The sequence below is a fragment of the Candidatus Manganitrophus noduliformans genome (assembly GCF_012184425.1).
Lineage (GTDB): Bacteria > Nitrospirota > Nitrospiria > SBBL01 > Manganitrophaceae > Manganitrophus > Manganitrophus noduliformans.
In genome coordinates this window covers 1,248,235-1,305,528 of record NZ_VTOW01000001.1, presented here as the reverse complement: position 1 = coordinate 1,305,528, position 57,294 = coordinate 1,248,235, and the positions used below count along the sequence as shown (strand labels likewise).

Annotated in this window: 56 protein-coding genes (2 of these 56 cut by a window edge); 8 read left to right on the top strand and 48 right to left on the bottom strand. The window is 56.3% G+C overall.

Annotated elements, in window-relative coordinates:
* Positions 1-388, top strand: the final stretch of a protein-coding gene (gene moeB / locus MNODULE_RS06520) for a molybdopterin-synthase adenylyltransferase MoeB (protein ID WP_168058637.1). Its footprint begins 437 nt before the window's first position; only the last 388 of its 825 coding nucleotides appear in the window; its start codon lies off the left edge, out of view; the stop codon is at positions 386-388.
* A gap of 63 nt (positions 389-451) precedes the next feature.
* On the opposite strand, the gene MNODULE_RS06515 is transcribed toward moeB, so the two are convergent.
* A complete protein-coding gene (locus MNODULE_RS06515; RefSeq protein WP_168058636.1) occupies positions 452-1,168 on the bottom strand; it encodes a response regulator in 717 nt (238 codons plus the stop codon).
* A gap of 177 nt (positions 1,169-1,345) precedes the next feature.
* Between MNODULE_RS06515 and MNODULE_RS06510 the strand changes: the two genes are divergently transcribed.
* The gene (locus MNODULE_RS06510; protein ID WP_202882128.1) at positions 1,346-1,807 is read left to right on the top strand and encodes a M67 family metallopeptidase; all 462 of its coding nucleotides are present in this window, start codon (positions 1,346-1,348) and stop codon (positions 1,805-1,807) included.
* On the opposite strand, the gene MNODULE_RS06505 is transcribed toward MNODULE_RS06510, so the two are convergent.
* The 8 genes from MNODULE_RS06505 to radA all read right to left on the bottom strand — a co-directional run bounded on the left by MNODULE_RS06505 (position 1,799) and on the right by radA (position 8,633).
* The gene (locus tag MNODULE_RS06505; RefSeq protein ID WP_168058635.1) at positions 1,799-3,733 is read right to left on the bottom strand and encodes a ligand-binding sensor domain-containing protein; all 1,935 of its coding nucleotides are present in this window, start codon (positions 3,731-3,733) and stop codon (positions 1,799-1,801) included. The two genes, MNODULE_RS06510 and MNODULE_RS06505, sit on opposite strands and share 9 nt — an antisense overlap.
* The gene (tatC, locus tag MNODULE_RS06500) at positions 3,730-4,500 is read right to left on the bottom strand and encodes a twin-arginine translocase subunit TatC (RefSeq protein WP_168058634.1); all 771 of its coding nucleotides are present in this window, start codon (positions 4,498-4,500) and stop codon (positions 3,730-3,732) included. The genes MNODULE_RS06505 and tatC overlap by 4 nt, the downstream gene beginning before the upstream one ends.
* Positions 4,501-4,588: 88 nt before the next feature.
* Positions 4,589-4,816, bottom strand: a complete 228-nt coding sequence (gene tatB / locus MNODULE_RS06495; RefSeq protein WP_168058633.1) for a Sec-independent protein translocase protein TatB — start codon at positions 4,814-4,816, stop codon at positions 4,589-4,591.
* A gap of 83 nt (positions 4,817-4,899) precedes the next feature.
* Complete coding sequence (locus tag MNODULE_RS06490) at positions 4,900-5,181, bottom strand: DUF465 domain-containing protein (RefSeq protein ID WP_168058632.1); 282 nt, start codon at positions 5,179-5,181, stop codon at positions 4,900-4,902.
* A 40-nt stretch (positions 5,182-5,221) separates the two neighbouring features.
* Complete coding sequence (rimI, locus tag MNODULE_RS06485; protein ID WP_168058631.1) at positions 5,222-5,713, bottom strand: ribosomal protein S18-alanine N-acetyltransferase; 492 nt, start codon at positions 5,711-5,713, stop codon at positions 5,222-5,224.
* A gap of 33 nt (positions 5,714-5,746) precedes the next feature.
* Entirely contained in the window at positions 5,747-6,463 is a 717-nt protein-coding gene (tsaB, locus tag MNODULE_RS06480) for a tRNA (adenosine(37)-N6)-threonylcarbamoyltransferase complex dimerization subunit type 1 TsaB (protein WP_168058630.1), read from the bottom strand.
* A gap of 13 nt (positions 6,464-6,476) precedes the next feature.
* A complete protein-coding gene (locus tag MNODULE_RS06475) occupies positions 6,477-7,223 on the bottom strand; it encodes a hypothetical protein (RefSeq protein WP_168058629.1) in 747 nt (248 codons plus the stop codon).
* 18 nt (positions 7,224-7,241) lie between these two features.
* Positions 7,242-8,633 (bottom strand): DNA repair protein RadA, encoded by a 1,392-nt coding sequence (gene radA, locus MNODULE_RS06470; protein WP_168058628.1) that lies wholly within the window; start codon positions 8,631-8,633, stop codon positions 7,242-7,244.
* A gap of 227 nt (positions 8,634-8,860) precedes the next feature.
* Between radA and MNODULE_RS06465 the strand changes: the two genes are divergently transcribed.
* Positions 8,861-10,354, top strand: coding sequence for an aldehyde dehydrogenase family protein (locus MNODULE_RS06465; RefSeq protein ID WP_168058627.1), 1,494 nt, complete (start codon positions 8,861-8,863; stop codon positions 10,352-10,354).
* Between the two features lie 11 nt (positions 10,355-10,365).
* Positions 10,366-11,811 (top strand): hypothetical protein, encoded by a 1,446-nt coding sequence (locus tag MNODULE_RS06460; protein WP_168058626.1) that lies wholly within the window; start codon positions 10,366-10,368, stop codon positions 11,809-11,811.
* Positions 11,812-11,898: 87 nt separating this feature from the next.
* Here the strand turns inward: MNODULE_RS06460 and panB are convergent, their stop codons facing one another.
* From panB to MNODULE_RS06430, 6 genes are all read right to left on the bottom strand, one after another.
* Positions 11,899-12,699, bottom strand: a complete 801-nt coding sequence (panB, locus tag MNODULE_RS06455; RefSeq protein WP_168058625.1) for a 3-methyl-2-oxobutanoate hydroxymethyltransferase — start codon at positions 12,697-12,699, stop codon at positions 11,899-11,901.
* On the bottom strand, positions 12,692-13,612 hold the full coding sequence (locus MNODULE_RS06450; protein WP_168058624.1) for a methylenetetrahydrofolate reductase: 921 nt from the start codon (positions 13,610-13,612) through the stop codon (positions 12,692-12,694). The genes panB and MNODULE_RS06450 overlap by 8 nt, the downstream gene beginning before the upstream one ends.
* A gap of 34 nt (positions 13,613-13,646) precedes the next feature.
* Complete coding sequence (gene folD / locus MNODULE_RS06445; RefSeq protein ID WP_168058623.1) at positions 13,647-14,501, bottom strand: bifunctional methylenetetrahydrofolate dehydrogenase/methenyltetrahydrofolate cyclohydrolase FolD; 855 nt, start codon at positions 14,499-14,501, stop codon at positions 13,647-13,649.
* Complete coding sequence (locus MNODULE_RS06440) at positions 14,482-15,090, bottom strand: 5-formyltetrahydrofolate cyclo-ligase (protein ID WP_168058622.1); 609 nt, start codon at positions 15,088-15,090, stop codon at positions 14,482-14,484. Before MNODULE_RS06440 ends, folD begins: the two co-directional genes overlap by 20 nt.
* Positions 15,091-15,268: 178 nt before the next feature.
* Entirely contained in the window at positions 15,269-16,144 is an 876-nt protein-coding gene (locus tag MNODULE_RS06435; protein WP_168058621.1) for an HD-GYP domain-containing protein, read from the bottom strand.
* Positions 16,141-16,509 (bottom strand): response regulator, encoded by a 369-nt coding sequence (locus MNODULE_RS06430; protein WP_168058620.1) that lies wholly within the window; start codon positions 16,507-16,509, stop codon positions 16,141-16,143. Before MNODULE_RS06430 ends, MNODULE_RS06435 begins: the two co-directional genes overlap by 4 nt.
* Positions 16,510-16,642: 133 nt before the next feature.
* On the opposite strand from MNODULE_RS06430, the gene lexA reads away from it, so the two are divergent.
* Entirely contained in the window at positions 16,643-17,341 is a 699-nt protein-coding gene (gene lexA, locus MNODULE_RS06425) for a transcriptional repressor LexA (protein ID WP_168058619.1), read from the top strand.
* Positions 17,310-17,816, top strand: coding sequence for a hypothetical protein (locus tag MNODULE_RS06420; RefSeq protein ID WP_168058618.1), 507 nt, complete (start codon positions 17,310-17,312; stop codon positions 17,814-17,816). The genes lexA and MNODULE_RS06420 overlap by 32 nt, the downstream gene beginning before the upstream one ends.
* Before the next feature lie 27 nt (positions 17,817-17,843).
* Here MNODULE_RS06420 and MNODULE_RS06415 read toward each other — a convergent pair whose 3' ends face one another.
* The 4 genes from MNODULE_RS06415 to MNODULE_RS06400 all read right to left on the bottom strand — a co-directional run bounded on the left by MNODULE_RS06415 (position 17,844) and on the right by MNODULE_RS06400 (position 20,775).
* Positions 17,844-18,311 (bottom strand): MaoC/PaaZ C-terminal domain-containing protein, encoded by a 468-nt coding sequence (locus MNODULE_RS06415; RefSeq protein WP_168058617.1) that lies wholly within the window; start codon positions 18,309-18,311, stop codon positions 17,844-17,846.
* The gene (locus MNODULE_RS06410) at positions 18,308-19,852 is read right to left on the bottom strand and encodes a class I adenylate-forming enzyme family protein (protein ID WP_202882127.1); all 1,545 of its coding nucleotides are present in this window, start codon (positions 19,850-19,852) and stop codon (positions 18,308-18,310) included. The genes MNODULE_RS06415 and MNODULE_RS06410 overlap by 4 nt, the downstream gene beginning before the upstream one ends.
* A gap of 135 nt (positions 19,853-19,987) precedes the next feature.
* Complete coding sequence (locus MNODULE_RS06405; RefSeq protein ID WP_168058616.1) at positions 19,988-20,368, bottom strand: PilZ domain-containing protein; 381 nt, start codon at positions 20,366-20,368, stop codon at positions 19,988-19,990.
* A 32-nt stretch (positions 20,369-20,400) separates the two neighbouring features.
* Positions 20,401-20,775, bottom strand: coding sequence for a PilZ domain-containing protein (locus MNODULE_RS06400; RefSeq protein ID WP_168058615.1), 375 nt, complete (start codon positions 20,773-20,775; stop codon positions 20,401-20,403).
* A 189-nt stretch (positions 20,776-20,964) separates the two neighbouring features.
* Between MNODULE_RS06400 and opgC the strand changes: the two genes are divergently transcribed.
* Positions 20,965-22,074, top strand: coding sequence for an OpgC domain-containing protein (gene opgC, locus MNODULE_RS06395; RefSeq protein ID WP_168058614.1), 1,110 nt, complete (start codon positions 20,965-20,967; stop codon positions 22,072-22,074).
* A gap of 20 nt (positions 22,075-22,094) precedes the next feature.
* Here the strand turns inward: opgC and MNODULE_RS06390 are convergent, their stop codons facing one another.
* From MNODULE_RS06390 to MNODULE_RS06250, 29 genes are all read right to left on the bottom strand, one after another.
* Complete coding sequence (locus MNODULE_RS06390) at positions 22,095-22,556, bottom strand: Zn-ribbon domain-containing OB-fold protein (protein ID WP_168058613.1); 462 nt, start codon at positions 22,554-22,556, stop codon at positions 22,095-22,097.
* Positions 22,556-23,752 carry a thiolase C-terminal domain-containing protein gene (locus tag MNODULE_RS25240; RefSeq protein ID WP_168058612.1) on the bottom strand — a complete coding sequence of 399 codons (1,197 nt, stop codon included), beginning with the start codon at positions 23,750-23,752 and terminating at the stop codon, positions 22,556-22,558. Before MNODULE_RS25240 ends, MNODULE_RS06390 begins: the two co-directional genes overlap by 1 nt.
* Before the next feature lie 257 nt (positions 23,753-24,009).
* Positions 24,010-24,621, bottom strand: coding sequence for a fused DSP-PTPase phosphatase/NAD kinase-like protein (locus MNODULE_RS06380; protein ID WP_168058611.1), 612 nt, complete (start codon positions 24,619-24,621; stop codon positions 24,010-24,012).
* A gap of 9 nt (positions 24,622-24,630) precedes the next feature.
* Positions 24,631-26,502, bottom strand: coding sequence for a M23 family metallopeptidase (locus MNODULE_RS06375; RefSeq protein ID WP_168058610.1), 1,872 nt, complete (start codon positions 26,500-26,502; stop codon positions 24,631-24,633).
* 124 nt (positions 26,503-26,626) lie between these two features.
* Positions 26,627-28,165, bottom strand: coding sequence for an eCIS core domain-containing protein (locus tag MNODULE_RS06370; RefSeq protein ID WP_168058609.1), 1,539 nt, complete (start codon positions 28,163-28,165; stop codon positions 26,627-26,629).
* Positions 28,152-28,559: a hypothetical protein gene (locus MNODULE_RS06365; protein ID WP_168058608.1), complete on the bottom strand. Its 408-nt coding sequence runs from the start codon at positions 28,557-28,559 to the stop codon at positions 28,152-28,154. The genes MNODULE_RS06370 and MNODULE_RS06365 overlap by 14 nt, the downstream gene beginning before the upstream one ends.
* Before the next feature lie 499 nt (positions 28,560-29,058).
* Complete coding sequence (locus MNODULE_RS06360) at positions 29,059-30,621, bottom strand: SIR2 family protein (protein ID WP_168058607.1); 1,563 nt, start codon at positions 30,619-30,621, stop codon at positions 29,059-29,061.
* A 101-nt stretch (positions 30,622-30,722) separates the two neighbouring features.
* Positions 30,723-31,592 (bottom strand): AbiJ-NTD4 domain-containing protein, encoded by an 870-nt coding sequence (locus MNODULE_RS06355; protein WP_168058606.1) that lies wholly within the window; start codon positions 31,590-31,592, stop codon positions 30,723-30,725.
* Positions 31,593-31,633: 41 nt separating this feature from the next.
* Entirely contained in the window at positions 31,634-32,179 is a 546-nt protein-coding gene (locus tag MNODULE_RS06350) for an HPP family protein (RefSeq protein WP_168058605.1), read from the bottom strand.
* Positions 32,180-32,339: 160 nt separating this feature from the next.
* Positions 32,340-33,056, bottom strand: coding sequence for a ribonuclease III (gene rnc, locus MNODULE_RS06345; protein ID WP_168058604.1), 717 nt, complete (start codon positions 33,054-33,056; stop codon positions 32,340-32,342).
* A 45-nt stretch (positions 33,057-33,101) separates the two neighbouring features.
* Positions 33,102-34,343: a beta-ketoacyl-ACP synthase II gene (gene fabF, locus MNODULE_RS06340; RefSeq protein WP_168059228.1), complete on the bottom strand. Its 1,242-nt coding sequence runs from the start codon at positions 34,341-34,343 to the stop codon at positions 33,102-33,104.
* 82 nt (positions 34,344-34,425) lie between these two features.
* Positions 34,426-34,656, bottom strand: a complete 231-nt coding sequence (acpP, locus tag MNODULE_RS06335) for an acyl carrier protein (RefSeq protein WP_272953223.1) — start codon at positions 34,654-34,656, stop codon at positions 34,426-34,428.
* Between the two features lie 80 nt (positions 34,657-34,736).
* Entirely contained in the window at positions 34,737-35,495 is a 759-nt protein-coding gene (fabG, locus tag MNODULE_RS06330) for a 3-oxoacyl-[acyl-carrier-protein] reductase (protein WP_168058602.1), read from the bottom strand.
* A complete protein-coding gene (gene fabD, locus MNODULE_RS06325) occupies positions 35,495-36,430 on the bottom strand; it encodes an ACP S-malonyltransferase (protein WP_168058601.1) in 936 nt (311 codons plus the stop codon). The genes fabG and fabD overlap by 1 nt, the downstream gene beginning before the upstream one ends.
* Positions 36,431-36,594: 164 nt before the next feature.
* Entirely contained in the window at positions 36,595-37,401 is an 807-nt protein-coding gene (locus MNODULE_RS06320; RefSeq protein ID WP_202882126.1) for an SDR family oxidoreductase, read from the bottom strand.
* Between the two features lie 22 nt (positions 37,402-37,423).
* The gene (locus MNODULE_RS06315; protein ID WP_168058599.1) at positions 37,424-38,434 is read right to left on the bottom strand and encodes a beta-ketoacyl-ACP synthase III; all 1,011 of its coding nucleotides are present in this window, start codon (positions 38,432-38,434) and stop codon (positions 37,424-37,426) included.
* Complete coding sequence (plsX, locus tag MNODULE_RS06310; protein ID WP_168058598.1) at positions 38,431-39,462, bottom strand: phosphate acyltransferase PlsX; 1,032 nt, start codon at positions 39,460-39,462, stop codon at positions 38,431-38,433. Before plsX ends, MNODULE_RS06315 begins: the two co-directional genes overlap by 4 nt.
* A gap of 56 nt (positions 39,463-39,518) precedes the next feature.
* Positions 39,519-39,701 carry a 50S ribosomal protein L32 gene (gene rpmF, locus MNODULE_RS06305; protein ID WP_168058597.1) on the bottom strand — a complete coding sequence of 61 codons (183 nt, stop codon included), beginning with the start codon at positions 39,699-39,701 and terminating at the stop codon, positions 39,519-39,521.
* 9 nt (positions 39,702-39,710) lie between these two features.
* Positions 39,711-40,247, bottom strand: coding sequence for a YceD family protein (locus MNODULE_RS06300; protein ID WP_168058596.1), 537 nt, complete (start codon positions 40,245-40,247; stop codon positions 39,711-39,713).
* Between the two features lie 166 nt (positions 40,248-40,413).
* Positions 40,414-40,737 (bottom strand): iron-sulfur cluster insertion protein ErpA, encoded by a 324-nt coding sequence (erpA, locus tag MNODULE_RS06295; RefSeq protein WP_168058595.1) that lies wholly within the window; start codon positions 40,735-40,737, stop codon positions 40,414-40,416.
* Positions 40,738-40,808: 71 nt separating this feature from the next.
* Positions 40,809-42,107, bottom strand: coding sequence for an NADH-quinone oxidoreductase subunit NuoF (gene nuoF / locus MNODULE_RS06290; RefSeq protein WP_168058594.1), 1,299 nt, complete (start codon positions 42,105-42,107; stop codon positions 40,809-40,811).
* Positions 42,108-42,586: 479 nt separating this feature from the next.
* On the bottom strand, positions 42,587-43,897 hold the full coding sequence (locus tag MNODULE_RS06285) for a sigma 54-interacting transcriptional regulator (RefSeq protein ID WP_168058593.1): 1,311 nt from the start codon (positions 43,895-43,897) through the stop codon (positions 42,587-42,589).
* Between the two features lie 89 nt (positions 43,898-43,986).
* Complete coding sequence (gene mdh, locus MNODULE_RS06280; RefSeq protein WP_168058592.1) at positions 43,987-44,922, bottom strand: malate dehydrogenase; 936 nt, start codon at positions 44,920-44,922, stop codon at positions 43,987-43,989.
* 85 nt (positions 44,923-45,007) lie between these two features.
* Positions 45,008-45,751, bottom strand: a complete 744-nt coding sequence (locus MNODULE_RS06275) for a tetratricopeptide repeat protein (RefSeq protein ID WP_238339354.1) — start codon at positions 45,749-45,751, stop codon at positions 45,008-45,010.
* Between the two features lie 2 nt (positions 45,752-45,753).
* On the bottom strand, positions 45,754-46,815 hold the full coding sequence (locus tag MNODULE_RS06270) for a lytic murein transglycosylase (protein WP_168058590.1): 1,062 nt from the start codon (positions 46,813-46,815) through the stop codon (positions 45,754-45,756).
* A 140-nt stretch (positions 46,816-46,955) separates the two neighbouring features.
* On the bottom strand, positions 46,956-48,413 hold the full coding sequence (locus MNODULE_RS06265; protein ID WP_168058589.1) for an HD domain-containing protein: 1,458 nt from the start codon (positions 48,411-48,413) through the stop codon (positions 46,956-46,958).
* Positions 48,414-48,464: 51 nt separating this feature from the next.
* Positions 48,465-48,836: a hypothetical protein gene (locus tag MNODULE_RS06260; protein ID WP_168058588.1), complete on the bottom strand. Its 372-nt coding sequence runs from the start codon at positions 48,834-48,836 to the stop codon at positions 48,465-48,467.
* A 10-nt stretch (positions 48,837-48,846) separates the two neighbouring features.
* Complete coding sequence (locus MNODULE_RS06255) at positions 48,847-49,131, bottom strand: hypothetical protein (RefSeq protein ID WP_168058587.1); 285 nt, start codon at positions 49,129-49,131, stop codon at positions 48,847-48,849.
* Between the two features lie 71 nt (positions 49,132-49,202).
* Positions 49,203-49,469 carry a hypothetical protein gene (locus MNODULE_RS06250; RefSeq protein ID WP_168058586.1) on the bottom strand — a complete coding sequence of 89 codons (267 nt, stop codon included), beginning with the start codon at positions 49,467-49,469 and terminating at the stop codon, positions 49,203-49,205.
* A gap of 572 nt (positions 49,470-50,041) precedes the next feature.
* On the opposite strand from MNODULE_RS06250, the gene MNODULE_RS06245 reads away from it, so the two are divergent.
* Positions 50,042-57,294, top strand: partial view of an InlB B-repeat-containing protein gene (locus MNODULE_RS06245; protein WP_168058585.1) — the 5' portion only. The gene runs 277 nt beyond the window's last position; the window shows 7,253 of its 7,530 coding nt (coding positions 1-7,253); it begins with the start codon at positions 50,042-50,044; its stop codon lies off the right edge, out of view.

The window sequence follows — 57,294 nt, the reverse complement described above, 5'->3', positions numbered from 1 at the left end:
GACCCTTGTCTCCGGAAGCATCTTCCGGTTCGAGGGGCAACTGACCACCCTCAAACCGCACGAGACCTCCGAGCCGAAACCCTGTTATCGGTGTCTCTATCCGGAGCCTCCCCCCGCGGGGCTGGTCCCCAGTTGCCAAGAAGCCGGGGTGCTCGGCGTCCTCGCCGGAACGATCGGCGTGCTCCAGGCCGCTGAAGCGCTGAAGGAAATTTTGGGAATCGGAACCTCGCTCGCCGGAAGACTCCTCGTTTATGACGCCCTTGAGATGTCGTTCCGCACGGTGAAGGTTCCAAAGAACAAGCAGTGCCATCTCTGCGGACCAAACCCCACCATCACGCAGCTTCTCGACTACGAAATCTCGTGCACCCTTCCCCCCCCGGGGAAATAAGCGCGCCGCTCCCGCAGGACGAATCGGTCCCGTATCAAAATTCTCTCCGATCAATTTTTTGGATTAATGCGCCGGACGCCGGTGACGGATCACTTCTTTGATTTTTTCGACAACCTTGTTGGGAGAGGTGGTCGCCTTGACGAGGAAATCGACGGCCCCTAAATCGATCGCGCGGTTCACTTCGTTAGGGGTCCCCCTCACTGAAGAGACGATGACCGGAATGTCCTTGATCTCCGGTTGGGATCGAATGATGTGGAGAACCTTATAGCCGTCCATCCCGTCCATGACCAGATCGAGCAGGACAAGGATCGGTCGCTCCCTGAACAAAATTTTGAGCCCCTCGATGCCGTTATCGGCCACCAGGACGGAGAAGCCTTCGGAAAGAAGACGTTGCCGATAGACCGCCTGGTAGAACTGGGTATCATCGATAATCAGGACCTTCTTTTGGTTCGAATGAGAGAAGCTGTGCGAATGGGAGACCTTCTCAATGTACCCCTTCAGATAGTCGAGATCTCCCGGCTTGAGTCCGACGAACCGCACCCCCATTCCGACCCCTTCATGGAGATAAACCACTTTGGCCTTCACCTCGATTTCATGCTTTTCGAGGCAAAAATGGAGCGTGATCGTCGCGTTTCTCTCGAATTTTTCATGCGTCGTGATATACATCCCTTCGGTGCTGAGATCAATCGCCTGGCCGGAGGCGGCGCCGTTGATCCCGACCTCCTGAACCACCAGGACGCGCTCCTTCCTTCTTTTCTTTTCGCCGTTTTCTGCTGTCATCCGACAACCATGATAGAGGGGTGCTATTGGTAAAGGTACCATGTGACCGGAAAATGTCAAACGGACGTTTGACATTCTTTTGAGTTTTCAATACTATCAGGAGGTTCCAACGGCGGGACAGTCCGTTTCTGACAAAAATGTACCCACATTTTTACTAATAAACTCTATGGATCGAGAATGGGGTTAGACAGAGAAAGGGTGATGCTCCAAATTCCAAAAACCCTCATCGATGAAATGATCGCCCATGCGCAAGCGGAGGCGCCGAACGAGTGCTGCGGTCTTCTGTCAGGGAAAGAAAATGTGGTCAGTGAAATATATCAGATCGGCAACCTGCCGGCGGACGATCCGGCTATCGCCGATCTGAAGGTTCCGCCGGACCGCCGATTCCGCTATGTGATGGATCCCAAGGAACAACTCCGGGCCTTCAAAGCGATGCGAAAGAGCGGGACAGAACTCCTCGGGATCTACCATTCGCATCCTCACTCTCCGGCCTACCCTTCGGCCACCGATGTCCGCCTGGCCTTCTATACCGATACATACTACCTGATTATTTCCTTGGAAAAGGAGAAGCCGGAAATTCGCACCTTCCGGATTATCGATCAGAAGATTTCAGAAGCGACGATCGCGGTCTTACCCTAAACGTTTCCGAAGCGTTGCGAGAAGTCCTCCTTTGGGAATCCGATCCACCCCTAACAAAACCCCGTTCTCCTCGGTGGCGACCCAGATGGTGCCGTCTGAAAGCGGGAGGAGCTGATTGACCTGCTTCTCGAAGCGCTCCCCCTGGTAAAGCCGGGCGGGATGCCACTCGGCCCCCCCGTCATTGCTCCAGAAAAGGCCCCGTTCCGTGCCGATGTAGAGGATCTCCCGGTTCTCCGGATCGACCGACAGAGCGGTTATCCTCACCCCGCTCGGAAGCGCCCCCTTTATCTCTCTCCACTCGCCATTAAGATCGCCTTCCCATATTTTTTGCTCATTGGCTGCCAGGAAAGAGCCCTCGTCTCTCCAGGCGATGTAGCGGAAAGGGGCGCCTTCCTTGGAAACAACTTTTTTCCAACCCTCATTCGATTTTGACCAGAGGGTGTTCTCCATCATTGCGAGAAGCCTCTCCCCTTTCACAGCCAGCGCTGAGATCGTCCCCGGTTCGACCGCCTCCACCTTCTCCCAGCCCTTTCCGTGATCGGAGGAATAAAAGAGACCGGCCTCCGTCCCGGCGTAGACCCCCTCCATTCCGTCCACCGCAATGGAGAGCACGCGGGCCGGGAGAGAACCTTCCACGGCCGCCCATGTGCCCCGACCATGCTGCCTTCTGGAAATTCCATCTTCGGTGATGATATAAAGGAATGTCTTGCCGCGGGCCATTCCGCGGACGGAAAGATTGACCAGTCCCACGTTCTCCCCGATCCAATTCCCTTCCTGACCGGTGATAACCCCTTTTCCATCGGTTCCGACGGTGATCCCTTCCCCGCCATAATCGAGGGTCCGGACGGGAGCGATCAGCAATCCCTGATGCAGCGCCTCCCAGGGGGATCGAATTCGCCCGCGGAAGAGTCCTCCGCCGGTTCCGGCATAAAGATCGCCCCCCTCGGCGGCGACGAACGAGTGGATCTGGAGATCGGTCATTTCCGTCCCTGCCTCGAGCGGAAACCAACGCGCCCCGTCATCTTCGCTGTAGAAAACCCCCTCGCCGGTCCCGGCATAGAGGATCCCCCGGCCATCCACGCTCAGCGAGCGGATGGAAATGTTGGGAAGGCCCGCATTTGCCCGCTGCCAACGGACCCCGCCGTCCAGGCTCCGGAAAATACCGGCTCCCAATGTGCCGGCATAAAGCGCCTCATCTTTTCCCAAAACCAAGGCCCGAACGACCTGCTCTTCAATCCCTTGAAAATCGAACGCGCGGATGATCTGCGTCCACTGCGAATCCCTGGGGCGCCGTTTAAAAATTCCTTTACCTTGCGTCCCCGCATAGAGCGTTCCGTCTTTCGTCGCAACTATACTCCGGACCAAGACCGATCCGATCCCGTCGTTATAAGGCTCCCAATGCTCTCCCTCATCCTTGCTGACGTAGACCCCCTGTCCCGTCCCCGCGTAGACCACCCCTCCGGGAAGGGAGACCATCGACTCCACACTGGTATTCTCCAATCCTCGATTGATCGAGACCCAGCGCCGTCCATCGTCGCGGCTTTTGAAGAGACCGGCCCGGATCGTCCCGGCATAGAGGGTTCCCCCTTTCACGCGCATCAAATTGACGATGAATTTATCCCGCAGGCCGAGATTGGAAGGAACCCAATGCTTTCCTCCGTCCTCGCTCCGGAAAAGGCCTTCGCCGTAGGTTCCGACGAAAAGAGTCTCTCCGGAGCCCGCCGCAATCGACTGGATCACTCCCACGCCGTAGGGACCGTCGGTCGGATAAAGGGTGACCCCCTCCACCGGGGGGCGGTAATCGGCCTTTCTTTGGATCATCGATGCGAAGGGAATCGTGGAGGCCTGCGGTTTGTTGGAGAGATAAAAAAATCCGGCGACGGCCACCATGCCGAGGATCAGGAAAAACGCCTTCGGACGGCTCATGGCGACATCCCTCCCGGCTCTTCCTTGCGAAGCGAGACCACGCTCCCGAAGATTCGAACGATCACGATGCCGACTTCATAAAGGAGAATCAGCGGGATCGCCATGACGCACTGGTTGAAGATATCGGGGGTCGGTGTCAGGATCGCGGCGATCAGGAACGAGAGAAGAACGGCGTACTTTCGATTTTGTGAAAAGAAAGCGGGGGTCATGAGCCCCATCCTCGATAGAAAGAGCATGGCCAGAGGAAGTTCGAAGACCAGACCGAACCCAAAGAGGAACTTGAGATTAAAATCGATATACATTGAAACGGAGATCTGCGGGGTGATGCCGCTTCGAACTCCGTAATTGATAAGGAAGTCGAGCGCGAGCGGCAGGGCGACCAGATAACAGAAGGCCATCCCGGCGAAAAAGAGCAACGTCGCAAAGATTAAAAACGGGAAAAGATACCCGCGCTCATTCGGAAGAAGGCCGGGCGCGACGAATTGCCAAATCTCATAGAGAATCACCGGGAGGGCCGCCAGAAAGCCGACGAAGAGGGAGACCTTTAGGTCGGCCCAAAAAGCTTCGGCGGGGGCGAGAAAAATCAATTCGGCATGAAGGGGACGCTTTAGAAAGAAAAGGAGGGTGTCCGAAAAATAAAAAGCGGCCCCGAAGGCAAGAGAGATAATCAGGACCGACCGAACAAGTCGGCTCCGAAGCTCCTGCAAATGGCCGGAAATCGGCATCTCCGCTCCCGCTCCCTCCTTACTCCCGGCCGGCTTTTTCACCTTTCCTCAATCCTCCCTTTTCCTCCACTCCTCTTGCGGATTGATCTCCCCGCATCAAGGCTTACATCTTCCCGATTTGAAAATTGGCTTACTTGTCGCTGATTTCGGGTGAGGAGCGCTCGGGTTTCGTCGCAGGGCTGACCGTTTCTTCTTTATCCCCTTTCTCAATCTCCGCCCGCACCTCCTCGGTCGCACGGCGAACCTCGCCGAGCCCCCTTCCGATCACCCGCGCGATCTGAGGAAGCTTCTCGGGACCGAGGATAACAAGCGCGATCGCGAGGATCAGCAGCAATTCTGGAAAACCAATCCCAAACAAGGGCCCCTCATTTCTAAAAATTCAGATCGTGTCGTTTCGGAGTGCGGAGCGAGTTCCCTCTCCGCTCCGCACTCCGTACATCATCAGCGTCTTCCAGCCGTCATATTGGAGATCCGCTTGGTCGATTTTTCGACATCGGCCTGTCCGGTCACTTTCACCTGCCGGACCATCTCCACCATTTCATCTTTGGCGGCCAATTTTTTCTTCTGGAACTCTTTCTTTTGAACTTCCTCTTGAGGAGTCAAGACCCTTCTTCGCCCCATCTGGTGAAGCGATTGGTCAAGTTCCCCATGCAGTTTCTCGAGGTGACGAAAATGCCAATTTTTTTCGCGGAGCATTTCGATGATCTTTTCTTCTCTCTCCATCGATTCCCCCCTCATGAGGTGATTAAACGTGAAACGATTTCTATTCTTCTTCTCCCCCTCCGTCAAAGTCGCATTGGAGCAGAAGGGCATCTTCTCTCGGCTCCCGATAGTAGTTTCGCCGGACCCCGACCTGATAAAATCCGAGATTCCGGTAGAGCGTTTGCGCCGGAAGATTGGAGGCGCGCACTTCGAGCGTCGCCATCCGGATTCCCCTCCTTCGGCCGCTCTCCAGGGCGAAGCGAACCAGCCCCTCTCCGATCCCTCGTCTTCTCCAGGCCGGCTCGACCGCCACATTCATCAAGTGAAGCTCATCATAAACAACCCAGAAAAGAACGTAGCCGACGATCCGGCGGTGTTCCTCTTCTCTCGCCACATAGGCGAATGAGAAGGGGTTCTCCCACAGCTCGGACTCGAACATTCTTCTTGTCCAGGGAGACGAATAGGCGGCGCGCTCGATCGTTAAAATCGTGTCGACATCTTTCGGAGTCATCCGATCGTAGAGGATAGGAACCGACGCCGCTCTTTTATTCATTTCCGATTCCATCGCCTCTGCCGGAGAATCATTTTATCCGGCCCCCTGGCTGCTTGATTTCGCGCGGTGGTTCAATTCGGCGGTCGAGGCCCGGAGATAAAACGGCGTCACCTCTTCCGGGGGATGGACTTCCCCTCCTTTCAGTCGGGCGAGGCCCAGCTCCGCCACGCCGGCTGCGGAAGGGAATCGGAGCGCCTTCGGAGGGAAAAGGGCGCCCCCCGGTCTGCGCGCCAGGAGAAGCTCCCTGTATTTCTCCGCCCCTTCTCCGACGAAGAGAACCGGTTGATCGAGACGGCCGATCGCCTCCAGCATCGCCTCGGGCGAAGTCGCCGCATCGGGATGAAGCCGAACGGGTCCTCCCTCTTGCATATCGAACAACGCCCAATAAACCTCCTGCCGCCGCGCATCGAGCATCGGCGCAATCAACGCATTCGAATAGGGGAAAAGCCAAGCCATCGCCTCTAGCGTCGGAACCGTCACCAGCGGCTTTCGCCCCCCCATCGCAAGCCCCTTCGCCGTGGAGAGACCGACCCGCAGCCCGGTGAACGACCCCGGACCGATCGAAACCGCAATCGCATCAAGATCGGCCACCGCCGTTCCGCTGTCGGTGAGGAGCCGATCGATCGCCAAGAGAAGGCGTTCCGAGTGGCGCACCTCCACATGTAGGCGATACTCCGCAATCAGGCCGGCCTCTTCCATCAGCGCGACCCCCCCTGCCAACGTGGCGGTTTCAATCGATAAGATCTTCATGCCTTACTCTGTCCTATTCCATTGAAGCGATCGGAGAGACCTCCCTGAAACGGAGCGTCACTTTCTCTCCCTCACTCTCCCCCCGAACTTCGAAGGGAAACGCCTGTCGTCCGACCTTCCGGTAATCGCCGAAGAGCAGGCGGCCGCTCCGCTCACCCATGACATCAAATCGCTCCACTCGCTCCACCCGGAACGCCGTCCGCTCGATCCCGATCTTCTCCTCCAGAACCGCCTTCCCCGGCAGCGCCCTCAAGAGATAAAGGATGAAGCGATCCTCCCCCTTCTCCAGAGCCGGAAGCGACGGCGGCGCCGGGTCGGGGACGGCGCTCCGATTGACCCAGTCGATCAGCGCCAGCGATCCGATCGGGATCGCCGTTCGGACCTCTTCCTCAAATTCCTCCCGGGTCGCTTCGATCGTTCTTTGCTCCGAGGGAAGATGGAGGGTCACCCTGGGGCCGGCCAGCCGCAATTCAAAGAGGGTCCCTCCCAAAAGATTAAATCCCCGGATTCGGGTCTCCCCGTTCCAGTGGACCCAGCTCGCCTGAAAGGTATGGCGCCCCTGACGTTCGGAGTCGGCCGTGATCTCCAACAGCCCTTTAAATCCGCTCCACTCCTGGCGGCGGAGTTGATAGAGGGTCAGAAGCTCCTCCAAGGAGGCATCTTTCTTCACCGCCTCATCGACGGGCCGGATCTCCTTCTTCGCGCAACCCGATACGAACAGCAACATCACCAACGCGAGGCGAAACCAGGAACGGACCAACTTCCTCTCCTAGAAGAACTAGATCAACTCGAGCGCCTCGGCAAGATGCGAGACGCCGATCACTTCCAGTGTGTTCCCGATCTCCCCCTCTTCCCGAAGCAGTTCCTGATTCCGCTTCGGAAGGATGCACCGCTTGAATCCGAGCTTCTCAGCCTCGCGAATCCGGAGGGTCGGCTGCTGGACGCCGCGAATCTCTCCTGCCAGACCGACCTCCCCGAAGATCACCGTCGCCGGATCAACCGGGCGTTCCCGGAAGCTGGAAGCGACCGCCGCCGCGATCCCCAGATCGATCGCCGGCTCTTCGACCTGAATCCCGCTGACGACGTTGATGAAAACATCTTGCCCCGCGAGATGAAGCCCCGCCCGCTTTTCCAAAACGGCGAGGAGGAGCGAGACCCGATTCGAGTCGACCCCCAACGCCATCCGGCGCGCCGTGCCGAGATAAGAGGCGCTGACCAGCGCTTGAAGCTCGATCAAGATCGGCCGGGTTCCCTCCTGCGCGGCGACGACGACCGAGCCGGCCGCGTCGCGCGGCCGTTCGGCGAGGAAGAGGCCTGAAGGATTATCGACGTCGGCCAGACCCGCCCCTTTCATCTCGAAAACCCCCAGCTCGTTCGTCGACCCGAAGCGGTTTTTAATCGCCCGGAGAATTCGATAGGGGTGCCCCTTGTCCCCCTCGAAATAGAGAACCGTATCGACGATGTGCTCGAGGACGCGCGGCCCCGCGATCGATCCTTCTTTAGTGACATGGCCGACAATCAAAACCGCCACGTTGGCACGCTTGGCGTAAAACATCAGCTGAGAGGCGACCTCCCGGATCTGCGTCACACTGCCGGGGGCGGAGCTGATCTGGCGGGTATACATCGTTTGAATCGAATCGATGACGATCGCAACCGGTTGGACCGCTTGTGCATGGTGGATGATTTCCTCAAAGGCCGTTTCGGCAAGAATATAAAGGTGGTCGGAGGAGATCCGGAGCCGGTCGGCCCGCAATTTCACCTGGGCCGGAGATTCTTCCCCAGAGACATAGAGCACTTTTCCGCGGCCCGCCCCGATTTGATCGAGCGATTGAAGCAGCAGGGTCGATTTTCCGATTCCCGGGTCCCCCCCGATGAGGACCACCGATCCGGCGACGATCCCCCCTCCCAAGACCCGGTCAAACTCGCTCGAACCGGTCTTCGCCCGCATTTCGGAAACGGGGAGAATTTGAGAGATCGGCTTCGGCGCCCAAATCTCCCGGTCGAGCTCTCCCTGGGCCAGCCATCGGGACTCCTGGTTCTTCCCAAGAGTCGGCTCGACCCGCTCCTCGACCAGCGAATTCCAAACGCCGCAGTCGGGGCACTTCCCGAGCCATTTGGGCGACTGGTAGCCGCATTCCTGACAATAAAAGACTGTTTTTATTTTCGCCATTTGTCTTCCTTTTTCTCATGATAATCGATCAATTTTCAAAAAGCAAACGATCAAAAAGATAAAACAGAGGAGTAAGGAATCGAGTGATAGGGGGTATGGGATAGGGGTAAAAACATATCCCTTACCCCGTGTTCATCTACCCCTTATCCCTTCTCTTCTTACCTGTCTCCCCAGTTGTCTTTTCGGCCCTTTTTGGATAGAATGAATAAGTTGAAAGGGGAATCGAAATGGCTGAGAAGATTCGAAATTATATCAATGGAAAGTGGGTCGATGCGGCCCGCGGGAAGACCTTCGAGAGCCGCAACCCGGCGGACAACAGAGACCTCGTCGGAACGGTCGCCGACTCCGATGCGACGGATGTCGATAAAGCGGTCACCGCCGCCCGTAAGGCATTTCGTGAATGGTCCCTCACACCGGCCCCCCATCGGGGGGAGATCCTCTACCGGGCGGCCGAACTTCTGGTCAAGCGGAAAAAGGAGCTCGGAGAACTCGTCTGCCGGGAAATGGGTAAGGTGATGCCGGAGGCGATGGGGGACGTTCAAGAAGCGATCGACATGACCTATTATATGGCCGGCGAGGGGAGACGCCTCTCCGGCGAGACGGTCCCCTCGGAGCTTCCGAATAAAGACGCGAAATCGGTGCGGGTCCCGATCGGCGTGGTCGCCCAGATTACCCCATGGAATTTCCCGATCGCCATCCCTTCTTGGAAAATGACTCCCGCCCTCATCACTGGGAATACCGTCGTCTTTAAACCGGCCGAGGAAACCCCGGTCTGCGCCACCCGATTTGTCGAGATCCTGATCGAAGCGGGTCTCCCGCCGGGGGTGTTGAACATGGTTCACGGGTTCGGGGAGACGGCCGGAGAGCCGATGGTCCGCCATCCGGAGGTCGATGTGGTCTCGTTCACCGGCTCGAATCCGGTCGGCGAGCGGCTGGCCGGCATTTGCGGCAGCATGCACAAGCACTTCACGATGGAGACCGGCGGGAAAAATCCGATCATCATCATGGATGACGCCAACCTCGAGCTTGCGATCGAAGGGGCGATCTGGGGGGGATTCGGAACCAGCGGGCAGCGCTGCACCGCCGCCAGCCGGCTGATCGTTCATGAAGCGGTTCACGATCGTTTTGTAAAGATGTTTTCCGAACGGGCCGCCCTGCTGAGGGTCGGGCCGGGATCGGATAAAAAAACGGAGATCGGTCCCGTCATCAGCGAAGCCCAATATCGTAGAATTCTCGATTACATCGAAGTCGGAAAGAAAGAAGGAGCCAAGCTGATCTTGGGTGGGAATGCCCTGAAGAAGGGGAAACACGCCAACGGCTATTTCATCGAGCCGACGATTTTTATCGACGTCCAACCGAAGATGCGGATCGCGCAGGAAGAGATCTTCGGGCCGGTCGTCGCCGTCCTTCGCGCCCGGAATCTCCGAGAAGCGATCGACATCGCCAACGACGTCCCCTTCGGCCTCTCCGCCGCGATCTACTCGCAGGATGTCAACAAAACCGCCGTGGCGGAGCGCGATCTGAATACCGGCCTGGTTTACATCAACGCCTCCACCATCGGCGCCGAAATCCAGCTGCCGTTCGGCGGGACCAAACGGACCGGCCTCGGACCGCGTGACGCCGGCGGACGGGGCGGCGCCCTCGACCTCTACACCCAATGGAAGATCATCTACCGCGACTACAGCGGCCGGCTTCAAAAAGCACAAATCGACAAAGAATAAGGACCATCCGAATGCGGAATGCGGAGAGCGAAGCGCGGAGCAAAAGCCCTTCCGGCTTTTTTTATTCCGCGCTCTCTCCTCTGCTGATTGCTCTTCTCTTCACCCTCTCCGGTTGCAAAGGGGAGAATCAGCCCTCTCCTCCCGAGCTTCCGGCCAATGTGATCAACCTTTCCAACACCGAGGCTCTCTCCATCGCGCCGGATAGTGCTGCGTCCGGAGAGACCCTGTATATCGTCTGGCAGGAGCATGTCGGCGGTCAGAACATGGAGGTCTTCCTCTCCCGTTCCGGAGACGGCGGAGCCACCTTCGGCGCACCGGTCAATGTTTCTCAGACCTCCGTCTTCTCGGGCAATCCCCAGATCGCCGCGTCGGGGAATTTCGTCCATGTCGTCTGGGAAGAGACGGTTCCAACCAACGTCGAGGCAAATGAATTTGATATTTTTTACAGACGCGGCGAAGATGTGAACGGCACCTTCACCTGGTCTCCTCCTTTAAGTGAGACCGGCTTGAGACTTTCGAGCCCGACTCCGAATTGTAGAAACAACACCGACACACCGGGGGACGATCCCTGCCCCTCGCAACTACCGACCGTCGTTGCTTCCGGCGAGAACGTCTTCGTTGCATGGGGGGAATCAACCATTTATCAGTTCGAGATCGATAACTCACTCAATCCTCCCTCCAAAACATTTCGGATCATCAACTCGGAAATTCTACTAAGGAGATCGACAGATGATGGAACCACATTCGATCCAACGATCTTCACCATCTCAGGCCCAAAGGATGACAGCACCCTGTCCCCTTCATTTGCCCCGACCCTGGCCGCAACGGCCGACAGAGTCTACATTGCATGGGAAGATGTCCCTCTTCCCCAGCCTCCACAGCCCCAATCCAAAATTTTCTTCAGGACACTGATCGATCCATTAAGTTCTGCTTTCAGCCCCCCTCTCGCTCAGCAGGCAAGAGACCTCTCCCGCTTTATTAAGGGATCAAGCCGGCCGAGCCTGGCCGCGGAAGGAACCCGGGTCTACCTTGCCTGGGAGGGACTTCACCTCCCAGCGGGACCGTGTCCTGCCGTTCAAGACAATACTCCCGCTCCTCCAGAGGCCAGATCGGAAATCTTTCTCGTTCTATCGGAAAATCGAGGGGATCAATTTAGTGATGCGAATGATTGCGCTCAGAGCAATTTTTCGAACACGACCGGCAACTCCAATAGTCCTCGGATCTCTGTATCGGGATCATCTGTCTATGTCGTTTGGATGGAGAGCACTCCCGACCTTGCAGGGATGGCATTTAGAAAATCAGAGGACGGCGGGGATACGTTCAGCGCTTTTTCCAATATCGAGACGGCAGGCTCCGCAGCGAACCCGAGCATTATCGCCGCCGCGGATGGGACCTTGTTAGCCTCATGGGAGGATGCAACCCTCGGCAATCTCGAGATTGTCTTTGCTCGAGAATAATCACCTCAAGAATGCAAAAAGGCTGGGATTTCTCCCAGCCTTTTTATTTCATCCGACTCAATCTTGTAAATAAGCCTTTCGAACGTTCTACTCGTATCCCTCTTCTTCCGTGGGAAATTTGCCCGACTCCACATCCGATTTGTAGCGGCGCACCGCCTCGGTAATCGTCGCAGTGAGGTCGGCGTAGCGGCGGACGAACTTGGGATGGAAGCGGGTGAAGAGGCCGAGGAGATCGTGCAGAACAAGGACCTGGCCGTCGCAGTACGGACCCGCGCCGATTCCGATCGTCGGGATTTTAATCGATTGAGTGATTTTCTTCGCCAAGGAAATCGGAATCCCCTCCAGAACCAACGAGAAGGCGCCCGCCGACTCGACCGTCTTGGCGTCTGCGAGGAGCTGTTTGGCCTGAGAGGTCCCGCGTCCTTGAACCTTGTATCCCCCCATCCGATGAACTGATTGCGGAGTCAATCCGATGTGCGCCATGACCGGAATATCGTGGCGCGCCAGCATCTCGATCCGATCGGCGACCCGCGCTCCCCCCTCCAGCTTCACCGCCGCGGCACCCCCTTCTTTCAAGAACCGTCCGGCGTTCCGGATCGTCTCCTCGATGCTCGCCTGATACGATAGAAACGGCATGTCGCCGACGACCAAGGCCCGCTTCGCGGCCCGGGAAACCATTCGGGCATGGTAGATCATTTGATCGAGGGTCACCGGAAGGGTGCTCTCCTCCCCCTGAACAACGATCCCGACCGTATCCCCGACCAAGAGAATGTCGATCCCCGCTTCATCAATCAGCTTGGCAAAAGGAAAATCGTATGCCGTCAGGACGGTGATCTTCTCCCCGTTCTCTTTTTTCTCGCGAATCCGAGGAACCGTGATTTTATCCATCCGCTCCTCCGGCGGCCTTTTTTAACCCGGGACCTTTGGGCAAAAGCCCCGCCCGTTCCAAGATCACCGGGATCTGCTCCTCGGCGCCGATCGCCATCAGATGAATCCCGTCGCATTTCCCTCGGATCGCCTCGATCAGTCCAAGCGCAATTTCGATCCCTACCTCCAGTTCTCCCTCTTTTCCAGCCCGCTCCAGCTTTTGGACAAAGCGCTCCGGCACGAAGATCCCGAGATGCTCCGTCACATAACGAGCCATCTTGAGAGAGCGGAGGAGGAGAACACCGGCGAGAATGTTGACGTTCGACTTCCGAGCCTGCGCCATAAATCGTTCGAAACGGTCAGGCTGAAAGACCGCTTGGGTTTGGAAAAATCGGGCGCCGGCCTCGACCTTTTTTCCGAACTGCATCAACGCCGGCTCCAACGGTTCCGCTTCCGGCGAAACCGCCGCCCCCGGAAGAAGAGCGGTCGCCCCCTGGATCGGCTTCCCGGTCATCTCCTTTCCTTCATTGAGGCTGCGGACCACCTGGAGGATCTCAACCGATTCGAGATCAAAAACCGCTTTTCCCTCTTTCTGATTCCCCAGGGTGATATCGTCGCCCGTCAGGCAGAGGACATTTCGAATATCGAGAATATGTAAACCGAGTAGATCGGACTGGATGGCGAGCCGATTCCGATCGCGGCCGGTGATCTGGCAGATCGGATCGTGCCCCATATCGAGGAGGACCTTGCTGAGCGCCAGCGGGCTGGCGTGCAGTGTCGCCGCCGGATTATCGTTTACGTTGACCGCATGGACCTTTCCCAAGAGCCGCCGCGCGTGACTGCAGAACTCGGCAATGTCGGTTCCCTTCGGCGGCAAACACTCCGCCGTTAAAATAAACTCTCCCGATTCCAGCGCGTCTCTGAGCGTCTTCATAAAGCCCTTTGCCTTTCTCCGACCGCGTCTCCCCTCACGCTTTTTCTTTCTTCCACTTCGCAGACTGAAGGGTATTTAAAAGAAGCATGGCGATCGTCATCGGACCAACCCCGCCCGGCACCGGCGTGATCGCCCCGGCCCGCTCCTGGACCGGATCAAAATCGACATCGCCGACGATCCGGCCGTCCGGAAGGCGATTGATCCCGACATCAATCACCACCGCGCCCTCTTTCACCATTTCTTTTTTTACAAATTGCGGCTTGCCGATCGCCGCGATCAGGATATCGGCCTGGCGGCAGACTTCGGGCAAATTTTTCGTCTTCGAATGGCAGATCGTCACCGTGGCATGGTGATGAAGCAGGAGCAGCGCCGCCGGTTTTCCGACGATATTGCTTCGTCCCACGACGACCGCATGCGCTCCGGCGATCTCAACTTTAGAAGCAAGGAGAAGCTCGATGATGCCGAGGGGCGTGCAGGGGACGAACCCCTTCTCGTTGGCCACCAATTTCCCGACATTGATATAATGGAACCCGTCGACATCTTTCTCCGGAATCACCGTATCGAGCACCTTGCGCTCGTTGATCTGCTTCGGCAGGGGAAGCTGAACCAAGATGCCGTGAATTTTCGGATCTTGATTGAGGCGCTCGACCAGAGAGAGCACCTCGGCCTCCGTGGTCTCCTCGGGAAGATGATGCTCTTCCGAATAAATCCCGACCTCTTCACAGGCCTTTCGTTTGTTTCGAACGTAAATTTTCGACGCGGGATTTTCTCCCACCAGGACCGCCGCCAATCCGGGCCGATCGCTCGGACCGAGCTTTTCGACCTCGGTCTTCACCCGGGCGCGGACTTCCTGCGCAATCGCCTTTCCGTCAATTCGTTTCGCCGGCACTTTCGTCTCCCTGAATGTATATCGTTCTTTTTTCTGTCATGATCAGATCAACCGGATGATCGGTCTCTTCAATTGGAAGCTGATTGAGCACCTGAAACTCAAACGCCATCCCGACTTTCCTCCCCCTTGCCGAAGAAAGAAGCCGATCATAATACCCCCCCCCGAACCCCAGCCGATTCCCCGTCTCATCGAAAGCCACTCCCGGAACGACCCACAGTTCGACCTCCTTCGGATCGACCTTTTTCCGGTATTCGAGCCGCGGTTCGGAAATGCCATAAGGACCGGGCTGCAACTTGGAGGGATGAAGTTCGATCAACTCCGAAAGGGCCAACGACTTTGTCTCCGGTTGAACGAGCGGGACCACAACCCGCTTCTTCATACGGAGCGCCTCCCGGATCATCTCGTCGGTCTGAACCTCCGCAGCCATGGCCAAATAGAAATGGATCGTCTGCGCCGCGTTGAATTCGGAGGAAGCCAAAAATCGCTTTGCGATCTCCCCACTTTTAAGCCGACATTCCTCGGAGGAGAGCGCCTTTCTCTGGAGAAGAAAACCGGCCCGAATCTCCTTTTTATCCGTAAAATGGCCCACATTCGCAACCTCTGCCCGTTTTTCAGGTTATCAGGTCGCCGTTTCGATTGTCAAGGAATTTGACCTGCTTGAGGTTCGTTCAGGGATGGAAATGGCGGTTGCAACTTTCGGGTCCCTTTTGAGTTACCACAGTGGGATATTGACAAGACGATCGCGATTTTCGAAACGGAAATCTCAATTAAGAAGCGGGATCGGGAGGAAGGGGGGAGGTTCCGAGAAGGATCGGGTCGAGTAAGCCGGCCCTCCAAATTTCCAAGAAAACGACGACGATGTTCGGATCGAACTGGGTCCCCGAGCAACGTTTGATCTCCTCAATGGCGCGCTCGGGATCGAGCTGCTTGCGGTAGGGACGGCTGCTCGTCATCGCATCAAAGGTATCGGAGACGGCCAACAGTCTTCCTTCGATCGGAATCGCCTCGCCGGAGAGCCCCTTCGGGTATCCCTTTCCATCATACCGCTCGTGATGATAGAGGACATACGGAACCAGCGCTTCCAGAAAATCGATCCCGCGGATAATTTGCTCGCCGATCTCCGGATGGGCCTTCATCATCTCGAACTCCTCGACCGTCAGCTTTCCGGGCTTATTGAGAACGGCATCGGGGACGCCGATCTTCCCGACGTCATGGAGATGCCCGGCCAGCTCCAGCACCGCCAATCGTTCCTCCGGCCAATCGAGTAGCTTTGCCGTGAGCTTCGCATATTCGGTCACCCGGTCGGTATGCCCGCCGGTGTAGCGGTCGCGCTTCTCGATCGCCTTGGCGAGCGTGATGGCGGTCGCTCTTTGGCTCTGGATGAGCTGTTCTCTCTGCCGGCGTTCATGCAGATAGCTCTTCCGAAGATCTTCAGCATACCGCAACATCTGTTGGTACGCCGTCTCCAACTCTCGCGTCTTGAGTTTTTCTCTCTTAAGAAGAATCTTCAGATCTCGGAGAACATAGGCGAGCTGCGTTCCGGAATAACCAAATTCTTCCCGAAGGTATCGCTCCAGATCTCGATCGACGGAAGAGAGCTCCCTCGATTCGCCTGGTCTTTGACTGGGGATGAAGTCCATCATTTTTTTCGGGTTAAGATCTTGCTGACGCAGTCGAGGAGTTCAAGAGGGCTGAAGGGTTTGGTGAGGTAGACATTTGCATCGAAGCTCTTTGCTTCGTTCTCCGAAAGCTTCCCCCTACCGGTCAAGATAATGATGGGGATCGCCTTGGTCCGAAGATCCGACCGAACCTTTTTGCAAACCTCTTCTCCGCTGATCCCCGGCATCATTAAATCGAGGATCAGAAGATCCGGTCTTTCCTCTAAGCACTTTGCGACTGTGTCGGGACCGTTCTCGGATTCAATGATGTGGTATTCCTCGCTTTCCAGAGTGCTGTGAATGAGGAGGCGGATCGGGACTTCATCGTCGGCGATTAAGATCTTCTTCATCGGCTGCTCCGGGTGGAAAAAGGATAACACAAAAGGGTTTTTTGTCAACGAAACCGAGCATGTGATAACAACTTAAGGGTTCACGCGAAGCGGGTGATCCGAGGTGAACTCCGCCTTGACAAGGAATGAAAAAATGATTACGATGAGGATCGCGCGGGAGGTCTACACTTGTAGACTTCCGGGGGACGGAATGGCGGGAGCCGCTCTTACAAAACGACAGCAAGCGATCTATCAGTATCTACGACGCTTCCTGGATGAACACGGGTTTCCGCCGACCCTCCGTGAAATCGCGCGGCATTTCAGGCTGGCCGGACCGATGGGGGTCAAGAGACATCTCGACACCCTCGTCCGTAAAGGGGTCATTCAACGTCTCCCCGGACAACCGCGAGCGATCCGCATTAAAACCCCTCCCCCTCGACAGGGCCGCCTTCTTCCGATTCTCGGCGGAGTCCATGCCGGGCTTCCCCTTCTCTCCGAAGAAAACATGGAGGGAGAGCTCTTGCTCGATTCGATGATCGCCGCCCGGGAATCGGCGTTCGTCCTTCGGGTGAAGGGGGAGAGCATGATCGACGCCCACATCGTCGACGGAGATTACGTGGTGGTGCAAAAAGAGCAAACCGTGGAAAATGGGGAGATGGCGGTGGTGCTTGTCGACGGAGAGGCGACGCTCAAGTATTTTACGAAGAGAAAGAAAGAAATCATTTTATCTCCCGCCCATCCCGAGATGAAACCGATCATCGTTCGACAGGATCAATCGGTTCAGGTTTTGGGAAGAGTGGTCGCCGTATTAAGGATGGTGGATGCAGGCAGTAAAGGAAAAAAGAACAGGTGAGTCCTCATTTCAGGATTATCTAAAACGATTCTCTCTCCGCTACAAGGGAACATCGAAAACAAAAAAGGCCCCCTCCGACTACCTGATCGAAAGCCCGTTCGGGAAGCTCTTTGCAGTGGTCCTCGAATACGATGCCTCCACGGAAATCCGGGAAAAACTGAAAGAGGCTCAAAAACGGTCGAAACAGTTCAAGAAGGAGAAAACCCCTTTCATGCCGGTTCTCCACAAGGGGGGCCTGCCCGGTCTGGAACACCGCTACCTTCAGGAAGCCCTTCAGGAGGGACACTTTCCGGAGCTGAGCGCAATCGCTCTGCTGGAGGGAAGGCCGGGTCAAGAACACCTCCGGATTTTTCACAACCGCTTCGCAAACCATCTCCTCGATCGGCGCATCTTCGATCACGACAAGGACAAGAATCTCTTTCTGGCAAAAATCTTTCCGAATCACTTTTTCTGGATTGTCGAAGACGCGATCTGACGCAGCGGTCGGTTATCAACTGAACCTTTAAACGCTTCGAGATGATCGCTTTTCTTGCCTTCGCTTCAAGAGAAGGGTCCAGCTCCCCTCTTGCACCGTTTCATTCCGTTGATTGAGAACCGCCGCCTCCAGGGTCAGGATGCCCCGATCGGGCTTGCGGCTCGGTCTCTTCTCCTTCACGATGACATCGGCATGCACGGCATCACCGATCCGGACCGGCGCGATGAACTTCCACGCCAAGCCGAGAAAGGCGATGACGCCCTCTTCTAAAAGACCGAGCCGTACCCAGAGACCCGATGCGATCGAAAGCCCCAGCAACCCATGCGCAATCCGTCCGCCGAAGGGGGTCTTCTTCGCATACGCTTCGTCGAGGTGGAGCCGGTGGTGATCTCCCGAGAGATCGGCGAACTGAACAATATCGTTCTCGGTGATTGTTCGCGCCTCGGTGGTAAACCTCTCCCCCACTTCAAAATCATCAAAGAACCGGCGGGTCATTTTTCTTCCCGTTGGAGATAGGTTTCTCTCAGTTTCCCCTTCTGGATCTTTCCGGTTGCCGTCTTTGGAAAAGCGTCCATGAAGATCACCTCCTTGGGACATTTAAATCGGGCCAGGTGTTCCCGGCAATACGCGATGATCGTTTCGGCGGTTGATGAGACATCCGGTTTCGGGATGATGAAGGCGGCCACCTCTTCTCCCCACACCGGATCAGGCAGCCCGACCACCGCCGCCTCCAAGACATCCGGATGCCGATAAAGCCGCTCCTCGATCTCTTTCGGATAGATATTCTCCCCTCCCCGGAGGATCATCTCCTTCTTCCGGCCGACGATGAAGAAAAATCCCTCCTCGTCACGATAGCCGAGATCGCCCGTGTGGAGCCGGCCGCCGCGCAGCGCTTCTTCGGTCGCCGCCGGATTCTTGAAATAACCTGCCATGACATTCTCGCCTCGGACAACAATCTCGCCGACCTCCCCCACCGGCGCCTCCTCGTCACGGTCATTCATGACCGTCATCTCCTGGTCCGGAAGGGGAAGGCCGATCGAGCCGATCTTTCGCAGGCCCCCCAAGGGATTGACCGAGGAGACGCAGGTTCCTTCCGACAGTCCATACCCCTCCAGAATGAACGCACGGAATTTCTCCTCGAACTTTTCAAAGAGCTCCACGGGCATCGGCGCCGCCCCGCAAATACAGAAACGAAGCGATGAGAGGTCATGCGCTTTCGTCTCCTCGGCGTGGAGGAGAATCGCATAGATCGTCGGAACACCGGAGAAGGCGGTTGCGCGAAATCGCTCCAGGTAAATGAAGAAGTCTTTCGGCGAGAACCTTTCCATCAGGACCATGCTCCCCCCGATGAAAAGAGGACCCAACGTCGTCACGACCTGGCCGTTGACATGGAAGAGGGGAAGGATGCAGAGGAAGCGGTCCTGCTCGGTCATCTGCGTCGGCCGAACGAACTGCGCCACGTTGGAGAGATAATTCCAATGGGTCAGGATCACCCCCTTTGGCGATCCGGTCGTCCCGGAGGTGTAGATCAGCGCCGCCGGATCGTCCGGTCGGAGATCGATCTGCAACGGCGAGCCGCCGGCCACATAAAGAGAGGAGAAGACTCTTCCCTTGCCTGCCCGCTCACCGACCAGAAAAACCTGCTCCAACGTCGGCAGCCCGGACCGCTTCGGCGCGATAACGGAATAAAGCGTAGGGGTGGTGATCAAGACGCGGCTTTCGGAGTTCCGAAGAATATAGGCGGCCTCTTCACCCTTCAATTGCGTGTTGATCGGCACCGCCACCGCCCCGAGCTTCAACGTCCCGAAAAAGGCGAAGAGAAATTCCGGCATGTTTGGAAGGAAAAGGGCGACCTTCTCCCCCGGCCGGATTTGGAACCGGGCGAGATTCTCGGCGATCCGCTCGGTCCGCTCATCAAGCTGGCGGTAAGTGACCTCCTGCTCTTTGAAGAAAAGAAAGACTTTATTGGGAAAGCGCTCCGCCTGCCGGCGGAGAAGGGCGGGGATGGAGCGAAGCGGATCGGGAATGGCCATCATTCAGCCGGTCGATGGTTTAGGTGGACCTGGTTTGATCCTGGCGCGAGTCTAACACAGGAGACCGGCCCCGGCAAGCCGGTCTCCGCTGCAACGTTTCTTGGAAGGGACGGGGTGTTGGTGAGGCAGGGCTTGACGTCACGATTTGTTCTGGAGAACCCGTTGGATCTTAGCAAAGAGGCAGGGTTGTTTTTCGGCGGTCAGGAGAGCGAGAAACTGCAATCCGTAGGAATGGCTGCTATCGCCCCGATGCACCGCCATGACTCTTCCGGCCGTCTTCTCTTCAAACGGTTTTCCTTCTTCTTCTCCGATGATCCGAAGGGTGAGCAGTTTCCCGAGATCAAACCGCTCCTTCGTATGAAAGAGAAGACCGGAGAGGCTGATGTTGCTGATTGTGATCTCGATCGGCCGCGGCCCGAAAATGACGCTTCCCTTCCCGGAGAAGGCGATGCGGGGCTGCTTTCGTTGATCCAGAGAAGGGGCGTCCGGCCCTTCCATTCCGATAAAAAAATTGGGCATCCTCTTCTCCGATGGATCGGCTCAGCGGAACATCACTCTCTGACTGCGGAGCGTTTGCCGGCTTGAAGATAGCGGTAGAGCGAGGGCTGGTTCTCCAAGGTGAGGACCTCGTCGAATTGTACGCCGTAAGAGTAGCCGACGCCGCCTCGATTCACCGCTACGATTTTTCCTGTCACCACTTCTCGGAAGGCCTCTTTTCGGAACCGTCCCTCGATTTGAAGCGCAACCGTCTTTCCGAAATCCAACCACTTACGGGAATGAAAAAGAAGACCGGAAAGGCTCATGTTGGTAATCATCACCTTGACGAAGGGAAGCTCCGAGAGGAGCGTCGCTTTGCTGACCACCGGAAGCCGGGGATGTTTCCGTTTATCGTCTCGATTCTCAAGGGCCAAAATAAAACTATCCATCTCCTTCTCCTTCACTTCTGAATAGATCCGTTACCGGCACGGGGACCTAATGAGAAGATAGCAGAAGATGATGCGCTGTCAAGCGATCCACCCCTTCCAACACCGGCCCAGCCTTGTGGCGGAATCCTCCAAAAAGATAAAATAGATCTAGACCCCTTCTCTGCCCGGTCCGACGGAGGCACCCCTTCCATGAAAAGAAACGACGCCTTGGATGCATTGCGGGGACTTTTTCTTGTCGTGATGACCCTCAATCACGACGGCGGCCCGCTTCGCCGGCTCACGCATGAGCCGTTCGGTTTCGTCTCGGCGGCCGAAGGTTTTTTTCTTTTATCGGGCCTGGCGACCGGACTGGCCTATACAGCTCCCTCCTTTTCGTCGATTGCGCAACGCGCCTTCCACAACGCCCGGCGCATTTATCTTTATCATCTCCTCTCCTTTCTTTTCGTTTTCGCGCTGGTCCAGCTCTTCCCCCTCGCGGCGGCGGAGAGCCGGTGGACCGATCGCCTCCTGATCATCCGCGAGGAACCGCTCTCGGCCCTTCTTCTCGGCGCGGCGACACTTTACCGGCCGCATTTTTTTGATATTCTTCCGATGTACACCCTTCTGGTGCTGGTTGTCCCTTTTTTGATCCGGCGCTATCAAAACGGAAGCGGCACGGCGGTCTTGCTGTTCAGTCTCTCCTTATGGGGATTTTCTCAAGCCGGCCTGAGAGAAATTTTCACCGCGCCCATGCTCCCCCTCCCCCAATCGGAGCTCGGCTATTTCGACCTTTTCGCCTGGCAATTTCTCTTCGTTCTCGGGACCTGGTTGGGATTCAACGGAAGAACCACCTTCGCTGCGCGCCTCCCGGATCCTCCCGTCCTTTTTCCGATCGTCCTGATCCTCACCTTTCTTCTCCTTCTGGCTCGGCATCAACCCGCTTTGTTCGACTCCGTCTTTCCCTTCTCGATTCAACAGGCAACCGAAAAGAGCCATCTCGGCTGGCTCCGATTAATCAACGTCCTCCTCATCACCTACTTAACCGCCCGGCTTGTTCAAGCCTATCCGCACCTTTTTCGGTGGCGTTGGTTTGCCTTTTTGGGAGCGCATTCATTGCCGGTGTTTACTTATCACCTCCTGATGCTTTATCTACTGGAATTCTTCGTCCGAAAACCGATCGCCTCATACAGAACCGGTCCGGCCTTGCTCCTTTCCATGTTATTCATCCTCAGCTTAACCCTTCCGGCATGGGTCCATTCGCACTACAAGGAACGGAAGACCAAAACCCGGAACCAGCCTGCTCTCACCCCGTCGACTTGAAGAAAAGATCGGGAATCCGGCTACACCGGCACGAAATAAAAATCGGCCATCTCCCCTTTGCGCTCCGGGCGGAAGAGGGCGCGAACACGGATGCCGGGGCGGGCTTGGGTCACGTCATCGAGGATGATGTTTTGAAGGAGGAGGGTGTCGGCGCCGTCCACCCGGATGTAGGCGCAGACGAAGGGGGTCTTGGAGAAGAAGCGGGAGGTTGCATAGTAGACGGTGGTGCAGGTAATCACGGTCCCCTCGTTTCCGAGCGGCACCCACTTCGTTGGACGGTAACATTGGGAGCAGTTGATGCGCGGGGGAAGATAGGTCTTTTTGCAGCGGGCGCAGCGGCTGCCGAGGAGATTCGCTTCTTCTTTGATCGCCCGGAAAAAAGGGGAGATCCCGCCGTAGCTGTAGCGGTAGTTCATCTCGATCCGGTCGGGGATCTCAAAGGGGACAACGTCCGGTCGGGGCTCTTTCTTCTTTCGCGCCATTATTCTCCCTCGACAATGAAAGCAAAGGTCCACGAAGTCGCCGGTCCCCCGATTCCCTGAACCAAGCCTCGCTTCGCCCCTTTGACCTGACGTTTCCCCGCCCGGCGGGTCACCTGGAGCGCTGCTTCGCCCATCTGCATCACGCCGGTGGCGCCGACCGCATGGCCGCAGCCGATCAGCCCGCCGCTCGGGTTGACCGGGAGATCGCCCTCCATCTCGGTCACCCCGTCGTCGATCAGCCGGCCTCCCTCCCCCGGTTTACAGAAACCGAAGGCTTCATAAGAAAGAATCTCGGCGGAGGTAAAGGCATCGTGTAGCTCGGCGAAGTCGAGCTCCTTTCTTGGGTTTCTGATCTTGGCCATCTTGTAAACCGCCTTCCCTGCCGCGATCGATGAGCCGAACTCGGCGTAGTCGGGCCGGTTCCCGGTGAAGGCCATGTCAGTCGAAGCGCCGACGCCGGTGATCCAGGCGACCGGCCGCTTCGCCTTTTTTGCAATTTTCTCCGAGACGAGGATCAGCGCCGAAGCCCCTTCCGAGTAGAGGCAGTTGTCGTAGAATTTGAACGGGTGGCAGATCTTTTTCGACCGGAGGACATCTTCGACGGTGATCCGCTCCGGACGCTGAGCAAAAGGATTGTCGAAGGCGTTTTTATGATTTTTGACGGAGACCTTCGCCATCTGCAGTTCGGTCGGGCTGCCGTATTTTTCCATGTGGGCGACGGTCGGGAGCGCGTAGGAGGCGGCGGGGGTCAACCCCAGCGGCGCCTCGAAAGTCATGTCGGCGGAGTAGATGATCCCCTTCAAGACTTCCGGCGTGCTGCTTTTTAATTGGGGGTCGAAGGCGTCGGAGCATTTCTCGACGCCGAGAACGAGGACGATGTCATAGAGGCCGGAGGCGATCTGCGCGAAGCCGGTGTGGACGGCGGCTCCGCCGGTCGCCCCGCCGGTGGTGACGCGGAGCGACGGTTTGAGGCCGAGGCCGAGATAGTCATGGACGTAGACATCGGGCATGAACTGCCGCTGGAAAAGATCGTTGTAGATCCCGTAAACGGCCGATTCGATCTGATCGTGGGAGAGACCGGCATCTTTTAAGGCGGCCTTGGCGGCGTCGAACGCCAGCTCATAATAGCTCTTATCTATCCAGCGGGCTCGAAAGGGGGTGGTTCCATAACCGAGAATTGCGACGCGACGCGCCACAGATCCTCCTTATTTGATCGGAGCGAAGATGTCGGTCGCGGGGGAGAGGAAAGTCACCAGGTGGAAAATATAGTACCCGGCAATCGCCAATCCGATCACCAGAATGCTGTACTTGAGAACTGCTTTCATTGACACCTCAACTGATTAAGCAATGTGCGGGGATGACCCGTTTTTAAAAAACGCGCCCCGTCCAGGGAAAAAGCATGGCCTTACTGTAGCGGAAGAGAGGGGAAGTGTCAATGGAAGAGGAAGGCCCGTTAAGGCGCCCGTTGCATCCGCTTTCGAACCCGTTCAATATCCAGGCGCTTAAGAAAACCGGGATTGCGAAACCAGACGGTGTTGAAGCGAAAATCGAACATCTCATGAATGGCATCCTCAGCGGTCCAGTTCTCGAAGAGCATCCGGTAAGCGGCGATGCTGTACCCGGTTCGGTCTTTCCCCTCGGCGCAGTGAACGAAGACCGGCGCGCTGTCGGGATCTTTCAATAATCTCTCAAGCTGCGTCAAGAACAGAACCAGCTCCGCCTCTTCGGGGTTCCAGGCATCCATCGGGATACGCAGGTAATTGAGCTTCGTCTCTTCCAACAGCGGAAGATCGTCATGGTGCTCGCGAAGGGAGATGATCGTCTTCGCTCCGGCGGCTTCGAGGTTTCGGAATCCCGCTTCGGTCGGCTGCGCTCCCCGCCAGAGCAGGGGAGAGACTTTTGAAAAATTGGAAACCCCTTCGATGCAGGTGTCGCAAGGCTGCGGCCCGCTCCGGGTCGGCGGCGTGGCGGGGCGCGTCGCACATCCCGTCACGAGGAGGACAATCGCGCCCCAGAGGAGGAAAAGTCCTCTTATCCGTTTTCCGATGCGTGCTCCAGCCGCCACGCTTCGTTCCTACTCCAGCATCTCAACGTGAATCAGCCGGAGCTTCTCCTCATCAAACAGCCGCTGGGCCTCGAGGTTGAAGGAGTCGAGATCGCTCCGGAAGTACCAGCGGTTCGCCCAATCGCCGGAGCGGGAGATCCCCACCCACCGCCGCTGGCTTCTCTCGACGTAGGTCGTCACATGCACCAGCCGCTTCCCCTCGTTGTCGAAGAGGTCTTGCGACTTCGTCCGGAAGCTGCCGAAGTCGGGACTGATCCACCAGCGGTTCGCCCAATCGCCGGAGCGGGAGATGCCGAACCATTTCCGCTTCCCTCCCTCGACATAGGTCGTGACATAGATTAATCGGAGGCCGTTCTCGTCGAAGAGCTTCTGCGCCTCCTTCGAGAAGCTTCCGAGGTCCGGCTTGACGATCAGCCGGCTCGCCCAGTCCCCTCCCCGCGCAATCCCGAACCACTTCCGCTGCGTCCCTTCAAGGTAACTGCCGGCCTGGATCAGACGCAAACCTTGTGTATCGAACATCTCCTGGGCCTTCGCCAGAAACGAGGAGAGATTGTTGCTGATCCACCACCGGCTGGCCCAGGTCCCGGCGCGCGAGATTCCGACCCACCGCCGGTTCCCGTTTTCGACAAAGGTCGCAATCCGGATCAGCCGCCGTCCATGATCATCGAACAGCGCCTGCGCCTTCTGCTGGAAGCCGGCCAGGTCCGGGCTGATCCAGTAGGAGTTCGCCCAGTCCCCCTGCATCGAAATCCCGACGGTCGGCACCGGGAATCCGGGATAGGTCGACGCCGGCCAGATCGAGACGGCCTCTTTCGAGATGCCGTGGCCCCGCAGCGCAAACCACGGCCCCTTCGCCCCGGGCGGCTTCAGCTTGCTCCGGTCGACCACCCATCCGGCCCGGAACGGGAGCGGCCGGAGCGGCCCCGACGTCGAATCTCTCACGCACTCGATGTGGGTGTGCGGGTTGGTGGAGTTCCCCGTGTTGCCGACCCGCCCGATCATCTGGCCTTCATGCACCCGCGCCCCCTTTTTCATGAGCTCGGCGGGGATGCTCCCCTTTTTAAGGTGCGCATATTTCACCAGCTCCGTACCGTGCCGGATCCAGATGTTGTTCCCCGCGCCCGGGCTCGGCGTCGGATCGGGAAACTCGCCGAGGACGGTGTTGTCGTCCATGCCGTCGAACCACTCTTCCACCTCGCCGTCCGCCACGGCGCGAAGCGGTTTGTTATAGATCCGATAATCTTCATTCTTCGACGACGCGCCTCCCGGAAGGAGGCTCGACCATTTTTTCGCCTTGGGGTCCCAGCCGACCACGCCGATGTCGTGGGCGAAGATCTGCGTCCCCTTCGCCCCGCCGTTGGCCCAGTGGACCGCGTCGGTCTGATAATACTCATCCTTCCGAAGCTCTCCCGCCGCATAGGGAAACCGGTAAGCCCCTTCGGGGGTCGGGCTCTTGTGAGGGGCCAGCGACATCGTCACCGTCGCCGGATCGGTGAAGTCCTTGCAGCTCACCGAAATTTTGATCTGCGACGGCGCCGGCGTGTTCAGGTAGACAGCGTTGTTGATGAAGTCATCGACATCCGGATCGGGGTCGAGATCGACCCGCCCGTTCGACCAATAGGCGGCCGCGCCGGCGGCAAGGTCGAGGCTGCCGTCCATGTTCACCCCCTGCATGTTCGCCGCGGCATGCGAGGAGCCGGGGAAGGAAAACTGGATCTTGTTCACCTTGACCATGCCGCGTCCATTGTTGTTTTTGATCCGCAGGCGGAGGACGATCTTCACCATTGTTTTTCCGGTCGCTGTTGTCGCCGCGAGGGGAAGGTAGACGGCTTTGCCGGATTCGACCGGTTCCACTTTGATTTCGAGGTTTGGAGCGCTCATGATTGTCTCCTTGTGATGGCGGATGGACAAGACATCGCGTCGCCGCGAAACGATGTCCCTCAATGCGCTGCGTTGATGCGGCTTCAGCATGGATCAGGTTATTGACAATGGATGCCGCGCGATTCTATTTTTTCCCGGTCTCAGCCGGCTTTTGCTTGAGCGCCGCTTTGCACGCCGCCTTGAGCGCCTCTTTCTCGCTGCTTCCGGCGCCCGTTGCATCGATCACCGCCTCGCACGCCTTCTCGCTGCCGGCTTCCAGCCCTTTCCGAATGCCCCCTTCGGCCTTCTTGCGCAAATCGTCGGAAATCGGCAGCTCTTTCAGGATCGGCTTGAATATTTCATCCATCAGCACATCGATCGCCGCTTCGCTGAGGCTTTTATTCTTTCTCGGATATTTTCGGTCAATCTCATCGATGATGCGCTGGTTCTCTTTGGCGCGATCCCACCACTCGGTCTCGGCCGGATCGCGGTACGGGATTCTCCGTTGATTCGGGTCGTAACCGGGCGGCAGCTTCGGCGGGAAGATGACAGTAGGCTTTTCGAACGTGGGCCGCTCGGGCGGCTTGAGAGTATAATCGATGCCGAATGAGATATTGCTTTTCTGCACCCGAAAGAAGACGTTCACCCGCCGGTTGCGTGGCTCGGGCTGCTCATTCTTGGTCGGCACCACCGGCTCGCTCTCTCCTTTGCTCTCGGTGCTGAGCAGGCCGGCGGGAACCCCTTCCCCCTCCAGAAAGGCTTTCACCACATCGGCCCGATCTTGTCCCAGGGTGAGATTCTTCTCGTCTTTCCCGACCCGGTCGGTGTGGCCGGCGATGTGGACGGTAGAAAGAGGATACGTGCGAATGAAATAGAGAATCTGCCGCGCGGCGTAACGGAGCGCATCCTCGCCCTCTTTTGGAATTTTGGCGCTGCCGGTCGGGAAGCGATCGATGGTCGTCGATCCGAGGGCGCTCGCCAGCAGGGGCGACGCATTCTCCCGCAGATCGGTCGGCCGGAAGGGGGAAAGTTGAAAATCGCTCTCCATCGAAGGATCCGGCTGACGTTGAATCGCTCCGCTCCCCCCGCCGGTCTGTTGGACAACATGGGCCAGCTCGTGGGCGAGCAGATGCCGTCCCGCCGCCGTTGCCGGTTCGTAGCGGCCGGCGGCAAAGACGATGTCTCTCCCGGCCGTGTAAGCAAGGGCCTCGATCTGCCGGGCGGAGTCGGACGCCTTGGCATCGGCGTGCACCCGCACCCCGCTGAAGTCATGGCCGAAGCGGGATTCCATAAATTGACGGGTGCTCAAATCGAGCGGCTGGCCGGGGGAGGTGATCACCTCGTTTACGACAGGCGGGGCGGTCCTATTGCCGGAATCGTGTTCGTGAGCCCGCTTCATCTGCAGTGGCCCGCTCCCATTTTGTTTGCACTTGGGGCATGATGCGCCGCAGGCGCAAGGAGACGCAGACGTCCGCATCACCTGATCGGCGATGTGATCCGCTTCCTGCTCGTAGCGGTCTCCCGGCGTGTTGACCGTCAACTTTCGTTGAATGAACCGTTGGACCGCTTGGTTGCCGAGGGTACGCTGCAGGTGTGGAATTGGATCGGTGCGATGATTCGACGGAGCGAGACTGGGAGAAACTGATCGATGAGAGGGATTCTGCTTTTGACTAAAGGTTCGCATCTGCACCGTCCTTACTCGAAACCCGACCGAGAACCCGAACGAGCATCACCCCGAGAAGGCCGGCCAGCGCCCCTAAGAAGAGAAGCCAGATCCCTTCCGTCCCTCTGAAATAATGCTGGTAGAGATGAACGTGCGGATTGGCCGCCAAGGCCACCCCGAGGGCGGCACCGGCCGCCAAGCCGAGCGCGGCGCGTTGAAACATCTCTTTGCTCAACCGGCCCCCCGAAATTTCTTTGAAGTGTCTGATCGCTATCCCGATCACGCCGCCGAGAGATCCGAGGACGACGAACCGCATCGTCCGCTGCCATTCGGGCAGGAGCGCATTGAGATTGTAGCCGAGGAGTCCGACCGCAATCCCTCCCGCGAGAACAAGAACGATCTTCTGCGCGTCCATGCTTTGGAACCTCCGATTGTCGGACAACTATATACGCTTGCTATTAATAGTGCCGTTTCCATGTAGAAGTCAATGCGCAATCTTTAATGGGAGATACATCGCTCACCTCGAATGAATTCGACTTAGGAATAGGTAGGAGTGCAGATGATTTTATCTTTTCAAAGCTCTACTTCGGGTTGGATACCACGTTACTAAATTCAATAACCAGTCTTCTTAGTTTTATATATGAGAATAATCGAAAATAAATTATTACTTATATTTATAGCCTCAAAAAACCACATTATAAAATTTTATTTTCACTCCTATCTACAGATTCAAGGATATTCTTTTTTTCAATCTCAATAACCAATCTGCTAATTATTGGAGCTTTATCCTCGTTATCGAAAACACAGTTATTTTTTCCGCTTATCACAGTTAGGATGTTTTCCAATTCCGTTTTTTTCAAATCCCTTGAGACGACATAGTCAGAAAAACTAATATTGTCTTGAGCCCACGGTTTTTATACTTGCCCAAGATCAGACAAAATATCTGTTAAAAAAGCTAGAGCCTGTGGTTCTTTCATCCATTGTTGCCTCGCAATAATTAGGTTTTGTACTTTGTTAATCAGAATTACAACCGTCGCAATACTCCCGCCAGACATTAAATTAATGTACAACCTAGAAGCAAGAGGATTTACATCAACTTTTAAGTCACCTATGATCGATAGAATAACCTCTCGGATTTTCCCCCAGAAGTGTGGGATCATATTATTGTCATTGTTCCCAGCAGCATGAATGATTCCTAGAAAGGCACTTTCAAATATCTGCTCATTATTGAGATAAGTTCTTTTTATAACCCCCTCTTTATAAACTTGGGAAAGCTTTTCTAGAATTTGATAGAGTACTTCATTATCACCACCTCTAGCTGCTTGTAGTAGACCTTCTGACCAGTCTATATTTGACCCAGATATTTCCGCTTGTTTCCTTTTTTCTGCAGAGGCACGCGAGGATCTAATACTGTTAAAGATTTCATTCTTTAATGCAGACAAAACCTTTTCAAAGAGATACGGCAAACAGATAACCCTTCCCTCTAAAGATGATGCTATTACTCCATCATATGTTTTCAACCGAGTCTGATATATCTCCCACGCGTTCGGGCTAATTAGTACTATATGGAATTCTCTATTACTTCTCGCAATATCCCAAAATATTCTTCTAATGTGATCATCCCTAAAAGAGTAACCAATAACAAATAGGGTTTTACAGAATAATAACCGGTGTTTCATTTCCAACAATAACTCAAAGAGGGGCTCAACATATTCGTACTTTTGAGCTGGGTATAGCATGAGGTGTTGTACACGTTCTCTTGTTAAAAGTTCAATAGAAGAATCATCTTTCGTGAACATTACAGGTATCTTAAGATATCGTCCTCGATCACTTCCATACCACATAATAGAACCGTGAATCTTAAAAAGGCGAACATCCGTATCCGGATCATTAAACACTTTCGGATTCCAAGCTTCGTCAAAACCATCTCTATACACTAACTTATTCTCAGTGCAGAACAACTCGATACAAGTATCATAATTTGCTGAATAAATATCTAAAGGATGAAACTCTTGGATGAATCCACGCAATGGTCCTAGATAATTTATTGCTTGCACTTCAACAATTACCTTTGATTTAATAAAATTCCGTAGATCCTTTAGTAAAGAATTTGCGTCAAAATCTTTCGGGAGACGTAACTTATTTTCTTCGAAAAAAGGTAACAGAAGATCTTGTTCCTTGTTAGCTAAACGCTGCAAACTTTCAAGTAAAAGTTCTATGTCTACCAGTCTTACCGGATTTTGATTAAGTCCCCATTTTTCTAATATAGCTTTGATGCATTGTACAAACTCTCTCTGCCTTTCGCTTAGAGAACCAATAAATTCCTCCACGAAACCAAAAGTGTGCGGTACACCGGCTGCAACAGATGCACCAGCACCAAGGAAGAAAGCAACTTCAGTCGGCATATCTTCATTAATTGCATGCTCTTCGCTCGGAGATTCTCCAGACGGGATCCTTCTCTTTGGAGAAGATTTCATTTTTGAATCGGCCTCCGCTCTTCTTCTATCATAATAAGAAAATAATTCGCCCCACCGTGACGCCCCTAAACTCTAGTTCAATGAGCAACCCTCATACTCAGTTACTTCAACAAACCTGCACCATCTGCCTTTACAATTAGATAGTTCACAAATGCAGAGCATACGACAGTCATATATTTCGCCTCCACAAAACCTACTGTCGGTTGATCCAGAATGGCATGTCGTATACCACTTTCGTCACTTGTAAATCCGTAGAGATTCAAAAAACCAGCCTTAAGGGCACCATGAAGCTCCATTTTAGATGAAAGTTGCTTCAATGCAGCGTCAAGTGTTGCTGTATCTGAGCCTGTAATTTGTTTGGCCACGGACTCAACAGCACTGATGGCTTCTTTAATTGCGTTACGATAATCAGGGTCGGGCTTTTTGGATAGAAGCCTAACAGCGGTACAAATATGTTCTCGTGCACCATGAAGTCCTTTTTTCCTGGAAGCCTCAACGGCGTCATCAATTTCTGCTATTTCGACCGGATTTGTGATCGGTGCAAGCTCTCCTTGAATGAAACGAAACCCAGAAAGCTCACGCTCCAAGATGGCATTTATTACAGAAATGAGTTGACTAGTATCGAAGCGGTGGTAGGAAGTATGAACACCATAGGATTCGGCAGTCATATTGCGGTGATTGTGGACAAGAAATTCGATGAAATCATATACCCTATACCACTCTAGTGAGTAGAAGTACTCCTTGACCCATGTCCGACTGTCGTAATCACGAGAAGGCAATTCATCTTTTGGCACCTTCCTAAAACACTTCGCGGTGTAATCAGCAACTCGTTTCCAATAACGAGACCGGTCATCTTCGTACAGGTCAAGAAAAAGATTCCACAGTGAATTGCGGAGAGCCTCATTTATAGAGGTTACCTGAAGGGTCCGATTGGGTTTTACAACTCCAATCTTTTCTGAAAAGCTAGCCATTAACTAATCCCTTGATAAAAGATAAAAGGGTCGACTTTCCCTCACCACCACTTCACCGGATATTCCTTCCCAGGCCGGAGGCGGCTCCAAAACATCGCAACCAGAAAGAGCGCCAGAACCCCGGCGCCGACCGGATTGAGGAGAACCATAAAATCGGCGTGATTGTGCACCATGAACAACGGATTGGCCCCGGCGGGGGGATGGATCGTTCGGGTGGTCACCATGTAGATCATCGTCAGGACGACGGCGAGCACGGAGACCCAAAGGGCATCGCCGAACAGCTGATAACAGAGAATGCCGATGAAGGCCCCTCCGAGATGTCCGCCGAAGAGGGCGCGCGGCTGCGCCGGCTCGGTGTGGCCCAACGCGAAGAGAAAGACGGTGGTTCCGCCGAGGGAGGCGAGGAGGAAGGGAGACTGCTCATTGGCGACCAGCCAGAGCGCAATTGCAATGCCGATCGCGGCGCCGACCGCAGATAAACCGAGGTCGATGAGGTGACTCCGACGATCGGGAACAAGGACCTGTACCTGTTCAGACTGTCCCGCTTCGCGGCTCCGATTCCACTGCTTGGCCTGCCCACCCAACATACCATCAACCTCCTAAGAACATGGCAACCTTTATATTCCAGATTTATGACGAAAGTCAATGAAGGATCTCGAAGAGGGATAAAGCGCGGTCGTTTGATGTCATCCTGAATGGAGTGAAGGATCTCTGGATGTCGGGGCTTTTCAATCGGTAGGAGAAATATTAATCGGCCGGGGGCGGCCAGCCCTTCCTCAACTTATCGAGCGCGATCTGCGCCGCCCGCTGCTCCGCTTCCTTCTTGCTCCGACCGGTGGCGGTGGCGTAGGGGGTGTTCTGAATCCGGATCTCCACTTCGAAGAGCTTTTGATGGTCGGGACCGGTTTCTCGGATCACCTGATAGAGGGGGAGCGATTCGAATTCTTTTTGGCAACGCTCTTGAAGCTCGGTCTTGTAGTCGGCCGTCATTTCAGGGCGAGTCAGTTCTTGAAGCGCCGGCTCGAATTCCCGCATCACGACCTCCCGCACCGGAGAGAGGCCGCCGTCAAGATAAACCGCGGCGATCAACGCTTCGAGCGCATCGGCCAAAAGCGAGCTCTTCTCCCGGCCGAGGGTCCGCTCCTCCCCTTTTCCGAGATAGAGATATCGTCCCAGATCGATCTCTTTAGCGATCCGGGCGAGCGTCCCCTCGCTGACCACCCGCGACTTCATTTTGGAGAGATCCCCCTCCGGGGCGTTCGGAAAGCGGGCGACGAGCGCTTCGCTGATGATCAAATCGAGAACCGCGTCGCCCAGAAATTCAAACCGCTCGTTGTCCTCGACCGTCTTGTCTTTCGTTTCGTTGATGTACGATTTGTGGGTGACCGCTTGCCGGAGCCGCTCCGTCATCTGGAAGGTATATGCGAGCCGTTGCTGAAGCGCGGAGAGGTCTGAAGGGGACATGGGGAGAGGTTCTCTCAGTGGGGTTCGCCTGCGAGAAAGGGGAGTTTAGTTTTCCTGATACTTTCGGAAAATGATCGTGGCATTCGTTCCGCCGAAGCCGAAGGAGTTGGAGAGGGCCACATTCACATCGGCCTTCCGCGCCTGATGGGGGACGTAGTCGAGATCACAGAGGGGATCGGGATTGTCGAGGTTGATCGTCGGGGGAAGAATGCCGTCCCGGATGGCAAGAATGCTGAAGACCGCTTCGATCCCGCCGGCGGCGCCGAGAAGATGGCCGGTCATCGATTTGGTGGCGCTGATCGGAATGCGGCCGATCGCCTCGCCGAAGACCGTTTTCATTGCCCTCGTTTCGATCGCATCGGCCATGGTGGAGGTGGCGTGGGCGTTGATATAGCCGACCTCGCCCGGCTGAATCTCGGCGTCTTTCAAGGCGAGCCGCATGCAGCGCGCCGCCCCTTCTCCCTCTTCCGAAGGCGCGGTGATGTGATATGCATCGGCCGACATGCCGTATCCGACGATCTCGGCGTAAATGCGGGCGCCGCGGCGACGCGCACTTTCAAGTTCCTCCAAGACAAGGATGCCGGAGCCCTCGCCGAGGACGAACCCGTCCCGATCTTTGTCGAACGGGCGGCTGGCCCGCTTGGGATCATCGTTTCGTGTGGAGAGGGCGCGGGAGGAAGAAAAACCCGCGACGGAGAGAGGGGTGATCGCCGCTTCGGTTCCGCCGGCGATCATGACATCGGCGTCCCCGCGCTGGATCATTCGAAAGGCGTCCCCGATGCAGTTGTTGCCGGTGGCGCAGGCGGTCACCGCGCAGGAATTCGGCCCCTTGGCGCCGAACCGGATGGCGAGCTGGCCCGGGGCGAGATTGATGATCGACATCGGAATAAAGAAAGGGGTAACCCGCTTGGGGCCTTTTTCGAGAAGGACCTTGTGCCAGGCTTCGATCGCGTTGAGCCCGCCGATGCCCGATCCGACGTAGACGCCGACCCGTTCCGCATTTTCGGGGGTCACCTTCAAGCCGGAATCGTCCATCGCCATCTGTCCGCCGGCCATCGCGTAGTGGATGAAGGTGTCCATCTTCTTGATCTCTTTCCCGTCGATATAATCGGCCGGGTTGAAATCATTGACCTGGGCCGCGATTTGGCAGGGATAGTCGGTGGGATCGAATCGGGTAATTCGACCGACACCCGATTCTCCAGAAAGGAGGGCCTTCCATGTTTTCTCCACGCCAACGCCCAGCGGGGTGACTGCCCCCAAACCGGTCACGACAACCCTTCTACTCAGAAACGTACCCCCTTACTTAAAAAATAAAGCTGCGTCGGGCCACAGAACCGGACCCAACCCGATAAAGCGTTCCGAACAACGACTATACTTTCTCTTTGATGTAGTCGATTGCATTCTGAACGGTGAGGATTTTCTCCGCATCTTCGTCCGGAATTTCAATCCCGAACTCCTCTTCGAACGCCATCACCAGTTCAACGGTATCCAAAGAGTCGGCCCCGAGATCCTCGACGAAGGAGGCTTCCGGAGTCACATCCTCATCTTCCAGACCCAACTGCTCCGAAATAATTTTTTTAACACGCTCTTCGACTGCCAACGCTTTCCTCCTTATAGATTGAGTAGAACACTCAATGGTCTTGATTGTCATACTGGAGAGGGGACCCGACCTCTGGTCCCTCATCCACCCATATACATGCCGCCGTTGACGTGAAGCACCTGGCCGGTCATGTAGCCTGCGCGATCCGAAGCCAAAAAAACCACCGCGTTCGCGATATCCAAAGGACTTCCCAGACGCGCCAGCGGGATCTGCTTCATTAAATTCTCTTTTACTTCGGCGGAAAGGACCGCCGTCATGGCGGTATCGATAAATCCGGGGGCGACCGCGTTTACCGTGATGCCGCGGCCGGCATATTCCCGCGCCACCGTTTTGGTTAAACCGATGACCGCCGCTTTCGATGCCGCGTAATTCGCTTGTCCCGCATTTCCGATGACGCCGACGATGGAGGAGATGTTGATGATTCTTCCCCGACGCTGCTTCGACATCGAAGAGAGAACCGCCTTCATGCAGTGGTACGTTCCCTTGAGGTTGACCGAGAGAACCGCGTCCCAGTCTTCATCTTTCATCCGGAGCAGGAGGGTATCGCGGGTGATGCCGGCATTGTTGACCAGGATATCGATTTTTCCCCACTGCGAAACAACCGAATCGACCATCGCCTTCACCTCTTCGCCGCGGGCGACGTTGGCCTGGACCGGCATCGCTTTTTTCCCCTGTGCGGTCAGCTCGGCAACGGTTTTCTCCGCCGTTTCGCGATTGATGTCGGAGACTACCACACTCGCGCCGCAATCCGCAAGAAGTCCGACGATCGACTTTCCGATCCCCTGCGCCCCTCCGGTGACCAGCGCGACATTCCCCTGCAGGTCGATGAAATCCCCCATTATTTCTCCAAAAGCTCCTTCACCTTCTCAACGCCGGCGGCATCTTCCGCGTTCGCCGTCGAGAGCCGGCGATCGATCCGCTTCAGCAGTCCCGACAAGACCCGTCCCGGCCCGACCTCGATGAAGAGATCAACCCCGTCTTCCCGCATCCGCTGGATCGTCTCCTCCCATAAAAGCGGGGAAGAGAGCTGATCGATCAGACCCGCTTTCGCCTCACTCCACGTCGTGATCTTCTTCGCCTGGAGATTGTTGATCAGGGGAATGTCGAGATCGCGACCCTGAACTTTCTCCAACTCCGCGGCGAGACGGCGGCAAGCCTCTTTCATCATCGGCGAGTGGGAAGGAACACTTACGGCGAGCGCGATGGCCCGCTTCGCCCCCCGCTCCTGCGCCAGCGCCATTCCCCGCTGGACTGCATTCGACTCGCCGGCGATCACGACCTGGTCGGGGGCGTTGTAATTCGCGGCGGTCACCCGGCCGGTTTCGTTGGAGGCCTTCTCGCACACCTCTTCGACACTCTTCCGATCGAGCCCGAGAAGGGCCGCCATTCCCCCTTCTCCCTTCGGCACCGCTTCCTGCATGAAGCGGCCCCGCTGCTGGACCAATCGGACCGCCGCTGCGAAGGGAAGCGCCCCCGCCGCAACCAGCGCCGTGTATTCCCCCAGGCTATGTCCGGCGACGACCGCTGCCTTTTGAATCGGTGCTCCGAGGCAGCGCCAAGCGGCGATGCTAGAGACGAGAAGGGCCGGCTGTGTATACTCGGTCTGATTCAGCTTCTCCTCCGGACCTTCGAAGCAGAGCCGGCTGATCTCCCATCCCAACGCGCGATCGGCTTCGGCAAAGGTTTCCCGCGCCGTCTCAAACCGGTCGCAGAGATCTTTTCCCATTCCGACATACTGCGATCCCTGCCCGGGAAAGAGAAATGCGATCGCCATCTACCGGCTCACCGTTGCGCCTAAGCCGCTGCGGCAGAGGATGCGCTTGTCGGGATATGAGGAGACAAAAATCATTTCAGTCCAATGATATTGATCAAAAAGAAACGTGAAGTCAACAAAAAATTTCCGATAAATCACTCGGGATTTTCTGAAAAAAGAAGCGGTCAATCGACGATAAACTCGCCCCCGTCGACGGCGAGGACATTTCCGGTAATCCACTGCGCCTTGGGATGGGAGAGAAGGGCGATCACCCCTGCCGCATCTTCCGGGGTGGTGAGGCGTCCCATCGGATTTCTCGCCCTGGCCATCTTGATCATCTCTTCATGCCCCGGAATTTTGCGAAGGGCGGGGGTGTCGGTCACCCCGGCCCGGATGGCATTCACTGCGATCCCTTTTGGCCCAAGTTCGAGGGCGAGTTGGCGAACGTGCGATTCGAGCGCCGACTTGGCGGCGGAGACGGCGCCGTAACTTCTCCAGACGCGCGCGCTGCCGGCCGACGTCATGGCGAAGATCCGCCCGCCGTCCGCCATGAAACCGCGCGCCACCAGATCTTGCGTCCAGTAGACGAGGCTGTTGGCCATCACATCGAGCGTCATCTCCATCTGCGCCTGCGCGATCGCCTCGCTCGGCGAGTCGGCGATAAGCGGTTTAAGCGTCCCGAACGCCAGCGAATGAACCAGGACCCGGATGCGCGATCGCTCCGGTCCCGTGGAGAGGGTCTTCTCGATTTCATCGAGGACCGCTTTGCGCTTTTCGAGATCGGCCGCGTTTACATTGAAGAAGACCGCCTGGCGTCCCTTCTCCTTGATCCGGGAGGTAATTCGATCGACGTTGGCCAGGGTCCCCTTGCGATCGAGGTGGACGCCGAAGATGTTCAGCCCCGCATCGGCCAGCTCCAATGCACAGGCTTCGCCAAAACCGCTGGAGGCCCCCAGAATGAGCGCCCATCCATTTAGAAATTGTCCGTTCACCCTATCCTCCATAAAAAGAGAATTACCATCTCACCAAAGAAGCGCCCCACGTCAGGCCCCCTCCAAACGCCAGGAAGAGGAGCATGTCGCCCTTTTTGATCCGGCCTTCCCGGACCGCTTCATCCAGTGCGAGTGGAATCGACGCCGCTGAAGTATTCCCATAACGATCGAGATTGATCACCACCCGCTCCATCGGCAGTTGAAGGCGATCGGCCACCGCGCGGATGATGCGAAGGTTGGCCTGATGCGGAACCAAAAAGGAGACGTCCGACGGCAGGAAGTCATTCGCCCGAAGGGCCTCCCAGGCGACCTCCTCCAGGCTCCGGACGGCGACCTTGAAGGTCTCATTTCCCTTCATCTTGATGGTATTGAGCTGCTCCGCCAGCATTTTTTCGGAAGGAGGGATCGCGGAGCCCCCCCCGGGCACGCAGATTAAATCCCAGAGTGACCCGTCGGAGTGAAGATGGGTGGAGAGGATCCCGCTTTCCGAAGAAGACGGCGCAAGGAGCACCGCGCCGGCCCCATCTCCGAAGATGACGCAGGTGGTTCGATCGGTCCAGTTGATCAGACGCGACATGATCTCCGTGCCGATCACCAACACTTTTTGATAGGTCCCGCTCCGGATGTATTGTTCGCCGACGGCGAGGGCATAGACGAATCCGGAGCAGGCGGCCGAAAGATCGAACGCCGCGGCGCGGGTCGCTTTCAATTTGTCTTGAACGATGCAGGCGGTCGAGGGGAAAAACATGTCGGGGGTGGAAGTCGCCAGAACGATCAGGTCGATCTCTTCCGGGGCCGCTTGAGCCGCTTCCAAGGCCTTTCGGGCCGCCTGGAAGGCAAGGTCGGAGGCCGCTTCATCTTTGGATGCGATCCGACGCTCGCGGATTCCGGTCCGCTCCACAATCCAGGCGTCGGTGGTTTCGATCTTCCCTTCCAGATCTTTGTTGGTCATCCGGGTTTCCGGAACGTACGATCCCGTTCCGATGATCTCGGTGCGGATCTGCGATTTTCCGGCCGGCTTTTTGGCCTTCATCCGCGCGGGCTCCCTTCTTCCTTCGAGGAGGTCAGCTCCATTTGCGCCTCGATCTGCTCTTTGATCAGTCGATTGACTCCCCGGATGTGCGATTCCTTGGCGACACGAACGGCGTTCTTGATCGCCTTTCCCGAAGAGCGGCCGTGGCAGATGATGCTGATGCCGTCGACCCCCAACAACGGCGCGCCGCCGTATTCGGCGTAATCGACCTTCTTTCGAAAACGGGAGAAAGCCGGTTTCAACAAGAAGTAGCCGAGCTTCGCAAAAGGAGAGGCGGTGATTTCTTTTTTCAGGAATTGGCCGATCGCGTCCGAAAGCCCCTCGGAGATCTTCAGCGCGACATTCCCGATAAAGCCGTCGCAGACAATGACATCGGCGCCGCCGGTGTAGACATCACGCCCCTCGACGTTCCCGATAAACCGAAGGGAGCTCGCTTTCAACATCTTGAAGACCTCTTTGGTCAGCTCGTTCCCCTTGGTATCCTCTTCACCGATGCTCAAGAGACCGACCTTCGGCTCCGGAATACCCAAGATTTCTTTGGCGTAGATGCTCCCCATGATCGCAAACTGAAAAAGATGCTGGGGTTTGCAATCGACATTGGCGCCGACGTCGATCAAGATCGACGTCCCCTTCAGCGTCGGAAGAGAGGTGGCGATGGCGGGCCGCTCGACCCCGGTCATCGGGCCGAGGATAAAAAGCGCGGTCGCCATGCTTGCCCCGGTATTTCCAGCGCTGATCACCGCGACCGCTTGGGATTTTTGAACGAGTTCGGTGGCGATCCAAATGGAAGAATCGCGCTTCTTTCGGATGACCGAGGAAGGGGATTCGTGCATCGCAACCCGCTGCGAGGCATGATGGATGGAGAGGGGGAGTCCTTGAGCGGGATGTCGGGAGAGCTCTTTTTGAATCTCCTTTTCATCTCCAACAAGGATAATCTCAACGTCGAGCTCTCGGGCGGCCAGAACGGCCCCCTCCACAATCGCGGCGGGGGCATCATCTCCCCCCATCGCATCCAGCGCAATCTTCATAAAGTGTCAACCGGGAACGATCCGTTAGACGACGGGTGACCGCTCCTTCCTCTAAGCTAGACTTCCTCGACCGCAATCACCTCGCGGCCCTTATATGTTCCGCAGCTCAGACAGGCGCGGTGGGGCAACTTCGGCTCATGACATTGAGGGCAAAGTACATAGACAGGGACCTGGAGCTTTTTGTGCGTCCTTCTGCTGTCTCTTCTGGCTTTCGATATTTTGTGTTTTGGATTCGGCATTGCTTCTCCTTACTTTGGCGACGATTTCTTTTCGGTTAATTTCTTCAATTCAGCCCATCGCGGATCAGGGATCTCCTGCACGCAATTGCACTCTTTGAGATTTAAATCTTGCCCACACTGAGGGCAGAGACCGCGGCACTCTTCACTGCAGAGGGGCCGCATCGGCGTGGCCAGAATCAATTGGCCCTCCACCTCTCCACTGATATCGATGGTATCCCCTCCATAAAAAAGAAGGTCGAGATCTTCTTCCAGTAATTCCCGTTCCCCTTCGGTCGGAACCGCGTTTCGAGGAACATATTCGGCGTGAAAGTCGGCTTCAACCCGACTCGAAAGGGGCTTCAGGCAGCGGCTGCATTCTGCACTCACCTCCGCAGAGAGCGCGCCCCGGACGTAGACCTCTTCCTGATTATGTTTAACCGCCTTCACTCGAACCTGGACGGGACCTTTGATTGTAAATCCGCTTTCCGATAGGTCCCAATCTTTCGGGTCCTCCTCATAAGAAAGGAGAAGCCCCTCCTCCGGAATATCGTGAATTTTAATTTCCATTGCTCTTTCCTTTAAAAAATCGCATTATATGAAACGTTTCCCTGGCTGTCAAGCAATCTTAAACTCGACGCTAGGGCAAAAAAATGGGCCGATCTGAAGAACCGGCCCATTTCGTCGTGAATCGTACCTTCGATCTTATCGGAGCAGAAAACGCGCGCAATGCACGTTAGGCGCTGAACGACGACCCACAACCGCAGGTCGATTTGGCATTCGGATTCTTAATCGCAAAACCGGCGCCCTGCAGACTATCCAGATAATCGACCTCTGTTCCCTGGAGCATCGGGGCGCTATACGGATCGACAAAGAGCTTCACGCCGTGCATTTCGAGGACGCTGTCCTCTTCGGTCTCTTTTTCCTCAAAAGCCATTCCGTACTGATACCCCGAACATCCGCCGCCGGTGACATAGACCCGCAACCCATATCCGGCCTTCTGTTCGGCCTCCATGATTTCCTTCACCTTGGAGCCGGCTCTTTCAGTCAATGTGACCATTCTTCCCTCCGCTGTCTCTTTTTTAAAAGTAGGTTTATTATAACAAAAATTTACGCAAATTGCACATAAAACTAAGCCGTTCCGACCAGAGGACAGGCCCTTTGTTGAACGTGAGCCACGTACTCCTCTCTGAAACACCGGAAGATGCTTTCAACCGCGATGGAAGCGCCTGTTAATAGGTAACAATAACCCCTTCCCTTGACCATTCCACAGACTTGTTCAATCTGCTGGAGGTCTTTCTCATCTCCCTGACCCGATTCGATCTTCTCTAAAATCTCGGAGAGGTGGGCCGTGCCGAGCTTGCAGGGAGGACATTGGCCGCAGCTTTCTCTGGCAAAAAACCGGGCATATTGGATCGCCGATTGAACCATACAGGCGTCTTCAGACATCACGATCACGGCGCCGGTTCCCAGACCCGATCCGATCGCCTTCAAAGCATCAAAATCAAGTGCCACGTCGATCTGATCGGCGGCAATAATCGTATTAGAAGGCCCGCCGGGGAAAACCGCTTTCAGCTGTTTGCCGCCGCAGACCCCGCCTCCATACTCTTCAATTAGCTCCCGAAGAGAAGTCCCTAACGGTAGTTCATACAAGCCGGGCCGGTTCACATCGCCCGTGAGGGTAAAAACCAATGTCCCAGGTGAAGTCGCGGTCCCAAGCGTTCGAAACCAATCGACCCCTTCTCTGATGATGTGCGCGACATTCGAGAGAGTCTCGGCATTATTCACCACCGTCGGCATGCCGTAGAGTCCTTGAATCGCGGGATAATAGGGCGGTTTTTGACGAGGTTTTGCCGACCGACCTTCGACAACTTCAAGCAGCGCCGTTTCCTCTCCCGCCACGTAGGTGCCGGGGCTCTTGCAGATCTTTAATTCAATGGAAAGAGAGGTTCCCTCAACTTGTTTTCCCCAATGTCCTTTCTCTTTCGCCGTCTGGAGCGCCTGCTCCATAAATTCGATCTCTTCTTCATAACGGCCGTTGATATAGAGGTAAACCTCCGCGGCGCCGATGGCAAACGCGGCGAGAATGGCCCCTTCAATCAGTTGGTGGGGATTGGATCGGAGGAGATAGCGATCTTTGAACGTTCCAGGCTCATCCTCCGCTGCATTGCAACAAAGGTACTTTCGATCGGCCTTCCGCTGGACGACCATCTCCCATTTTTTCCCGGTTGGAAAACCAGCACCTCCCCGGCCGCGAAGCCCGGAGCGCTTGATCATTTCCAGAACCCCGGACGGCCCTAGGGTATGGATCGCTTTCGGGAGTGCCGTGTAGCCTCGGCGGCGAAGATATTCCTCATAACTGATCGGCTGAACCGTCGACAACTGTTCGAGGGGAAGATCGCCATCGGTCAAAATATGCCGGCTCTGCACAATCGATTCCTTACACCGAAGGGTAAAGCGGTCTCTAGAAAGGGCTTATGCCCTTGAAGAGGCCATCAATTTCCGATTCCTTGCTTGCATATGAGGACGATTTTCCCGATTAGCCATGATCACCGGATCAAGGATTTCACCGCAAATCAGACAGCGGTAGCCGTAGAAACAGATACGGCCGGTATCATCCTTCATATCTTCAAAGGCTTCCGTAATCATATTCCCCGTACACCTCGGACAGTTCATCTATTGCCTCCTTGGTAAAGGTTCGTCGTGAACTTACCTTTTATAGGTTGCAACAGGGATGCCAAGCCCATTTATTTACTTTTTATTAATTATATCAGTCGCTTATATATAAATATGCCTCAGGGGAGCACGTTACAAAAAGAAACGATTAAAAATTTATGGCGCTCTTTTAGCCAATTTTATCTTTTCAATTCAAGTAATTATGTATGTATAGTTTCAAATGTAAACATGTTTTAAAAAGAAACGTCCGATGGCTTGGCAATCCCATATTCTTTTACTTTTCGCCAAAGGGTCGTTCGGCTAAGTTTTAATCTTTCCGAAGTTTTTTTATAGTTCCATCCGGTTTGTTTTAATACTTTTAGGATCAGTTCCTGCTCCATCGCCCTCAGCGGGTCTTCCTTCTCGATGACCTTTCCGATAATGTCATTGCGGGAGGGCTGAATATCCTTGAGGAGATGTTCCGCCTGGATCGTATCCCCCGAACAGAAAACCATGACATGTTCAATAATATTTTCAAGCTCGCGGATATTTCCAGGATAGTCATAGGCCATCAGGATCTCCATCGCCTCGGGCGAGACATGCGTTACTTTTTTCCCAGTCTCCTTATTAAACCGGTTAATAAAATGGGTCACCAGAAGCGGTATATCATCCTTGCGCTCCCGTAGCGGCGGAAGTTGAATCGGAACGACACGAAGTCGATAGTAAAGATCTTGCCGAAATTCCCGCATTTCCACCGCTTTTTTCAAGTCTTTATTCGTTGCGGCGATGATCCGGACATCGACTTTAACCCGACGGGAGTCGCCGACCTTCTCGAATTCGCTCTCCTGAATCACGCGAAGAAGCTTCACTTGGGTCGCCGGGCTGATATCTCCGATTTCATCCAGGAAAATCGTCCCGTTATCCGCCAATTCGAATCGGCCCAGTTTATGAGTGATTGCGCCGGTGAAGGCCCCTTTGACATGGCCGAACAACTCGCTCTCCAAAAGGCCTTCCGCCAACGCCCCGCAATTGACGCGAATAAAAGCCTTATCCTCCCTGGGGCTGAGATGATGAATCGAATGCGCGATCAGCTCTTTCCCGGTGCCGCTTTCCCCTTCGATCAAAACGGTCGAATTCGTCTTTGCAATCTTGGGAAGAAGCCGATAGACCTCCTGCATCTTCTCGCTTTTCCCGATGATATTTTCGAAAGAATACCTCTCCCGAAGGACCTCCTCCATCGCCTTGCTCTTAATTCGCTCTTCGATCAACTGCCACATGAACTTGGCGGAGAGCCCTCCGATGACTTCCACCTGGCCGGTAATCGTCTCCAATTCCTCTCGAACAGTCTTGCTCCCTGTCACGTCGATAACCAGGTCGGTCCCGTCTCGAATCAACTTGCGATAATCGGTCGTCGTCGGAATTTTAAGACGCCGTGCCAGATCGAGCCCCGGGGCATCCAGGTTGAGGTCGGCGATGCCGACGACCTTCACGAGGGGATCTTTATGTAAGATTTCGACCAGGGCGGTTCCGCCCCTCCCCCCCCCGATAATGGCGACCTTGGTCATGGGAAATAGACCTCACTTAAGACGTTAAATTAGATTAGATATTACTACAGATGTGCTTTAAAGCGGAAAGAATTCGGATGATGGAGCGATCAGATCATCTTATCGACGGATTGACAAAGCTCCCGGACGGCCGCGGCGGACCGCCTGAAGTTCGCTTCTTCTTCTGGGGTCAACTGGATCTGGATGATCTCCTCGATCCCCCCTTGTCCCAGTTTCACGGGCACACCTACAAAAAGATTGTCGATCTTGTATTCCCCCTGACAGAGGACGGCGCAAGGAAGGATTTTTTTCTTATCTTTCATAATCGCTTCGACCATCTCGGCAACAGCCGCCGACGGAGCATAAAAGGCCGACCCTGTTTTGAACAATTTCACGATCTCGGCGCCGCCGTCGCGTGTTCTCTGGATGAGCGCATCCAATCTCTCTTTCGGCAACAATTCCGTCAATGGGATGCCGGCGACGGTCGTATACCGAGGAAGCGGAACCATGCTGTCGCCGTGTCCGCCGAGCACAAACGCGTGTATGTTCTCGACCGAAACTCCCAATTCCATCGAAATAAAGGCGCGAAACCGGGCCGAGTCGAGCGCCCCTGCCATTCCAAGGACCCGCTCCCTTGGAAATCGGCTGACCCGATGGGCCACGTAGGTCATGGCATCGAGCGGATTGGAAACAACAATGAGAATTGCCTCCGGAGATCTCTGGACAACCTGCTCCGTCACCGTTTTAACGATCCCGACGTTGACCCGTAGAAGATCGTCGCGGCTCATTCCCGGCTTCCGCGGAACACCCGAGGTGATCACGACGATATCCGAATTCGCCGTTTCCTCGTAATTCGCGGTCCCGGTCAAGCGGGTATCATAGCCGTAAATAGGGCCTGACTCCAAAAGATCGAGGACTTTCCCCCGAGGGAGATCCGGCTGAATGTCGAGCAACACGATATCGGCGAACTCTTTTTCTGCGAGCCTTTGCGCCGTCGTCCCGCCGACCTGTCCCGCGCCGACAATTGTAATTTTACTCTTCTTCATAGCGATATAACTATCTAATTTGATTGAATATGAGACTGAAGTGGGATCATTCTACCCGAAATAACGGGGTGATTGCAAGCAGAAGCTAGGGAGATTGAAGCTCGGCAAGGAGCTTCTCCGCCTCGGCCCGATCCATTTTCGATTGGACGCGATCCGAAGGGTGGTCAATCGAGAGAAGTTTTTCCAAAGCCGCACTCGCCTTCTCTTTCTCCCCCTTTTCCAGATAACTCTTGGCCAGATCGAGATAGGAAGGGGTGCTGGCGGGGTTCAATCGGACCGCCTCCTGCAGCGCCTCAATCGATTTTTTGATCGATCCTCCCATCAAGCCGGGGACCTTCCGGTAGAGGACCCCCAGGACATGATGCGCCACATCGTTGGAAGGATCTCTTTCCAGCACGGCATTCATCTCCTTCTTGATCGGAGAGATCAATGAAAGTGACTTCATGACCCCCTGTGTCTCCCCGATCCGTCCATAAGCGATGCCGAGCATCAGATGTCCTCCGATGCTCTGGGGATTCACTTCGATCGCGCGCTTCGCCCAGCGTTCCCCTTCCTTGTAACGGCCGAGTTTTTCCTCGGAAGAAGAAGCGATGTCCCCCTGCCATCTAAACGACCGGGAGAGCTTCCAAAGGGCCGCTTCGTTCTTCGGATCGATCTCCAGAACTTTCTTATAAAGCTCGATCGCCCGATCGGAATGGCCCGCTTCGTCGCGGGTGTCATACATCCGGTCCCCCTCCGCCAGCAGAAAAACCAGATCCGATCCGGGAGCCGTCTCCCCCCAGGTCAATCCCTGTGAGGAGAAGAAGAAAAAGAAGGCCCAAAGAAGCATCTTCACGAATTTTCTCTCTCGATGAGCATCTCCGAAAGATCGGAGACCACCAGCGCATAATTGAGAGAATAGTTGTAGGAGGTGATCGTTCTGAAATTTCCAAAGAGCGCCAAAAGCGCTTCCGTCCCCTCCTGCGGTTGATAGAGTGCGAACGAAACCGCCTCATCTTTCTGGATCGATGCAGGGAGCGGAATTTGAATTCCCAACTCGACGGCCTTCGCGATCGGAATGGTCTTGCGTATTCCCATCTCCACCTTGTTCTGTGCTTCCGGAGAATCGCCCGCAAAACGGGCCGGAAGATAGGTCAACCCGTTTCGCTTCCATCCGAACGATTTTAAATAATTGGCGACACTGGCGAAAATATCTTCTTTCGACGTCCAGAGGTTTTTCTTCCCATCTTTATCAAAATCGACGGCGTGTTTTCGAAAGCTGGTCGGCATAAATTGAGGCACCCCGAATGCCCCCGCGTAGGAGCCGTTGACGGAAAACGGATCAATCCCCTCTTCCCGGCAGAGGAGGAGATAGGCAATCAGCTGCTCCCGATAAAAACGCTCTCTTCGAGGATAGAGGGAAAAAGCGGTATTCAAAATATCGAAGACCCGGTACCTTTCGATTCCAGGCTGACCGAACTTTGTTTCAACCCCTAAAATACTGCAGATGATTTCCTTCGGAACGCCGAAAGCCTCTTCAATTTTCTGAAGCAGTTCGAGATTCTCTTGAAGGTATGTCTGTCCGCGTGAAACCAGCTCGTCCTTGATAAATCGCCTACGGTACTCGTAATAAGGAAGAATCTCCGCGGGGCGCTCGAAGAACTGAATAATCTCGGATTGAAGGACCACTTTTCCAAAAACAGCTTTCAAATCGGCGGCGCCAAACTGATGCCGCTGCGTCAGATCTTTTATTAAGGAGACATAACGCGGATCGTCCAGATTAAGAGAAGAAGGAGAAGAGGGTTCAGAATGGGCCAGAAGCAAATCGGCCCGGGAAAGATCGAGCGAGAGGAGGGCGCCCCATCCAAGCACCCGCGGGAAGAGCGATTTTAAAAAGATTCTTCGGCTTTCCAAATAACCCTCCCCCGTTCAAGGCGCTCCCGGATTTCCGTTCTTGGTCAGGGGAAACGCGTGACGCATAGAAACTAGAAAACTAGGATAGAAGATGTCCCCCTTTTTGTCAACGCTCGCGGGGTCCGGGGAGGTGAAGCGGCTTAAATGCTCGTCTGAATGCTGGGAGGAAGACCGGCGAGGGCCTCTTCCGCGATTCGCGACAGCAGGGCGTCGTCGTCATGATTGAGGGCGAAGATGCGGCACTGGATCAATTTGGCCGGAATGGAGTCGACATATTCGGTGAGCGCCTCCTTGGAGACGACGCGCGTGGAGGGATTGAAGACATAAACCTGGCGCTCTCCCATCATCAGCGGGTTCATCGGCCGCGGATCCTGACTCGCCATATCGACCCGGAAGGGAAGGTCGCTCAATTCGGCGGGAAGGCGCTTTCGCATCTCCGCCTCCAGATCGGCCGGATTCATAATCCATCTCCCCTTCTCGGCCTTCTCGATCGAAAAGTTCGTGTCATAGGCCATCTTCCACTTCACGTCCCGAAGGAGGATCTTCTCCCACTCCTCATAGAGGGAGCGCTTGGTTTTGGACTTGGATTCCTTCCACGACTTCACTTCCAGAAGAAGCGACCAATCGGTCAGATCGACATAGGCATCCAGCCGCTCCAGCGGATTATGGGGAAAGATCGCCTTGAGGGTCTCCCGGAAGATATCTCTCAGGTGCATGTCGAGCGACCGGGTGGTCCGATGATAGTAGACGTTGAAGTAAAGATACGAGCGGGCGTTCAAGAACATCGTCAAGGCGGAGAGTCCGGCTTTGTGCAGCGTCAGTCCCTGCTCGGTGAAGAACGTGTAATGCATCAAACGATCGAGATCGACCGGGCCGATCGCCACGCCGCACATATACGAATCGCGGAGAACATAATCGAGATTGTCGGCGGTGAAGATCCCCGAAAAAAGCGGCTTGAGCATGACCAGCCATCGGGGATAACTTTCCGGCGTCTTGAAATCTTTGTCCTTGTGAATCAGAAAAGCGACATGTTCCGGATCGAGCGTCTCCCCGAGGGCGAACTCCCCGCCGGGGCTTCTTCGAATCCGCCGGATGATCGGAGCCAGCTCCTGCCGAATGATCGCCTGGCCGAGTTTTTCGTGAGTCAAATAAAATTCGTCGAGAAAATTATCGTCGAAGAAATGACAGAACGGTCCATGGCCGATGTCGTGAACGAGAACCGACACCCGCAGAAGCGCTTCGATAAAAGGATAGGAGGGGACGCCTGGAATCACCTCTTTGAGGGAAGGATAAAGGTGGCGTGCGAATCGCCCCGCCACATGCATCGCCCCGAGAGAATGGACAAACCGGGAATGCTCCGCAGAAGGATAAACCCAGCGCGCCGACTGGAGCTGATTGATATACCGGAGCCGCTGCATCCAACGAGAGTCGATCAGCTCTTTTTCAGTCGCCTCGTCTCGTTTTCCGAAAGGAACGGTGAAGCTGATGTAGTTATGGATCGGATCGGCGATCAGCGCCAGCCCTTCGTAAAGCATCTCCCGGCTGCTGAGCGCGCCCGAAGCGGCCGAGTCTTCCGTATGGGAGGGATGTTTTTGCATTGGGAAAAATCATAGTCCATTTCATGGAACGGCGCAAGAGGAGAAGACGCGTCAGAACGGTTCTTCGAATTTTGCGAAAAGCATCCGGCAGACTCGTTCGTGCTCTTCCCTGAGGCCGGCATCAAGCTGGTCCCATCGATATTTTCGTTCGATCTCGGCTTTGACCTGCTCCATCTGGGGAAGGGTCGGATATTCGAAGGGGGCGCCGATGCCGGCAAAGGCGGCGCTGGCAACCTCGCGCATCTCCCGCGCCTTCTCCTGGCGCCACGAGGCCGGATCGGGGATGGAGGCCCCCGTCCCCTCCTCTCTTTTCTGAAGGGTCAAGATGAACGAGGCCATCATCGCATCCCGGACGGTATTGGCCGAGAGGATCTTCTTGGAGAGCTTCTCCTGAATAAACCCCGCCGGGTCTCGAAACATCATTCCGGCCTCGTCACGTATAGATCTTGCTGAGAAGAAAAACGAAACCGGGAATGAGAAGGAAAGGATAGAGAAGAAGCGCCGTAAGACCGATCCAAAGTTTCGTCACAAAGAGGGAGACGAAACCAAGAACAAAGAGGGCATTTGAAAAGATGGAAAGCATCGAAAGAAACCGCTGGCTTTGAAAAGCGCGCGGCCGGGCGTAGACCGGACGGCGAAGGTGGAAATTCGCCAGCGCCCTTAAGAAGGCCGAGAAGAGCACAACGGTTCCGCCGAATAAGAATTGACCGCTCCACATGACCCAACCGAATCTTGTTGGGCGGAGTATATCAGATCATTTCGGGAGAAACCAGCGTTTCTAAAAAAGAACTACTCGGGGGTGAGACTCGGTTGATTTTTCTCGATCTGCTGGCTTCGTTCAGAACCGAGTTGAATGACATCGAAAGCGACATAGCTGAGGGCGAAAAAAATAGAAACAACAACCAAGAATTTCAAAAATTTTCCGGGAAAGCGAACGGCAAAAAGAAGGAGGAGCAGCAAGAGCACCACGCCGACCCCCTTGGCCGCCAGCGGGGAAAGGCCGGTCTGGTTCACCCCCGCCTGCAACGTACTTTGGATAAAGTCTAGAAAACCCATTTGCGCCCCTCTCTATTCCCATAAAGTAAGGATAGATGCCAAACCCTAAGTTGTCAATCAAAGGGCCGTCGGCCGCGTCGGCGTCGCGCACTTAAGGTGGTGTTGCCGACCTCCAAAGAAATGGAAACGAAAAAGTTCAATATTTAATGAATTTTTGCTTGCATTCCGACCGGAAATGTAAGAAGGTGTTTCAGGGATTTTTAGGACAACACTCTAAGTATCCTTTTGCACCTAAAGAACCAAACCAAGGAGGGTAGCAAGAACCTAATTACAACATACCCCTGCAGGGTTTTATCCTTCGATCGTTTTTCCGGCTGCTTCATTCCGCAGGCATCCTCATTATCACTATCATCATGCCTTTGCGTTCTGGTTTTCGTCGCTTCATCCATACATGTTCGAAGAACCCAAACGACACCAGTCACCCCTTTTACGAGGGGATTGTCGGTTCGGGGGATATCCCATCCTATAGGATTCCCTTTGGGAATCAACGCGCTCTCAAGCCCGAAGACGCTCTGTAAACGTATAACGTATAAAGAACCAGAACAAGGAAGACAAAGTAAAAAAAAAGGTCCATGAAGCAACCCTTTCTTTGTACAACGATTGCCCTGCTCGTCTTGGCAACCCTCTTCTTCTGGAGCGGCTCCGCCTATGCCGACACCCTCATCCTTCATCCTTCCGGCGGCGCATCCGGCGATCAGACCGACCAATACGTCGGCGGCACCGCCGTCACCGCGCTCGACACAAACGACGGAAGCACCTCGTACGGAGACCTCTCCTCTGAAGATACGGCGCGCCTTGCGCTGGACGATTCGGCAAATTCAGGAACCATCACTTCGGTGCGCATCAGAGGGGTCCTCAGAAGCGACGGCGGCTTTCGAGGCGACGGCGAATTCCGAATCGGCTTGAGAACCAACGGGGCCGATTTTTGGAGTAGTACGCTCGACGCGGGCGACTCCTACCAGCTCTATTCCGGCGTTCTCCATTCAACGAATCCGAGCACAGGGACTGCATGGACATGGGCGGAAATCAACGCCTTGAATGCGCTCGTGGACAACACCGACCGATCGACAGACCTTCGGATCACCGAACTTTTTGCAGAGATCATCTATCAGCCGCCGGTCGCCTTGTCGGTCACAAAATCAGGCACCGGAACGGGAACCGTCACCTCCTCGCCTGCAGGGATTGATTGTGGGGCAACCTGTTCCGCCCCCTTTAATATCAATGCTTCGGTCACCCTCACCGCCGCCCCGGCTGCGAATTCCACCTTCACCGGATGGTCGGGGTGCAACAGCGCCTCGGGAACCTCCTGCACCGTGACGATGAACACCGCAAAAACGGTGACGGCCTCCTTCACTCTTCAGACCTTCCCCCTGACGGTCACAAAGAGCGGCACGGGATCCGGTACCGTCACCTCTTCTCCGGCCGGTATCAATTGCGGCGCCGCCTGCTCCGCGATTTATAGCAGTGGAACGGCCGTGACCCTCTCTCCTCTTCCCTCTGGAGATTCCGACTTCACCGGTTGGTCCGGTTGCGACAACGTTTCCGGAACTTCTTGTACCGTGACAATTAATGCGGCAAAGACGGTCACCGCGACGTTCACATTAAAAGTTTTTACCCTGTCGGTCGCGAAATCGGGAAACGGCGGGGGAGCCGTCACCAGTAGTCCGGCCGGAATCAACTGCGGCGCGACCTGTTCCGCTTCTTTCAGCTTCGGAACGCCGGTGACATTAACCGCCGCTCCGTCGGCCAATTCTAATTTCACCGGATGGTCCGGCGCCTGCACCGGAACCGGAAACTGCACCGTCACGATGGATGCGGCCCGATCGGTCGCCGCAACATTTACACTGAAAACCTTTACTCTCTCGGTCGCCACCGCCGGAAACGGGACGGTGACCAGCGATGTCAGCGGGATCAACTGCGGCGCAAATGGAAACGTCTGCTCGGCCTCTTTCACCATCGGCGCCGCAGTCCAGCTGACCGCCACCCCGGCCGGGGGCGCTACCTTCTCCGGCTGGTCCGGTTGCGACAGCGCCGCCGGGAACACCTGCGACCTCGCCATGAACACCGACCGCTCGGTCGCCGCCAGCTTCGGGGTTCAGACCTACTCTCTCACGGTCAACAAGCTCGGCAACGGAACCGGGACCATCACCTCTTCCCCCGCCGGCATCGACTGCGGCAGCAGCTGTTCCGCGTTCTTCAACGCCGCCACGACCGTGACCCTTACCACGGCGCCGGCCGAGGATACCGACTTCACCGGATGGTCCGGCGCCTGCACGGGAACCGGTCCTTGTGTCGTCACCATGGATGCGGCCAAATCGGTCACGGCGACATTTACACTGAAAAGCTTTACCCTCACCGTCGCCAAAAACGGGTCGGGAACCGGAACAGTAACGAGCAACCCGGCCGGAATCAACTGCGGTGCGACCTGCTCGGCATCTTTTAACAATGGGACATCGATCACGCTGACCGCCGCACCCTCCGCCAATTCAATCTTCGCCGGCTGGTCGGGCTGCGACAGCGCTGCGGGAACCTCCTGCACCGTGACGATGAGCGCCGCAAAATCGGTCACCGCCACCTTCAACATTCAGACCTTTGCGCTAACCGTGAATAAAGGGGGAACCGGCACAGGAACCGTGACCTCCTCCCCTGCCGGGATCGACTGCGGCGGCGCCTGCGCCTCCAACTTCAACGCCGGGACCGCCGTGACCCTCACCGCGACAACATCGGCCGATTCTGATTTCACCGGCTGGTCGGGCGCGTGCAGCGGAACCGGGAGCTGTAACGTCACAATGGATACGGCCAGGTCGGTGACCGCCACCTTCACCCTGAAGAATTTCACCCTCTCGATCGCCAAGACGGGGACCGGAGCCGGAACGGTCACCTCTTCTCCCGCAGGAATCAATTGCGGCGCCGCCTGCTCCGCCTCTTTTAACGCGGGCGCTTCAGTGACATTAACCGCAACCCCGTCGGCCAACTCTCTTTTCGCAGGGTGGAGCGGCGCCTGCTCGGGAACCGGTGCCTGCTCCGTGACGATCGACGCCGCCACGTCGGTCACCGCGATCTTTAACCTGCAAACGTTCAGTCTTTCGGTCGCCAAGGCCGGGACAGGCACGGGAGCCGTCACGAGCAGTCCGGCCGGGATCAACTGCGGGACGACCTGCTCTTTTAATTTCACGACCGGGACCACAGTCACCCTCGCCGCCGCGCCCGCCGGTAATTCCGTGTTCGCCGGGTGGTCGGGAGGATGCAGCGGCACAGGAAGCTGTGTGGTCACCATCGACGCGGCCAAATCGGTCAGTGCCCACTTCACCCTACAAACCCTCAATCTCTCAGTCACCAAAACCGGAACAGGTACGGGGACCGTCACCTCCTCCCCCGCCGGAATCGATTGCGGCGCAACTTGCTCCGCCTCGTTTGGCTCAGGCGCCTCTGTGACATTAACGGCCGCCCCTTCGGCCGGCGCCATCTTCGCAGGCTGGAGCGGCGCTTGTTCCGGAACCGGAACCGGAACCTGTCTCGTCACAATGGACGCCGCGAAGAGCGTCGCGGCGACCTTTAATGTGCAGACTTTCAGTCTCGCGGTAACGAAGGCCGGAACGGGGAGCGGCACCGTCACGAGCAGCCCGGCCGGGATCGACTGCGGGGCGACCTGTTCGTTTACCTTCACGACCGGGACCACGGTCACCCTCACCGCCCCCCCTTCCGCCGATTCTGTGTTCATCGGCTGGTCGGGGGCATGCAGTGGGACCGGCAATTGTGTCGTGACGATGGATGCCGCCAAATCGGTCACGGCCAACTTTAACCGTCAGACCTTCGGCCTCACTCTGGCGAAGAGTGGGACGGGAACCGGAACGGTCGTCAGCAGTCCGGCCGGGATCAACTGCGGGGCCGATTGCTCGGAAACATACACAATCAACACCCTTGTCTCCCTCACCGCGACGCCGGGGGACGACTCCGACTTCACCGGCTGGAGCGGGGCCTGCTCCGGCGCCGGCCCCTGCTCCGTGACGATGGACGCGGCCAAATCGGTCACGGCCAATTTCACGTTAAAAACATTTACCTTCACCGTTACAAAATCGGGAAGCGGAACCGGCACCGTCGCCAGCAGTCCCGCTGGGATCAGTTGCGGAACCGACTGTTCTGAAACCTACACTTTCAACACCCTCGTCTTTATCACCGCCACTGCCGACTCGGACTCGGCCTTCTCAGGCTGGTCCGGCGCCTGCAGCGGAGGGGCCGCGACCTGCTCCGTCACTTTGGATGCCGCCAAATCGGTTACGGCGAATTTCACAAGACGCTTCCCACTCGGCGTTTCAAAAGCGGGAAGCGGCGCCGGGACGGTAACGAGCAGCCCCGCCGGAATTGATTGTGGAACCGATTGCTCCGAAACTTACAACCTCAACACTTCGGTCACCCTCACCGCTGCGCCGGACGTTAACTCGAATTTCACCGGCTGGTCCGGCGGAGGCTGCGCCGGAACGGGAACCTGCACCGTCGCGATGGACGCGGCAAAGACGGTCACGGCGACATTTACGTTAAAAAGCTTAGGACTCTCCGTCACCCTGGCCGGAAACGGCAGCGGAACGGTCACGAGCAGCCCGGCGGGGATCAACTGCCCGACCGATTGCTCGGAGCCGTACACGATTAACACCCAGGTGACCCTGACCGCCGCCCCTACCCCGAACTCCGACTTCACCGGCTGGTCCGGTGGAGGCTGTACCGGAACGGCGCCATGTAACGTGACCGTCGACGCGGCGAAATCGGTCACCGCCACATTCACGCTCAAGACCTTTGCACTGACGGTGAACAAAACCGGGACAGGAACCGGGGCGGTAACGAGCAGTCCGGCCGGGATCGATTGCGGAACAGATTGCAACGCCTCCTATAACGCCGGGACACAGGTTACCTTGACCGTCTCTCCCAACACCGACTCCCTCTTTACCGGCTGGAGCGGGGCCTGCAGCGGCACCGTAGCCTGCGTCGTAACGATCGACGCCGCGAAGACGGTGACGGCCGCTTTCACCCTCAAGCCGGTTCTGACCGTGACGAAAACTGGGAGCGGAACCGTCACCAGCGACCCCGCCGGGATCAGCTGTGGAACCGACTGCTCACAATCCTTCGGCAACTTCACCACCCAAGTCACCCTGACGGCCGCACCCGACGCGAATTTCGACTTCACCGGCTGGTCCGGCTGCAACAGCACCAATGGAACTTCCTGCTCCGTCACGATGAGTCAATCAAAGTCGGTCACCGCGACATTTACGCTCAAAACATTTAGGTTGAACGTGACCAAAACCGGAACAGGAACCGGGACGGTGACAAGCAGTCCGACCGGCATCAATTGCGGAACAGATTGTAACCAGTCTTATGATTCCGGAACACAGGTGACCTTGACCGCCGCTCCCGCAACCAATTCGACCTTCACCGGATGGTCCGGCGCCTGTTCCGGTACCGGCAATTGCATTGTGACGATCGATGACGCGAAAAACGTGGCCGCCACCTTCGCATTGAGGACCTTTACCCTCTCCGTCACGACCTCAGGAAACGGGACCGTCGCCAGTAACCCTGCCGGCATCAGCTGCGGCGCCGGCGGCGCCTGTTCGGCCACTTTTAACATCGGCGTCCAGGTCACACTTACCGCCACCCCGGACACCCACGCCACCTTTACCGGCTGGGGGGGGAACGCCTGCAGCGATAGTCAGGCCACTTGTGCCGTGACGATGGATGCCGCCAAGTCGGTCACCGCTGGTTTCACCCTCAAAACCTTCGCTCTCTCGGTCGTCAAGGCGGGAACCGGAACCGGGACAGTCACTTCCGACCCCTCCGGAATCGATTGCGGCGCAACCTGCTCCTTCTCATTTAACATCGGGTCGACGGTGACGTTGACCGCCGCCCCCACCGGCAATTCCACCTTTACCGGCTGGTCCGGAGCCTGCGCCGGGACCGGCAATTGCGTGGTGACCACCGATGCCGCCAGGAGCGTCACCGCCACCTTCACCGCGCCGCCGACCTTCACCCTCACCGTGAGCCGGACCGGGAACGGCCTCGTCACGAGCACTCCGGGAGGAATCGATTGCGGGACGACCTGCACCTCCGGCCCGCTCAGCCCCGGCACCCGGATCACCCTGACCGTCGTTCCCGCCGCGGGCGCCCCTTTTCAGAACTGGGGAGGGGCCTGCTCCGGCACACAGACCACCTGCACCCTGACGCTCGACAGCAACAAGACGGTCAGCGCCACCTTCGCCAACGGGTTTACCCTCTCCGCGAACAGCGCCTCGGTCGCCATTCAGAAAGGAACCTCCGGATCGGTCTCCTATAATATCGCGTCAATGCAGGGATTCACCTCGCCGGTCACGCTGACATTGACCGGCGCGCCCGCCGGGGTGACTGGCACTTTCTCTCCCAATCCCGCCGCCCCGCCCGGCAACGGATCGATCAAACCGACCTTGACCCTCAACATCGATGGGACGGTCGAATGCCGCGATTACAACCTCACGGTCACCGGCGCCGGCGGCTTCCTGACCCAGTCGGTGGGGCTGACCTTGACGGTCACCTGCAACGGGTTGAAAGGGGAATACTTCAACACCCCCGATCTGACCGGACCGATGTTGACGCAAACCGATCCGAAAATCGATTTCACCGGATGGGGCTCGGGCCCCCCCATCCAAGGGATCGATCCGGAGACCTTCTCCATCCGCTGGACCGGGCAGATCCAGATCGATCGCGCCGAATCGTACCTCTTCAACATCATCACCAACGACGGCGTCCGCCTCTGGATCGACGGGGCGTTGGTGATCGACCATTGGGAGCAGACCGACCATCTCGTCTCCCTGGAGAAAGGGGTGGCGTTCAACGCCTCCGGCCTGCACGACATCAAGCTCGAATATTCCGAAAACACGGGACAGGCCCTCCTTCAGCTCAACTGGTCGTCGAATTCGATCGGCTGGCAGGTGATCCCGGAATCGCATCTGACCACCCCGAAATCGTCCGGCGCCCCTCCGACGCTGAAATGGACCGGCGAGCCGAACTATCAGACCGACGGGCTCGACCCGGAAACCGGCACGGTCAACGGCACATCTTTCAAATTCCGCGTGACGTATACCGATCCCGACAACAACCCGCCGCTCCCCGGCTATCCGAGGGTTCACCTTCTGCAGGGTGGAAAAGAAATCGCCGGGAGTCCGTTCGAAATGCTCTTTGAGAAAGGAACCCCCGCGGCCGGGGCCGTCTACAACTACAGCCGCCTCCTTCAAGCGGGGTTCGATTACACCTATTATTTCGACGCCGTCGACGCCACCGGGCTGCAGGCGATCGCCTCTCCGGCCGCGCCGACGCCGGCCGTCCCCCTGACCGGGCCGCAGGTCGGCGTTTCGGGAACCGTCACGTTATCGAGCCCGCGCGGGGCGATCGTCATGACCACCTCCGCGGGGGCCTTTGAGCGAATCGACATCGGCGATCTTGCGAATCTGACCGTGCCGCCGGCCGACACGACCTTCCCTTACGGCGTCCTCTCCTTCAAACTCCAGGGACTGGCCCCCGGGGAGGAAGCGGTCGTCAGCACCACCTTCCCGGAGCCGATCTCCGGCGAGGGACAGCCCCAGTGGCTCTGGTACGATTCACAGAACAATCAGTTTGTGACGGTCGAAGCGACTGGGTCGCTCCTCTCCGGCGGAAATACCATCCGCATGACGCTGAAAGACGGCGGCATGGGAGACGGCGATCATGCCGCGAACGGCGTCATCGAGAATATCGCCGGCCCGGCCTTCAAAGCGGGCGCGGCGCCGCCCCCTCCCCTCGGCGGGGGCGGAGGCTGCTTTATCGCCAC

What these genes read in the sequence shown, in the direction of transcription:
- MNODULE_RS06515 (WP_168058636.1), bottom strand. Translation starts at nt 1,168, where the DNA reads ATGACAGCAGAAAACGGCGAAAAGAAAAGAAGGAAGGAGCGCGTCCTG.
- MNODULE_RS06510 (WP_202882128.1), top strand. Translation starts at nt 1,346, where the DNA reads ATGGGGTTAGACAGAGAAAGGGTGATGCTCCAAATTCCAAAAACCCTC.
- MNODULE_RS06505 (WP_168058635.1), bottom strand. Translation starts at nt 3,733, where the DNA reads ATGAGCCGTCCGAAGGCGTTTTTCCTGATCCTCGGCATGGTGGCCGTC.
- MNODULE_RS06490 (WP_168058632.1), bottom strand. Translation starts at nt 5,181, where the DNA reads ATGGAGAGAGAAGAAAAGATCATCGAAATGCTCCGCGAAAAAAATTGG.
- rimI (WP_168058631.1), bottom strand. Translation starts at nt 5,713, where the DNA reads ATGAATAAAAGAGCGGCGTCGGTTCCTATCCTCTACGATCGGATGACT.
- tsaB (WP_168058630.1), bottom strand. Translation starts at nt 6,463, where the DNA reads ATGAAGATCTTATCGATTGAAACCGCCACGTTGGCAGGGGGGGTCGCG.
- radA (WP_168058628.1), bottom strand. Translation starts at nt 8,633, where the DNA reads ATGGCGAAAATAAAAACAGTCTTTTATTGTCAGGAATGCGGCTACCAG.
- MNODULE_RS06465 (WP_168058627.1), top strand. Translation starts at nt 8,861, where the DNA reads ATGGCTGAGAAGATTCGAAATTATATCAATGGAAAGTGGGTCGATGCG.
- MNODULE_RS06460 (WP_168058626.1), top strand. Translation starts at nt 10,366, where the DNA reads ATGCGGAATGCGGAGAGCGAAGCGCGGAGCAAAAGCCCTTCCGGCTTT.
- panB (WP_168058625.1), bottom strand. Translation starts at nt 12,699, where the DNA reads ATGGATAAAATCACGGTTCCTCGGATTCGCGAGAAAAAAGAGAACGGG.
- MNODULE_RS06450 (WP_168058624.1), bottom strand. Translation starts at nt 13,612, where the DNA reads ATGAAGACGCTCAGAGACGCGCTGGAATCGGGAGAGTTTATTTTAACG.
- MNODULE_RS06435 (WP_168058621.1), bottom strand. Translation starts at nt 16,144, where the DNA reads ATGATGGACTTCATCCCCAGTCAAAGACCAGGCGAATCGAGGGAGCTC.
- MNODULE_RS06430 (WP_168058620.1), bottom strand. Translation starts at nt 16,509, where the DNA reads ATGAAGAAGATCTTAATCGCCGACGATGAAGTCCCGATCCGCCTCCTC.
- lexA (WP_168058619.1), top strand. Translation starts at nt 16,643, where the DNA reads ATGATTACGATGAGGATCGCGCGGGAGGTCTACACTTGTAGACTTCCG.
- MNODULE_RS06420 (WP_168058618.1), top strand. Translation starts at nt 17,310, where the DNA reads ATGCAGGCAGTAAAGGAAAAAAGAACAGGTGAGTCCTCATTTCAGGAT.
- MNODULE_RS06415 (WP_168058617.1), bottom strand. Translation starts at nt 18,311, where the DNA reads ATGACCCGCCGGTTCTTTGATGATTTTGAAGTGGGGGAGAGGTTTACC.
- MNODULE_RS06410 (WP_202882127.1), bottom strand. Translation starts at nt 19,852, where the DNA reads ATGATGGCCATTCCCGATCCGCTTCGCTCCATCCCCGCCCTTCTCCGC.
- MNODULE_RS06405 (WP_168058616.1), bottom strand. Translation starts at nt 20,368, where the DNA reads ATGCCCAATTTTTTTATCGGAATGGAAGGGCCGGACGCCCCTTCTCTG.
- MNODULE_RS06400 (WP_168058615.1), bottom strand. Translation starts at nt 20,775, where the DNA reads ATGGATAGTTTTATTTTGGCCCTTGAGAATCGAGACGATAAACGGAAA.
- opgC (WP_168058614.1), top strand. Translation starts at nt 20,965, where the DNA reads ATGAAAAGAAACGACGCCTTGGATGCATTGCGGGGACTTTTTCTTGTC.
- MNODULE_RS06390 (WP_168058613.1), bottom strand. Translation starts at nt 22,556, where the DNA reads ATGGCGCGAAAGAAGAAAGAGCCCCGACCGGACGTTGTCCCCTTTGAG.
- MNODULE_RS06375 (WP_168058610.1), bottom strand. Translation starts at nt 26,502, where the DNA reads ATGAGCGCTCCAAACCTCGAAATCAAAGTGGAACCGGTCGAATCCGGC.
- MNODULE_RS06370 (WP_168058609.1), bottom strand. Translation starts at nt 28,165, where the DNA reads ATGCGAACCTTTAGTCAAAAGCAGAATCCCTCTCATCGATCAGTTTCT.
- MNODULE_RS06365 (WP_168058608.1), bottom strand. Translation starts at nt 28,559, where the DNA reads ATGGACGCGCAGAAGATCGTTCTTGTTCTCGCGGGAGGGATTGCGGTC.
- MNODULE_RS06360 (WP_168058607.1), bottom strand. Translation starts at nt 30,621, where the DNA reads ATGAAATCTTCTCCAAAGAGAAGGATCCCGTCTGGAGAATCTCCGAGC.
- MNODULE_RS06355 (WP_168058606.1), bottom strand. Translation starts at nt 31,592, where the DNA reads ATGGCTAGCTTTTCAGAAAAGATTGGAGTTGTAAAACCCAATCGGACC.
- MNODULE_RS06350 (WP_168058605.1), bottom strand. Translation starts at nt 32,179, where the DNA reads ATGTTGGGTGGGCAGGCCAAGCAGTGGAATCGGAGCCGCGAAGCGGGA.
- rnc (WP_168058604.1), bottom strand. Translation starts at nt 33,056, where the DNA reads ATGTCCCCTTCAGACCTCTCCGCGCTTCAGCAACGGCTCGCATATACC.
- fabG (WP_168058602.1), bottom strand. Translation starts at nt 35,495, where the DNA reads ATGGGGGATTTCATCGACCTGCAGGGGAATGTCGCGCTGGTCACCGGA.
- fabD (WP_168058601.1), bottom strand. Translation starts at nt 36,430, where the DNA reads ATGGCGATCGCATTTCTCTTTCCCGGGCAGGGATCGCAGTATGTCGGA.
- MNODULE_RS06315 (WP_168058599.1), bottom strand. Translation starts at nt 38,434, where the DNA reads ATGAAGGCCAAAAAGCCGGCCGGAAAATCGCAGATCCGCACCGAGATC.
- plsX (WP_168058598.1), bottom strand. Translation starts at nt 39,462, where the DNA reads ATGAAGATTGCGCTGGATGCGATGGGGGGAGATGATGCCCCCGCCGCG.
- rpmF (WP_168058597.1), bottom strand. Translation starts at nt 39,701, where the DNA reads ATGCCGAATCCAAAACACAAAATATCGAAAGCCAGAAGAGACAGCAGA.
- MNODULE_RS06300 (WP_168058596.1), bottom strand. Translation starts at nt 40,247, where the DNA reads ATGGAAATTAAAATTCACGATATTCCGGAGGAGGGGCTTCTCCTTTCT.
- erpA (WP_168058595.1), bottom strand. Translation starts at nt 40,737, where the DNA reads ATGGTCACATTGACTGAAAGAGCCGGCTCCAAGGTGAAGGAAATCATG.
- MNODULE_RS06285 (WP_168058593.1), bottom strand. Translation starts at nt 43,897, where the DNA reads ATGACCAAGGTCGCCATTATCGGGGGGGGGAGGGGCGGAACCGCCCTG.
- mdh (WP_168058592.1), bottom strand. Translation starts at nt 44,922, where the DNA reads ATGAAGAAGAGTAAAATTACAATTGTCGGCGCGGGACAGGTCGGCGGG.
- MNODULE_RS06275 (WP_238339354.1), bottom strand. Translation starts at nt 45,751, where the DNA reads ATGCTTCTTTGGGCCTTCTTTTTCTTCTTCTCCTCACAGGGATTGACC.
- MNODULE_RS06265 (WP_168058589.1), bottom strand. Translation starts at nt 48,413, where the DNA reads ATGCAAAAACATCCCTCCCATACGGAAGACTCGGCCGCTTCGGGCGCG.
- MNODULE_RS06260 (WP_168058588.1), bottom strand. Translation starts at nt 48,836, where the DNA reads ATGATGTTTCGAGACCCGGCGGGGTTTATTCAGGAGAAGCTCTCCAAG.
- MNODULE_RS06255 (WP_168058587.1), bottom strand. Translation starts at nt 49,131, where the DNA reads ATGTGGAGCGGTCAATTCTTATTCGGCGGAACCGTTGTGCTCTTCTCG.
- MNODULE_RS06250 (WP_168058586.1), bottom strand. Translation starts at nt 49,469, where the DNA reads ATGGGTTTTCTAGACTTTATCCAAAGTACGTTGCAGGCGGGGGTGAAC.